60 protein-coding genes are annotated in these 55,154 nt (G+C 37.4%); 2 read left to right on the top strand and 58 right to left on the bottom strand.

The genetic code is table 11. The features are described 5' to 3' along the window. Positions 1 to 125 precede the first annotated feature (125 nt). From DFR80_RS04530 to DFR80_RS04350, 38 genes are all read right to left on the bottom strand, one after another. On the bottom strand, positions 126 to 623 hold the full coding sequence (locus tag DFR80_RS04530; RefSeq protein ID WP_114489316.1) for a hypothetical protein: 498 nt from the start codon (positions 621 to 623) through the stop codon (positions 126 to 128). 770 nt (positions 624 to 1,393) lie between these two features. Further along, positions 1,394 to 2,200 carry a hypothetical protein gene (locus DFR80_RS04525; protein ID WP_114489315.1) on the bottom strand — a complete coding sequence of 269 codons (807 nt, stop codon included), beginning with the start codon at positions 2,198 to 2,200 and terminating at the stop codon, positions 1,394 to 1,396. A gap of 541 nt (positions 2,201 to 2,741) precedes the next feature. Further along, positions 2,742 to 2,897 (bottom strand): hypothetical protein, encoded by a 156-nt coding sequence (locus DFR80_RS15175; RefSeq protein WP_158537678.1) that lies wholly within the window; start codon positions 2,895 to 2,897, stop codon positions 2,742 to 2,744. Positions 2,898 to 2,903: 6 nt separating this feature from the next. Continuing rightward, positions 2,904 to 3,209 carry a DUF2958 domain-containing protein gene (locus DFR80_RS04520; protein WP_114489314.1) on the bottom strand — a complete coding sequence of 102 codons (306 nt, stop codon included), beginning with the start codon at positions 3,207 to 3,209 and terminating at the stop codon, positions 2,904 to 2,906. Positions 3,210 to 3,225: 16 nt separating this feature from the next. Beyond that, the gene (locus DFR80_RS04515; protein WP_114489313.1) at positions 3,226 to 3,759 is read right to left on the bottom strand and encodes a hypothetical protein; all 534 of its coding nucleotides are present in this window, start codon (positions 3,757 to 3,759) and stop codon (positions 3,226 to 3,228) included. Then, positions 3,752 to 4,054: a hypothetical protein gene (locus tag DFR80_RS04510; protein ID WP_158537677.1), complete on the bottom strand. Its 303-nt coding sequence runs from the start codon at positions 4,052 to 4,054 to the stop codon at positions 3,752 to 3,754. The genes DFR80_RS04515 and DFR80_RS04510 overlap by 8 nt, the downstream gene beginning before the upstream one ends. Before the next feature lie 111 nt (positions 4,055 to 4,165). Next, positions 4,166 to 4,768 carry a tyrosine-type recombinase/integrase gene (locus DFR80_RS04505; RefSeq protein ID WP_114489311.1) on the bottom strand — a complete coding sequence of 201 codons (603 nt, stop codon included), beginning with the start codon at positions 4,766 to 4,768 and terminating at the stop codon, positions 4,166 to 4,168. A gap of 143 nt (positions 4,769 to 4,911) precedes the next feature. After that, on the bottom strand, positions 4,912 to 5,511 hold the full coding sequence (locus DFR80_RS04500; protein WP_114489310.1) for a RadC family protein: 600 nt from the start codon (positions 5,509 to 5,511) through the stop codon (positions 4,912 to 4,914). Between the two features lie 21 nt (positions 5,512 to 5,532). After that, entirely contained in the window at positions 5,533 to 5,997 is a 465-nt protein-coding gene (locus DFR80_RS04495; protein WP_114489309.1) for a hypothetical protein, read from the bottom strand. Between the two features lie 317 nt (positions 5,998 to 6,314). Beyond that, complete coding sequence (locus tag DFR80_RS04490; RefSeq protein ID WP_114489308.1) at positions 6,315 to 7,115, bottom strand: hypothetical protein; 801 nt, start codon at positions 7,113 to 7,115, stop codon at positions 6,315 to 6,317. A 236-nt stretch (positions 7,116 to 7,351) separates the two neighbouring features. Continuing rightward, entirely contained in the window at positions 7,352 to 7,612 is a 261-nt protein-coding gene (locus DFR80_RS04485; protein WP_114489307.1) for a hypothetical protein, read from the bottom strand. A gap of 32 nt (positions 7,613 to 7,644) precedes the next feature. Further along, positions 7,645 to 8,430, bottom strand: a complete 786-nt coding sequence (locus DFR80_RS04480; protein ID WP_158537676.1) for a ParA family protein — start codon at positions 8,428 to 8,430, stop codon at positions 7,645 to 7,647. Between the two features lie 152 nt (positions 8,431 to 8,582). Beyond that, positions 8,583 to 9,284, bottom strand: a complete 702-nt coding sequence (locus DFR80_RS04475) for an autotransporter domain-containing protein (protein WP_114489305.1) — start codon at positions 9,282 to 9,284, stop codon at positions 8,583 to 8,585. Between the two features lie 98 nt (positions 9,285 to 9,382). Continuing rightward, complete coding sequence (locus DFR80_RS04470; protein ID WP_114489304.1) at positions 9,383 to 11,257, bottom strand: S-layer homology domain-containing protein; 1,875 nt, start codon at positions 11,255 to 11,257, stop codon at positions 9,383 to 9,385. Positions 11,258 to 11,588: 331 nt separating this feature from the next. After that, the gene (gene ruvX / locus DFR80_RS04465) at positions 11,589 to 12,002 is read right to left on the bottom strand and encodes a Holliday junction resolvase RuvX (RefSeq protein ID WP_233493713.1); all 414 of its coding nucleotides are present in this window, start codon (positions 12,000 to 12,002) and stop codon (positions 11,589 to 11,591) included. Then, complete coding sequence (locus DFR80_RS04460; protein WP_114489302.1) at positions 11,995 to 13,308, bottom strand: DUF3084 domain-containing protein; 1,314 nt, start codon at positions 13,306 to 13,308, stop codon at positions 11,995 to 11,997. Before DFR80_RS04460 ends, ruvX begins: the two co-directional genes overlap by 8 nt. An 8-nt stretch (positions 13,309 to 13,316) precedes the next feature. Continuing rightward, positions 13,317 to 14,417, bottom strand: a complete 1,101-nt coding sequence (locus tag DFR80_RS04455) for an LptF/LptG family permease (protein WP_076545694.1) — start codon at positions 14,415 to 14,417, stop codon at positions 13,317 to 13,319. A 15-nt stretch (positions 14,418 to 14,432) separates the two neighbouring features. Further along, positions 14,433 to 15,152: an LPS export ABC transporter ATP-binding protein gene (gene lptB / locus DFR80_RS04450; RefSeq protein WP_076545693.1), complete on the bottom strand. Its 720-nt coding sequence runs from the start codon at positions 15,150 to 15,152 to the stop codon at positions 14,433 to 14,435. A 4-nt stretch (positions 15,153 to 15,156) separates the two neighbouring features. Then, a complete protein-coding gene (locus DFR80_RS04445) occupies positions 15,157 to 15,801 on the bottom strand; it encodes an LptA/OstA family protein (RefSeq protein WP_114489301.1) in 645 nt (214 codons plus the stop codon). 42 nt (positions 15,802 to 15,843) lie between these two features. Further along, complete coding sequence (gene lptC / locus DFR80_RS04440; RefSeq protein WP_114489300.1) at positions 15,844 to 16,416, bottom strand: LPS export ABC transporter periplasmic protein LptC; 573 nt, start codon at positions 16,414 to 16,416, stop codon at positions 15,844 to 15,846. Then, entirely contained in the window at positions 16,409 to 17,554 is a 1,146-nt protein-coding gene (gene lpxB / locus DFR80_RS04435) for a lipid-A-disaccharide synthase (RefSeq protein ID WP_114489299.1), read from the bottom strand. Before lpxB ends, lptC begins: the two co-directional genes overlap by 8 nt. Beyond that, the gene (locus DFR80_RS04430; RefSeq protein ID WP_114489298.1) at positions 17,542 to 18,378 is read right to left on the bottom strand and encodes an LpxI family protein; all 837 of its coding nucleotides are present in this window, start codon (positions 18,376 to 18,378) and stop codon (positions 17,542 to 17,544) included. Before DFR80_RS04430 ends, lpxB begins: the two co-directional genes overlap by 13 nt. Positions 18,379 to 18,387: 9 nt before the next feature. Further along, positions 18,388 to 19,206: an acyl-ACP--UDP-N-acetylglucosamine O-acyltransferase gene (gene lpxA, locus DFR80_RS04425; RefSeq protein ID WP_076545688.1), complete on the bottom strand. Its 819-nt coding sequence runs from the start codon at positions 19,204 to 19,206 to the stop codon at positions 18,388 to 18,390. A gap of 21 nt (positions 19,207 to 19,227) precedes the next feature. Then, a complete protein-coding gene (gene fabZ / locus DFR80_RS04420; RefSeq protein WP_076545687.1) occupies positions 19,228 to 19,677 on the bottom strand; it encodes a 3-hydroxyacyl-ACP dehydratase FabZ in 450 nt (149 codons plus the stop codon). A 1-nt stretch (position 19,678) separates the two neighbouring features. Continuing rightward, on the bottom strand, positions 19,679 to 20,545 hold the full coding sequence (gene lpxC / locus DFR80_RS04415) for a UDP-3-O-acyl-N-acetylglucosamine deacetylase (protein ID WP_233493711.1): 867 nt from the start codon (positions 20,543 to 20,545) through the stop codon (positions 19,679 to 19,681). Between the two features lie 60 nt (positions 20,546 to 20,605). Then, on the bottom strand, positions 20,606 to 21,667 hold the full coding sequence (gene lpxD, locus DFR80_RS04410; RefSeq protein ID WP_076545685.1) for a UDP-3-O-(3-hydroxymyristoyl)glucosamine N-acyltransferase: 1,062 nt from the start codon (positions 21,665 to 21,667) through the stop codon (positions 20,606 to 20,608). Positions 21,668 to 21,700: 33 nt separating this feature from the next. Then, on the bottom strand, positions 21,701 to 22,048 hold the full coding sequence (locus DFR80_RS04405; RefSeq protein WP_114489295.1) for a hypothetical protein: 348 nt from the start codon (positions 22,046 to 22,048) through the stop codon (positions 21,701 to 21,703). A 15-nt stretch (positions 22,049 to 22,063) separates the two neighbouring features. After that, entirely contained in the window at positions 22,064 to 22,945 is an 882-nt protein-coding gene (locus DFR80_RS04400) for a hypothetical protein (protein WP_114489294.1), read from the bottom strand. Between the two features lie 61 nt (positions 22,946 to 23,006). Further along, a complete protein-coding gene (locus DFR80_RS04395) occupies positions 23,007 to 23,462 on the bottom strand; it encodes an OmpH family outer membrane protein (protein WP_076544200.1) in 456 nt (151 codons plus the stop codon). A 112-nt stretch (positions 23,463 to 23,574) separates the two neighbouring features. Continuing rightward, complete coding sequence (locus tag DFR80_RS04390) at positions 23,575 to 25,263, bottom strand: outer membrane protein assembly factor (RefSeq protein ID WP_114489293.1); 1,689 nt, start codon at positions 25,261 to 25,263, stop codon at positions 23,575 to 23,577. An 11-nt stretch (positions 25,264 to 25,274) separates the two neighbouring features. After that, positions 25,275 to 29,693, bottom strand: coding sequence for a translocation/assembly module TamB domain-containing protein (locus DFR80_RS04385; RefSeq protein ID WP_114489292.1), 4,419 nt, complete (start codon positions 29,691 to 29,693; stop codon positions 25,275 to 25,277). A 36-nt stretch (positions 29,694 to 29,729) separates the two neighbouring features. After that, the gene (locus DFR80_RS04380; RefSeq protein ID WP_233493709.1) at positions 29,730 to 31,595 is read right to left on the bottom strand and encodes a SpoIVB peptidase S55 domain-containing protein; all 1,866 of its coding nucleotides are present in this window, start codon (positions 31,593 to 31,595) and stop codon (positions 29,730 to 29,732) included. Between the two features lie 23 nt (positions 31,596 to 31,618). Continuing rightward, positions 31,619 to 32,659, bottom strand: a complete 1,041-nt coding sequence (locus tag DFR80_RS04375; RefSeq protein ID WP_076544196.1) for a rod shape-determining protein — start codon at positions 32,657 to 32,659, stop codon at positions 31,619 to 31,621. Positions 32,660 to 32,847: 188 nt separating this feature from the next. Then, positions 32,848 to 34,128, bottom strand: a complete 1,281-nt coding sequence (locus DFR80_RS04370) for a cation:proton antiporter (RefSeq protein WP_076544195.1) — start codon at positions 34,126 to 34,128, stop codon at positions 32,848 to 32,850. Between the two features lie 65 nt (positions 34,129 to 34,193). Further along, positions 34,194 to 34,658, bottom strand: a complete 465-nt coding sequence (locus DFR80_RS04365; RefSeq protein WP_076544194.1) for an HPP family protein — start codon at positions 34,656 to 34,658, stop codon at positions 34,194 to 34,196. Between the two features lie 3 nt (positions 34,659 to 34,661). After that, a complete protein-coding gene (locus DFR80_RS04360) occupies positions 34,662 to 35,615 on the bottom strand; it encodes a 1-phosphofructokinase family hexose kinase (RefSeq protein WP_076544193.1) in 954 nt (317 codons plus the stop codon). A gap of 82 nt (positions 35,616 to 35,697) precedes the next feature. Further along, positions 35,698 to 36,948: a UDP-N-acetylglucosamine 1-carboxyvinyltransferase gene (locus tag DFR80_RS04355; RefSeq protein WP_114489291.1), complete on the bottom strand. Its 1,251-nt coding sequence runs from the start codon at positions 36,946 to 36,948 to the stop codon at positions 35,698 to 35,700. A gap of 71 nt (positions 36,949 to 37,019) precedes the next feature. After that, entirely contained in the window at positions 37,020 to 37,580 is a 561-nt protein-coding gene (locus DFR80_RS04350; protein ID WP_076544191.1) for a YueI family protein, read from the bottom strand. A 258-nt stretch (positions 37,581 to 37,838) separates the two neighbouring features. Between DFR80_RS04350 and DFR80_RS04345 the strand changes: the two genes are divergently transcribed. Then, a complete protein-coding gene (locus DFR80_RS04345) occupies positions 37,839 to 38,453 on the top strand; it encodes a TetR/AcrR family transcriptional regulator (RefSeq protein ID WP_114489290.1) in 615 nt (204 codons plus the stop codon). Between the two features lie 10 nt (positions 38,454 to 38,463). Then, positions 38,464 to 39,336, top strand: a complete 873-nt coding sequence (locus DFR80_RS04340) for a DUF6544 family protein (RefSeq protein ID WP_114489289.1) — start codon at positions 38,464 to 38,466, stop codon at positions 39,334 to 39,336. 128 nt (positions 39,337 to 39,464) lie between these two features. Here the strand turns inward: DFR80_RS04340 and DFR80_RS04335 are convergent, their stop codons facing one another. From DFR80_RS04335 to rho, 20 genes are all read right to left on the bottom strand, one after another. Continuing rightward, positions 39,465 to 39,896, bottom strand: coding sequence for a F0F1 ATP synthase subunit epsilon (locus tag DFR80_RS04335; RefSeq protein ID WP_114489288.1), 432 nt, complete (start codon positions 39,894 to 39,896; stop codon positions 39,465 to 39,467). Between the two features lie 3 nt (positions 39,897 to 39,899). Next, entirely contained in the window at positions 39,900 to 41,312 is a 1,413-nt protein-coding gene (gene atpD / locus DFR80_RS04330) for a F0F1 ATP synthase subunit beta (protein ID WP_076544187.1), read from the bottom strand. Positions 41,313 to 41,335: 23 nt separating this feature from the next. Next, complete coding sequence (atpG, locus tag DFR80_RS04325; RefSeq protein WP_076544186.1) at positions 41,336 to 42,244, bottom strand: ATP synthase F1 subunit gamma; 909 nt, start codon at positions 42,242 to 42,244, stop codon at positions 41,336 to 41,338. A gap of 2 nt (positions 42,245 to 42,246) precedes the next feature. Continuing rightward, the gene (atpA, locus tag DFR80_RS04320) at positions 42,247 to 43,827 is read right to left on the bottom strand and encodes a F0F1 ATP synthase subunit alpha (RefSeq protein ID WP_076544185.1); all 1,581 of its coding nucleotides are present in this window, start codon (positions 43,825 to 43,827) and stop codon (positions 42,247 to 42,249) included. Between the two features lies 1 nt (position 43,828). After that, a complete protein-coding gene (atpH, locus tag DFR80_RS04315; protein WP_076544184.1) occupies positions 43,829 to 44,389 on the bottom strand; it encodes an ATP synthase F1 subunit delta in 561 nt (186 codons plus the stop codon). Further along, positions 44,386 to 44,865 carry a F0F1 ATP synthase subunit B gene (atpF, locus tag DFR80_RS04310; RefSeq protein WP_233493707.1) on the bottom strand — a complete coding sequence of 160 codons (480 nt, stop codon included), beginning with the start codon at positions 44,863 to 44,865 and terminating at the stop codon, positions 44,386 to 44,388. The genes atpH and atpF overlap by 4 nt, the downstream gene beginning before the upstream one ends. Before the next feature lie 136 nt (positions 44,866 to 45,001). After that, positions 45,002 to 45,259 (bottom strand): ATP synthase F0 subunit C, encoded by a 258-nt coding sequence (atpE, locus tag DFR80_RS04305; RefSeq protein ID WP_076544182.1) that lies wholly within the window; start codon positions 45,257 to 45,259, stop codon positions 45,002 to 45,004. Positions 45,260 to 45,296: 37 nt separating this feature from the next. Further along, on the bottom strand, positions 45,297 to 45,704 hold the full coding sequence (locus tag DFR80_RS04300) for an ATP synthase subunit I (RefSeq protein WP_076544181.1): 408 nt from the start codon (positions 45,702 to 45,704) through the stop codon (positions 45,297 to 45,299). 103 nt (positions 45,705 to 45,807) lie between these two features. Further along, the gene (gene atpE, locus DFR80_RS04295) at positions 45,808 to 46,065 is read right to left on the bottom strand and encodes an ATP synthase F0 subunit C (RefSeq protein ID WP_076544180.1); all 258 of its coding nucleotides are present in this window, start codon (positions 46,063 to 46,065) and stop codon (positions 45,808 to 45,810) included. Positions 46,066 to 46,089: 24 nt separating this feature from the next. Beyond that, positions 46,090 to 46,749 carry a F0F1 ATP synthase subunit A gene (gene atpB / locus DFR80_RS04290; protein WP_076544179.1) on the bottom strand — a complete coding sequence of 220 codons (660 nt, stop codon included), beginning with the start codon at positions 46,747 to 46,749 and terminating at the stop codon, positions 46,090 to 46,092. A 105-nt stretch (positions 46,750 to 46,854) separates the two neighbouring features. Then, positions 46,855 to 47,076 (bottom strand): AtpZ/AtpI family protein, encoded by a 222-nt coding sequence (locus DFR80_RS04285; RefSeq protein WP_076544178.1) that lies wholly within the window; start codon positions 47,074 to 47,076, stop codon positions 46,855 to 46,857. Between the two features lie 135 nt (positions 47,077 to 47,211). Continuing rightward, the gene (locus DFR80_RS04280; protein ID WP_076544177.1) at positions 47,212 to 48,252 is read right to left on the bottom strand and encodes a glycosyltransferase family 4 protein; all 1,041 of its coding nucleotides are present in this window, start codon (positions 48,250 to 48,252) and stop codon (positions 47,212 to 47,214) included. A 22-nt stretch (positions 48,253 to 48,274) separates the two neighbouring features. Continuing rightward, the gene (gene upp / locus DFR80_RS04275) at positions 48,275 to 48,922 is read right to left on the bottom strand and encodes a uracil phosphoribosyltransferase (protein WP_369862595.1); all 648 of its coding nucleotides are present in this window, start codon (positions 48,920 to 48,922) and stop codon (positions 48,275 to 48,277) included. A gap of 26 nt (positions 48,923 to 48,948) precedes the next feature. Next, the gene (locus tag DFR80_RS04270; RefSeq protein WP_084566088.1) at positions 48,949 to 49,446 is read right to left on the bottom strand and encodes a low molecular weight protein arginine phosphatase; all 498 of its coding nucleotides are present in this window, start codon (positions 49,444 to 49,446) and stop codon (positions 48,949 to 48,951) included. Further along, a complete protein-coding gene (locus DFR80_RS04265) occupies positions 49,433 to 50,566 on the bottom strand; it encodes an L-threonylcarbamoyladenylate synthase (protein WP_084566087.1) in 1,134 nt (377 codons plus the stop codon). The genes DFR80_RS04270 and DFR80_RS04265 overlap by 14 nt, the downstream gene beginning before the upstream one ends. A gap of 44 nt (positions 50,567 to 50,610) precedes the next feature. After that, the gene (prmC, locus tag DFR80_RS04260) at positions 50,611 to 51,489 is read right to left on the bottom strand and encodes a peptide chain release factor N(5)-glutamine methyltransferase (protein WP_076544176.1); all 879 of its coding nucleotides are present in this window, start codon (positions 51,487 to 51,489) and stop codon (positions 50,611 to 50,613) included. A 1-nt stretch (position 51,490) separates the two neighbouring features. Further along, on the bottom strand, positions 51,491 to 52,573 hold the full coding sequence (gene prfA, locus DFR80_RS04255) for a peptide chain release factor 1 (RefSeq protein ID WP_076544175.1): 1,083 nt from the start codon (positions 52,571 to 52,573) through the stop codon (positions 51,491 to 51,493). Between the two features lie 38 nt (positions 52,574 to 52,611). After that, complete coding sequence (locus DFR80_RS04250) at positions 52,612 to 53,190, bottom strand: thymidine kinase (protein WP_076544174.1); 579 nt, start codon at positions 53,188 to 53,190, stop codon at positions 52,612 to 52,614. A 151-nt stretch (positions 53,191 to 53,341) separates the two neighbouring features. Beyond that, positions 53,342 to 53,569 (bottom strand): 50S ribosomal protein L31, encoded by a 228-nt coding sequence (gene rpmE, locus DFR80_RS04245; protein ID WP_076544173.1) that lies wholly within the window; start codon positions 53,567 to 53,569, stop codon positions 53,342 to 53,344. Positions 53,570 to 53,722: 153 nt separating this feature from the next. Continuing rightward, complete coding sequence (gene rho, locus DFR80_RS04240; RefSeq protein WP_076544172.1) at positions 53,723 to 54,982, bottom strand: transcription termination factor Rho; 1,260 nt, start codon at positions 54,980 to 54,982, stop codon at positions 53,723 to 53,725. Positions 54,983 to 55,154: the final 172 nt, after the last annotated feature.

Genomic DNA, 55,154 nt, shown 5'->3' with positions numbered 1-55,154 from the left:
AAAGGATAAGGGTGTGACTGAATATTCTGTAGATAGTATAGTTTCTCAATAACTTAAATTTGACAATGCTTAAATATTTTTATGCAATGCTAGTGTAATTCCTCCTTATAATTTTTAGTCTTAATTTACTGAGCAGCTTTAATTTCAATAGCTTGTTTATCATTAGGAGTTGGAATTTCTCCTAAAATATTATTCTTAAAATCTTTAGTGTTCTTTTCTACTCCAGTTACAAATAGATAATACATCTCGGCCTGAGTAAGCTCTGGTTTGTAATCTGAAATAATGTTTTCTGGAATTTCAACTTTTAGCTTATTATAAAATGTAAAAACAATATCAAGTTCATAGGCCAGGGTATTTAATTCATCTTCAGTAAATCCTCTAGCATTGATAGGGTAAAAAAGTAATTCGATCTTTCCGTCTGGTCTTAAAAATATATGGCTAGGAGATAACTCTGATTCTGCGAGGTAATTTCTGAGTTCAAGAATATATGATTCAATTTCTTCATCACTTACTAAATAAGGTTCAACTCCGTTAAATGTTTCTACAATAATACCAGCTCGCTCATAAAGTTCTTCTACCTTAAATAGATCCTTGTCAAATTCGATTACGTTAGCAGTTTTCATAATAATAATTCCTCCTTAATATTTTTGGTGGTAATAATAAATGTTTCTGTGCCTAATAAATGTTGTCTTGTTGTGTCAGCCCGATAACGGCCCGCTGACTCAGCACCCTTTCGGATCCCTCCTATGGCCGTCTGCTAAAAAGCAGATTTGCAATATTAATTTTTATTGTAGGCATCACCTTCCTTTAAATTTATCTTGTAATAATTTTTGTTTGATTAAGTCTATATACAGTATAATTACTAAACTCTTAAAAATCGAGAGTAAAGGAAAAAGTCAATTTTAACTTCCGGTACTATTAACCTTACTGAGAGCAAAAGCTTGATATAATAGTGATCTTGATCTAAATAGTCTTAAATAACCGGAAGAATTATTTATTTTTTTCCGCTGAAAATATGGCTCAAACTAAAAATAAATTCATTTATTCTTTATAATTTAAAATATTTAGTTTTTGTTGAAGTTTATCACCATCCTAAAATTAATCCGTCGATATTTGTTTTCTTTCTTGACTATAAATAAATTATATAAAAATAAAGCATTTTAAGATATATCAGTGGAAGAAACCAATTTTAACTTCCGGTACTATTAACCTTGCTGAGAGCAAAAGCTTGATATAATAGAAATCTCAAGATAAATAATCTTAATGGACTGGAAAAACTTTTTATTTTTTTCTGTTGAAAATAGGACTGAAATCAAAAAAAAAAAGCCAGACCACTATTACATGGTCTGACTCTAAAGAGGATTTCTAAACTATTCTATTTTAACTACTATAATTACTCATTATATTGCTGTTCATTTAATTCTAAGCTTTCAACTAATTTAATTAATTCATGATTCTCCTTTTCAATTTGATCTGAATGGGACATTTTAATTTCCATTAATTTTTTCTTTACATTAATTATAGTTAATTCTTCTTCTTTTAATTCTTCGATAATTTCTTGAGCTACTTCTGGAGTATATGATGATATATGCTCAAATATCTGTGATAAATAAGATTTTACTTCTTTCTCCATCGACATGAACCCAATATAATCTTTATACTGATTAATAATCTTTCCTGTTTTTATGTGATCAAATTTACTTTCATATTTATCTAACCTTTTATAATCATAATCTTTAATCTCAGATACAATCTTAGAATATTCTTCCATTAGCTTTTGAAGTTGAAAACTTTCTTTTATAATTTTTTCTAATAGTTCAGCATGTTCTTCTTTATTCTTTTTATTATTTCTCAATTTCATACTTTTTTCATAAAGTTTTTTAATTCTATCATTTGTACTATTTACTAGCCTCTTTTTGTTTATTAATTGCTCAAATAAATCTTCATTCTCATCATATTTTAGTAATAAAATTAAAAAAATTGCGTTCAGTTGTTTTTCATCAAAAGAATATCCTCCTTTTTCTTTCTCTTTTATAGGTTTTATCTTAAATATATCAGAAAACTCTTCTTTTTTTAATAAATTACTTATTTCAACAACTTTTTTTCTTATAGAAGATAAACCTGGTAAGATATTGTTTCCCACTGAACTTTCATACTTTTTAATCAATTCTACAAGTTCTTTTTGATTCCACTCTGACATTTTAAATCATCCCCTCACTATTAAATAATTTAACTTAATTGTATCTAAAATATACTGTAGCTGCAATATTTTTACGGGTTACGGGAATTTAGTGGGAACTAGTACGGTTTACAAAAATTACTGACATGACAATAATCATAATAATAATACCCGTTAAACCGTAGATAAAAAAAGAGATAATTAGGAGAAATTGAAAAATATCATTTTCCCATTTTTTTTTGTGGTAATGTTTTTGGGAAAATATATTTTTCAATTCCGTTTCTTTAGTAATTTAGTAATAGATTAATATATTTCAATAGATTTTTTCTGAAAATAATAGAAATGTACTCTAGGTGGGTTGTTTTTTCTCTGTCCTCCGGCCTCCAAAAATACTACACTAAGCTCTGAAAGGAATTCCCACCGGGTTTTCGGGAGTCGCCTCCATCATCACTGTCAAAACAGGGCTAATCAACCCCCGGTTTGAATACCGTATGACCACCGAACCCCGCTATCTTTGCAAAAAAAGAACACCTCACGTTCAAGGTATCCTTTTTCAATCATTCTACAGGTATCGATCAGGAAGGAGTGAGAGTATTTTTTCTGAGGAGATCATATTTGAACTACCAGCTACTCTATCAGCAGCTTCTGCAGCTTCCATTCCTTCCAAAATCAATCGAATCACCAACACCAAAACAACGGCCCAATTCACATTAGCCAATCTACTTCACCTCCTCCTTTTTTGTATTTCCTGTCGTACTTCCGACAACGGCTTAGGTTCAAAATGCAGATCTCTTTCAATCCCGAGTTCAAAAACCCGAATACTTTTCATCTCAGAAAGACAAAAAATCCCAATTTCAAGGAAATCACCATCTACAAGTCCCCAGAAATGATCATCACTGTAGCCAGCTGCATACCATGTCCAATTACTTAGCGGATGAAAGAACTTGACCTGTACAACAGGATCATCGAAAGCTTTAGCCTCTTCAATTGAGGGTAGCTTTTTCTCGATCTCTTTAGTTAGTAGTCTCATTTTTTAGCTCCTTTCCTTAAGCAATTAGTTCTTTTATTTTATCTTTTAGCGACATATCATCTACATATCTTACAGGCATTATTATTGCCTTTACTTCTCCATCTTGGCAGACGAAAAGGGGCTCTATTTTTCCTGCAGCTTTGTAAGTATCACCCAGCTCCAGCAGAAAATCATACTTTCTCAGAAATATTGCCAGCATATCTTTTACCTTGTAGATCCTGGCCTCTTTTTTCTTATCTCGTTTTAGGTAGAATGGTGTAATTTCAACTTCTTCAAATGCCGCTTCTACTTTATCAATTATCCTCAGAACATTTACATCTGTACTTTCAAATTTATCTCCAGTTTTAGAAATTGCTCCAACAAAGTTCAGTGGAATGTTGGCTGTGGACTTGAAGCTATTGTACTTTGAGAAAAACTCAGTGAATTCCTCTTCGTCCATGATTAGCATAATGTAAGTGTCAGAAATTACATATTTAGCATTATCAAGTGGAACTATTATGAGATTACTACTTGGTCTTACAAGTGATGCAATTTTTGCTCCGTTAATCATTTTGGTTAGCCTCCTTCTTCAGATCATCGAGTATTTCTTTTTCTTCCTCTGTTAGATTATTTCTGATCCAACTTACTTCATCTATTATCTCAAGATATTCAGTTATTTTTAGAGCATAGATTCCCCATCTAGGGTAATTCATCTCTTGTGATTCATAAATTACGACATTTTTTTCATCATCAGTTAGTACAGCCTGGTGTATTTTTCCATCAAAACTTATATTTACAACTGCAGTTTTACTATCAGCGTAGTCAAAATTCAACTTCATTTTGTATCCTCCTTTTTTGATTGTCAATTGCCAGCTTTCTCAGCTAGCCGGCTTTCCAGCTTAGCTGCCTTATTAGCATCAATTATTATTACTCCAGCAATTTTATGATTATTCCAATTATGATCTCCATTTTATTTACTATTCCTCCTTATTCTTCTCCCGAAAGTTCTTCATTTGCACTTTTAACTCTGAATCATAAATGTAAGTATATATCATAGTTGTATTTAATTGGTTATGACCAAGTGCTCGTTGGACCATTCTGATGTTTTTTGTCTTACGAAGCATATCTGTAGCGAACGTATGTCTGCATGTATGCGGACTTACATTTTTGGAAATTCCTGCCTTTTTTGCATATCTCTTTACCATGTCCTGCACGTATCTATTATCCAGCTTATTTCCCAGGGTTCCCTTACTCATGGCCGTGAAGACGTAATTCAAATTTTCTTTTGCTTCTAGTGCTTGCCTCTGCTTCCAACTCTTCAGCAGCTCCAGATTTTCTTCTGCCAGCCACAAAATTCGGTCCTTCGCTCCCTTGCCTTCTACTACCTTCAGCTGTCCTGTCATTAGAGATATATTTTTCCATTTAAGCCCGGTTGCCTCTGACAACCGCAAACCAGCATCCAAAAATATCTTCAGCAGCAGGTGGTTTCTCTGTCCAGTTACGTATCTCGGATTGGGCTGTTCCAAAAGTCTTTTTTGTTCTTCTTCACTAAGTACATTGGGCAACTTCTTCTGTCTCACGATTTAGCCTCCTTTTTATGCTATTTTTGTAATTACTCGCTTTTCTTAACTTTTTCGAGTACATCTACGTCAAATTTACTCCTTAGCTCAATTGATTAGGAATTACGAGCTATTTTACGTTTTTCACCATTTTTCAGTTTGACTTACCAGTTCAATTTTTCTTTCAAACTGGTGAAATTATCTCGGCCAATGATTACGTGATCCACCAGCTGTACTTCGAGAATTTTAGCTGCTTTCGCAAGTTTATCGGTGGTCTTCTCATCATCAAATGATGGTGTAGGATCTCCACTGGGATGATTATGAACTACTACTACTGCCTTTGCCAGACTTCTTACTGCGGGAGCGAAAACTTCTCTTGGAGAAAGCAGACTGTTGCTGATTGTGCCTCTAGTTACAATCTTTTCAGACATGATCTCACTTTTCACATTCAGCATCAGGATCCTGGCCTCTTCCTGCTCAAGAAACTGCATCTCCTTGAAGTAGTTGTAGACATCCAATGGATTGCCAATCTTAGTAGTATTTTTCTTCTCAGCTTTTAGTATCCTTCGAATTATTTCAGCAACTGCAGGTATTTGTTCACTCTTTACTTTACCTATTCCTTTGTACCTCTGCAGTTCTTTACTGTAAGTTTTTAGAATTATTTCCTCCAGTGAGTTGTAATCTTGAAATAGTTCTACTGCAGCTGACTCAGAAACCAATCTACCCAGCAGCATTTGATCATCAAAATCTTTGTAGTTTAGCATTTTCTTTGCTCCTTCCTTAGTTTAGAATGGTAGTTCATGATCCTCATTCAGCTCAGCTTTGTGGTCCCTGTGATATTTTGCAATGTCTACAGATTCTTCTCTCAGAAAGTCTTCAATTTCCTCATCATGATCTCCAACCTCAGAAAGAAACGTCATCATGCATTCATTATCCATCAGGATTCCTATTTTGTAGAAACTTATACTTTCCAGCTTATATTCTTCAACATATTCCAGAGGACAGCCTAGCAGACCATCATTTTCTGGATTCAATCCAAAGAGAGAAAGATCCCTTAAGTTATCTCCTTTTTCTAGCACAATCACAAAACCTTCCAACCACCCCAGCCTGAACTGGTCTAATGTTTCTCTTCTGCCAAGCAGATCGAAAAGCTGCAGAAAGTAGTTTTTGATCCACTGCAAATATTCTTCATTCAGCACTTCTGTGTTCTCCAGTAATTCCAAATCTTCAAATGTCTTAATTATCCTCATTTTATCCACTCCTTTATTTTAGTTTTTAACCTAAAAAAGAAAGATACCTCAACTAGGAAGGTATCTTTCTTAATCTATATAAATGATATATATCTCAAACTTCTTTCAAATCGATTTTTTACAAGCACAATTTTTTTGTCCTTCAATTGCTAGCACTACTAGAATCCGGGCAATTATCTATCATTTTGTAGCTACTCTCTACATTGTAGACATTCTGGCCTCTTTTTTTCTTAACACACAAAAAAAGACCCATGCCCTCATCAAAAAGGCATAGGTCTTTAGTGACATATTTATAGTTTGTATATTTGGTATTTATTTTACTTATCACTTAGTCTTTCTTTTTCACTTTCAATCAGAACCTCTGAATAATTAGTTAATTCTGCAATTTCCTCAACTGTTTTATTTTCTTTAAGTAGATTTATTACAGTATTTTCAATAATCGCATTCATTTTTTCATTTTTGATTTCTCTTAAAACCTCTTCATGATCTAATAACATTTGGATTTTTCTTTCTACTTTATTAATAAGTTCACGAATATAATCATTTTCAATGTTGGATTCTATATTATTTTTATAATACAATCTATTTAATTTGCTTACATTCTTATTTAACATTGTTGTCTTGATTTTAGCTCTATATTTTTTAATTTCATTATAGTTTTTACTAATGTTTTTCAAAAAATACCATTCATCTCCTTCTGGAGAGAATTGACTTTCTGAAAATGGATCTTCTAGAATATTGAAAGCTATATTCCAAAAATAATCTAAGCTTTGATCAATTTTTTCAAAAATATCTATTTGTCTTTTTAATAGAATTAAATCTATTCCAAATAAATTATCCTGCTCATAATAATTCACTATTTGTTTATAAAAATCATCATCATTGTAATAAATAAAGTTATTGAAATCATCAAAATAAATTTCTCCATCAAAAATCACATCTTCAAGCCATTCATGGATATTAAATTCATCTAATTTAGCTTCCATATCAATTTTCTTAAATATAGTTCTTTCTTCTTTATTCATTTCTTCCATTTTTCTCTCAGAAAATAGATCCTTATTTAGTAACTTTGGTAAAATATCAACCAATTCTAATTCATTAACAACAGCTTCAGTCATAACATTCACTCCAATTAAATTATTTTATTGATGTTATGTTAATTTTATATGTAAATAATTAGAAATACAAGTATATTCCTGAATCATTTCAAAAACCATATTTCTTCTTTCCAGAATCACAGCTGAACTCCGATTGTATTTTAGCTGCCTTTTTGACTTAGCTAACACTCTAGGACTTCTTTTTCTGAGAACAAAAAAGACCCATGCCCTCATCAAAAAGGCATAGGTCATTAGTCTTAGTCCAGGTGTTTTGCAATGTAGTGTTTTATAGCCAGATTTACAAGCTGAGTATAGCTATCTATTACATCCTTATCCTTGAGCAGCTCCATCTTCTCCCTGACTGGCTTTTCAAGATAGGTAGTAACCCTGGTGTGAACCTCATCAAAGCTTTTCTTTTCTCTTCGCTTTTTCAGATTCTCTTTCAAAGCAGCATCATTATCCTTTACTTTAGACTTCTTTTTCAACTCTGGTTTATTTACCTGTACTTTTTTAGGCATCAAAAATCCCCCTTAGATTTTTAGTCCTTCACCTACTGCAGCCGCTGAATCATCTCTTCTATTACTCTTTCAAACTGGCTCAAGGTTCTTGCCCTCCATGGTAGATCTCTCATTGTTTCCTGATTGAATTGAGCATTGGGAATTGCTGTATCTACTCCGATGTAGTTCTCAAAGAAGAGAACCGGGTAGGTTCTTTTGAACTCTGCAAGCATTCTCTTAGTCAGATTTCTTCTTAGATCCACTTTGTTAGCCACTATTCCTAGAACTTTCAGCTTAGTTTCTGCCTTCAACTGCAGTTCTTTGATTTCCAGTAGAAAACTGATCAGATTCTTTAGTGCAAGCTGCTGGGCTTCTGCAATGATTAGCAACTGATCACTGACAATGTAGCCAGCTCTAGAAAGTTCAGTCAGACTCGGTGGATGGTCCAAGAGAACAAAATCATAGGTCTCCTTCAGCTCCTCCACTATTTCTGCCAGAGTGTTGCTGACACCAGTCTGTATTTCATCCACTCTAGCTGACCCGGCTATGATTTTCTTGTCTACTTTGCCGGGCAGCTCAACTACTACATCTTCCAATGCTTTCTGGCCTGTTAGTAGATCGAAAAGATTACTATCTTCATTCTGGCTCAGGTTGATGTCAGTCAGGTCAGTCTGTGAATCAAGGTCCAGCATCATTACAGAGTAACCTGCATTGGCTACTTCCTCAGCCATGACTGTAGTCAGAGTGGTTTTCCCAACTCCACCCTTCCGGTTAGAAATACTTATTACTTTTGGACCGAGCTTACTTTCAGCTTTAGTTGTTATTATTCTTTTAGGCACTAATATTCCCCCTCTCCCTACGTAGACAGTTTACGTCTACTGTTTACGTCTACGTTTACTTTATTATTTTGTTAGGAGAAAAGTCTACAGAGACAGAAAAAGCCCTTAAAGCAGAATTGAAATCTCTGCCTTAAGGGCTCTTAAAGTTATATTTAAAAGTTATATCCAACACCTAAACTATAAGAAAAACCTTTACTGTAAACATTTCCTTCATCTTGATCATCTATTTCCATATAAATATAACCTAAAGCAGCATTAAGATTCCAATTTTCTGCAAAAGAACGCTCATAAGCTACACCTAAACGGTAGCTAACTGCATCCAGATCATAATCATTATCTTGTTCTAACTTACCAAAATAAGGTCCAACTAGTTTTTTGTTTTTAGTACCTCTATAAAATCCTAAGCCTCCACCTAAAGACCAGCGGTCATTTAGATTATAATCTGCTAAAAAAGCTAAACCATGTAATCGTACATCAGTTTCTCCAGTATGCTTTATTCCGTTAATTTCAGAAGAACCTTCTACACCACCAAAGATATATTCGTATCTAATAGTTCCATCCCACTGTTCAGTTAAAGCTTTTTGAGCTCCTAGATAAACAATTGGCACTCGATCAATATTATCCATTTTTTCGATCTGATCAATTGAGCTACCAGGAGGCAACTTAGCTAATATCTTTCCTTTTTCATCAAAATATCCTCCATTCAAATCATCAATAGTTGTATTCCACTTATCTAAAGTCACCTCTGTAATAGCCATACCACCAATAGCTTCCCATTCAGAAGCTGCTGCATTACCTGCAACAAGTCCTACCATTAGTAAAGCCATCATTAAAACTATAATTTTATTCTTCACTTTTTAAATTCCTCCTTGTATATTTACATAATTTTCCTTATAACATAGAAAACCCGAGGGAAAATCCCCCGGGTGTTTTATTTCTATTTTGTGTCTATTTAGAAGCTAACGGTTAGAGATGAAATAACTGCATTACCAGTTCCATCAACGTCAGCTGGAACTGTATCAAAGTCCGCATTAGTATATAGAGGACCTACAGTACCATCAATCCAATGAACTTCAGTATTCCAGGTTACATTAGAAGCAAGCTCTTTAGCCATTGTACCTTTTAGGTAATTATAGCTAATTACATCACCGGCTGTTTTTTCTTCATTTACGTTAACAAATGAAGCACCCAATGTTGTGGTTTCATTCCAAGCATAGTTTGTACCTAATTCAACAACTGTTGCATCGTGACCATCTTCAAAGCCATCATTTGTAGTAAATTCTACAGATGCATTGTTTGTAAAGTCACCATATGTGTTATCCAGTCCTACAGAAATTGTACTTTCATCCTCTTGATTTGTGAAGCTATCTCCAGGCTGAACAAAAGTATAGTCACCAGTTACTGTATTGTTTTCATTCAATACATAAGTAGCACCAATGTTAAATAGGTCATAATCTGCAGCTTCTTCAAGGTCATTATAAGGAGCTACAAAATTCTCTCCTACAACCTCTACCATACCGTCAACTGTTAAAGCATCACTTACAGCAAATTCAGCATTTACATTAAATAATGTATCACTATCACTTGCACCTGCTAAATCTTCATAATCATTATAAACAACTTCTCCACCCATTGTTAAAGCTTCTGTTACTTCTACTCCAGATACTTCAACAGCAAGATCAGTTACCTGATCATAGGATGGATGATCTCTAACGTGATAAAGTTTACCTGTAACAGTACCAAAATCCATCTCTCTGGTAACTGTTGCACCAAATGTCTCTTCATCAGTTTCAGCAGTTCCATCTCCATCTGTACCAACAACAAATGCTTTGATGTCATTACCCATATAAGAAGTGGTCATTTCCATACCATCACGATCTTCTTCATCAACAAAATATGGTTCAATTTGGTAGTCGCTGAAATTACCAAACTTAAATCCATAATCTTTGTAGGCAACTTCTAAAAGTGCAGTGTCCATTACAAAATCATTTGAATCTGCACTTGCAGGGTTTGATACTGCCGAACTTAAACCTGAAACATCATTAAACCAAGTATCTTCTTGAGTAAATACTGTAGTAGTTGTATCAACAGCTAAATCAAATTTAGCCTCACCTAAATTACCCATTACTGATAAATCATACTCTTGATAAAAAGCTTCTTCAGCTGGAAAATCTCCAGTATCACCAGCAATATCATAATCTAAAGCATCTCCATCAGCCCATAAAGCTAATGCTGCTGCAGGCTCATCACCATAATTAGCAGTTTCGAATGTTGTAGTTATATCCATACCAAATTCAATGTTGTCATTTGGCATATCTTTTTTCAGCTGATCAACAGTTTTCTGCATTTCAGCCATATCAGCTGACAATGCATCAACGTCTGCACCTAATACTTTAAGTTCAGCTTTTAATTCGAATGTTAAAGCATCAACGATATCTGCTACTTCTTCAGCCTGTCCATCACTAAGTGTTTCGTTCTCAGGCATGTTCTTTTCCATTAAGGACTTAACGATAGCAGTTACGTCTTCAGCCTGACCTGTAGTTAGACCTTCACCCATAGCGTCCATTTCTTCAGCCATAGCTTCTTGCTCAGCAACAATGTTGTCTAGAGCACGGCTAACCATAACAGCCATTTCGTAACGAGTCATGTTCTGGTCACCTTTGTATTCGCCATCAGGATAACCTTCAACGATACCAGCAGCAACCAGCTTGTTGATTGCATCATATGCCCAGTGATCACTTGGCACGTCAGAGAATGACTGTGCAAAGGTAGGCATAGCAAATGCTACAACTAACAGTAAAGCAATTGTAATTGTAAGTTTTTTCATTATTAAAATCCCCCTTGATTGTTATCTTTCTTTTTCTTTCGATATATAAGTTCTAATAACTTATGCAATCATAGAGGACATCCGAGCGAGTTACCTAGTTTCCTCTTCATCTGTCCAAAAGATTTTTAAATAAGCATCTTAGAACTCTTATAACTCTACAACTCCGCAGCTCTGGGGGGCACCTCCTTTCCGCCGCATTTTAGCGTCGAGTTTATAAGCAATATTAAACTTTCGTTTGCAAATTAAATTATATCAGCACTTTAACTAAAAAGTCAAATATAATTATTCAAACTATTTATATTCTTCATCCTCAAATCACATTGTAATGGTATTATTTGCTTTTGTCAAGCTTTTTTAAATATTTTTCACCAATAATTAAGGCTGCATAGTCATCCAGAGGTTTTTTTATCTTCCAGCTGACTATTTTTCGCAGCAGTTTTTCGTAATTAGACATTGGTTTTTCTGCCAGATAACGGGCCTGAGCTTCCTCGGTTGTATATTTTTCCTCAATCAGACTGATTTTCATTTTAGGATAGGCACCAGTCACTATTTCTCTCAACTCTTCAGCTCCGGTTCCATTACCAATTACAATTTCTTTAATCTGATAGTGATTAAAAATCTCATTTAGATGATCTAATAACACATTTTTTTTTATTATTGTTTTTTCTTTCTCACTTCCAGCAAAAGAGAGAACTGCTGCTCCTATCTTATCACGACCGGGATCCAGTGCTAATAATTCACTCATTATTATCCGCCTTTCTGCCAGTATTCTCAGACTCAGGATTCAGCTCTTCTAGATCAAATTTCAGATTATCATTTAGTCGATCCTGACGCCAGATATCAGCATCAGCATAAATACTGATCCGAACTTTGCCACTTGCAGCACGAACTCTGTTGACCAGATCATAAAACTGACTGAAGTTGATACTGCCTACCTGACCGGAATTATCCGGTAAAAGCCCCTGACTAATTGCTTTTTCGTTTATATCCTGCAGCAGTGCTTCTAATTCAGTTTCAATTTCCTTACTGCTCTGTTCAGCACTAATTTCTCTGCTGCTAATTAACTGGCCCTGCTCAAAGACTTTAAAATCCTCATAAAGCTGGAAATTAGCATATAACCAGTCATTTTTAGGAACATTTACTCTTGCAATTAGAGAAACAATAACTCTACTGCCAGGCTCCATATTATAAATAATGCGGGCAGCATTTAAGATATCCTCTGTCTGCAGACGAAGTGCCATTCCAGTATCCTGATTAACTTCAATCTCTTTTTGAAGTGCCACCTTATTAGCTGCCTGCAGGTATTTATTTAAAGCAGAAATTGTCTCCTGCTCACTGCGTCCTCCCTCAAGAGTATCAGTATAGACTATATCACCTTTCTGGTAGACCATATCTTCTCCCATATAGTAAATCACACCGGCCTGCAGCTGATTGGCAACTTCCCGCAATTTATCATAGTCAGCTTCCAGTTCCGATATTTGTTGCTGCAGATCGGACACCTGAGTTTCCAGCTCATCTCGTTGAGAACTCAATTCGTTAACCCGGTTCTGCAGTTCGTTTCTATTCTGACTTAATTCGTCCAGTTCCTTTTCCACAGCTGCTATCTCCTGATCGCGTTTTGCAATTTCTTTTTCGCGAGCCGCAATTTCAGCCTCTTTTTCCGTTATCTGCTGCTCTTTTGTTTCAATTTCCTGCTGCAGGCTGGAAAGCTCCTGGTCCTTTTTATTAAGTTCTTTATCTTTAGCTGCCAGTTCTTGATCTCTATTTTGAAGTTCCTCATTTAAATATTCTAGTCTTGTCAGCACATCATTAATATTAAATAAAGCCTGTCTCAACTCGGAATAAACTGCCAGCAATATAGTAACAGAAAGAACGGCGATTAGAATACCCGTTACTATAGTTATAATAATCGAAGAATATCTGGGGCGGAGACCAAACAAAGATACCCGCTTTTTACCCATTTTCATACCAATTCGATCACCAATATAGGCTATTAAACCACTTAAAATTACTACCGCTGCTATTATAACAAACGCGTTAATGATCTCCACCTCCTTAATTACTGTCTCGTCGTCTTAATCAGCAGCCCAACACCAACAATGAATATCACTATATTCTGCAGCCAGGCACCCAGCCAGGGCTGAATACTCCCCTGACTACCAAGAGCATCTCCAACTGTCATTAAAATATAATAAATAAAAATAATTATTATACTGATTCCAAAACCAGTTGCTGAACCGGCAGAACGCTGTGGTTTGATGCCCAGTGGTGCTGCCAGTAAAGCAAAAATAAAGCTTGCCAGCGGAATTGAAAATCGATGGTGCAGAGCTACCCGCTCTTCGTAGGCGGTCCTGCCCTGCTCTTCCTTAAGGGCAATATGCTCACTTAATTCTCTAATATTCATCTCGTCTATACTCTTGCCAAGTTTTCCAGCCTGAGTTGGAGAATGAATCTCCTCCCGGGAACGATAGGTGCTGAACTCCAGCGCCGGCTGCCGATTATTTCGATCTAGAAAATACACTGTGCCATTATAAAAATGCCAGCCATCACTCAGCCATTCTGCACGCTCTGCTTCCAGGACACTGTCCGGACTGCCGTCCTCAAAACTCTGGACGACCACATCTTCCATCATACCACTTTCACCATTAAAACTGTGAGCATAGAGTATATAATCCGGTCTGCGAGTACTGCTGTCCATAGGAGTCAAAAATAAGTCATACTGAGTTTTCGGTCTCTGCTCACCATGACGAGCCTGATACATTATCTGCTCAGCCTGGTAATTGGCATTAGGAACCAGAAACTCGGTAATGGCAACTGTAACCCCACTGGTTACCAGTCCCATAATGAGGGCCGGTAAAACTAGAGAAAGAATGCTCACTCCTCCAGCTCTCATGGCTGTAATCTCACTATCACCCGAAAGTCGGTTATAAGCCATAATTGTTCCCAGTAGAGAAGCCATGGGAAAAGTTAAAACTATAATTTCCGGCAGACTCAAAAAGAAAAGTCTAATTAAAGTAAAAACATCCACTCCCCACTGAGTATAAAACTCTGTCAGGTCAAAAATTAAATCAGTTCCGATAAAAATACCTGTAAAAGCTGCCACACCAAAGAAAAAAGGTGCAATCAATTCTTTATAAATGTATTTATTAATTGTCTTCAAAAAAGATGCACCTCACTAAATTTTAAATTTGTCGCCGAGATAGAATTTGCGAGCCTGCTCATTTTGGGCTATTTCTTCTGAAGTTCCAGAAAGCAAGATTTTGCCTTCGTGCATAATATAAGCGCGATCTGTAATCGAAAGAGTCTCTCGCACACTGTGATCAGTAATTAAAACACCAAGACCTCGTTTTTTGAGATAGCGGATTATTTCCTGAATATCATTAACTGCAATCGGATCTACTCCAGCAAAAGGCTCATCCAGAAGAATAAATGCAGGATCTGCCGCCAGGGCTCTGGCTATTTCCACCCGACGTCTTTCCCCACCGGAAAGCTGAAATCCCTTACGATTTCTTAATCCTTCAATATGAAACTCCTGCAGCAGCTCTTTAATATTTTTTTCAATCTCCTTCTTATCTAAATCTCGATATTCCAGAATTGCTTTTAAATTCTCCCCCACTGTCAATTTACGAAAAATTGAAGCCTCCTGGGGTAAATAACCTATCCCGAGCCGGGCACGTTTGTAAACAGGTAGATTTGAAATATTATGTTCATCAAAAAATATCTGACCACCATCCGGATTAATCAAACCTAAAATCATATAAAAAGTAGTTGTTTTACCAGCTCCATTAGGGCCCAAAAGCCCAACAATCTGGCCGCGGTCCACCTTAAGGTCAACCTCATTGACTACTCGTTCTTTATTGTATTCTTTAATTAAACCCTGAGCTTTGATAGTCATCTAATTACTCCCTCGCTGTCTCACTGCCGCTGCCTGCAGCAGAATTTTCTTCACTAAAGCGCAGAGTAGCCTGACCTGTAAGTTTTACCTCATCGGTCTTTTGATTAACTTCTGCTGCCTGAGAATTAAAGGATTCTCCGTTCCGCTCACCTTTAACATTACCTTTTAAAGAAATTAACTCTCGATCAAGATAGTAAATTATTTGGTCGGCCTCAGCCCAAAAATTATTATATTCCAGATAGGCATTACCCAGAACTTCAATTCTATCTTCAGCTCGATAAATATCAATTTGATCTGCCTGCAGCAGAGAATTTTCGCCCCTTACTTCAGCTTCTTTAGTTAAATGAAAAATCTGGTCAGCCAGATTTCCAGTTAGCTCAACTGCTTCAGCCTCAAATTCCTGATAAAAAAGTTGAACATTTTTTCTGAATTCAACTTCTCCATTATAACGACGGTATATACCTTCATCCTCTGCTGTAATGCGCAGCTCATCGTAGACAAATTCTACATTACCGGTAGCCTTAAAAATCTGGCCCTGAGCAGTCTGTTCCAGATTAAGATTATCACCATTTAATTCCCTGACTGCAGCTGCATTAGCAGTAAGGGCCAGGATAAATATTAATAAAAAGAATAAAATTTTTTTCTGCATCATAATTGCTCCTCAATTAAAATAATCATTAAACAAATTCCACTACTCCGCTGTCAGATTTGAAAAATCAACTGCAGCCTGTTTATTATCTCCTCTGAGTTTTAAATCTTTTAAATTAAGATCTGAGCTAAAACTGCTGGCGGTAGATTGAAATTCACTGCCTTTAATCTCAACCGAACCTCGCCCTTCCAAAAAATTGCGATCTAAATAATAATCAAGTTCCTCAGCTTCAATATAATAACGATCACTCTCGATAACTACATTACCGCGAATCTCAAGATAATTTTTGCTGCTGTAATAAATAGCAAAATCCCCTTTGAGAGTATATAACAGCTGTTCATCATTGAGAGAATAGACTTCTGCCTCAACCGGTTTTAACTCCATCCGCTGATTCTCTTTATAATTTTTAAGGTTTTCACTCTCTAACTTTAGCTCGTGCTGCTGTTGGTTATTAAAAATACTAAAATTTACCTCTTCCAGTTCCTCCTCGGGCAGCTCCTGATTTTCAGCAGGCGGCTTAGGTGGAGTAATCGGATTTTTTTCCAGGCTAAAATATAGAGAAAAAATGATAATAATAAAAATAAAGAGCGCTAAAAAAATACTCTTTCTATCCACGATTTTTTAGCCCTCCTTCTCTAAGCAGTAAATCTGCTGTTTTTTTCACTGCACCTCCACCACCAAGTTTGTGGCGTACCGTCTGCAGTTCCTTTTTTATTTTTTTTAATTCTTCTTTATTATTCAACCAGTTCAACGAAAGATCAGCAATTTTTTCTGCTTCAAAATCATTCTGCAACAGCTCCGGCACTACTTCTTCTCCAGCAATAATATTGGGCAGTCCGACAAATTGAACCTTAAACAGATATTTAGCAAGCAGATAAGTAGTTAGAGCTGCCTGATAACAGATTATCTGAGGTGTATCTAATATAGAAGCCTCCAGAGTTGTGGTTCCCGAAGCCGAAATTATAAATTCTGAAATCTGCATCAATTGATAATTGTTTTTTTGAATAATCTTTAGCTCAAGATCAAATTTATTAATAAAAGAATTTAAATACTCAAGTTCAATCCCGTCTGCAGCAGAAAGCAGAAATTCAAGCTCCGGCTTTTTAGCTTTTATTTTCCGGACTGCTTTTAACATTTCCGGCAGCAGAGATTCAATTTCTCCTCGACGGCTGCCAGGAAAAAGAGTGATTATCGGTTTTTGATGATTAATTTTTAAATCCTTTTTAATTTCAGCCTCTGTTTTTTCCACTTCTACAATATCAACCAGGGGATGACCGACAAAAGTGACTTCTGCTCCTGCCTGTTGATAAACATCTCTCTCCATTGGGAAAACAGCTGCAATATGAGTACCATAAGAAGCCATCTTGCTGGCTCGCCGCTTATTATAAACCCAGGCAGATGGCGGGAAATAATTGACTGCCTTAATCCCTTCCTGACTGCAGGCTTTAGCTAGCTTCATGTTAAAAGCTGAATAATCGACCAGAAAAACAAGATCTGGTTTTCGCTCTCTGAGCAGCTTTTTCATTTGTCTGAGATGCTTAAAATGAGTTGTTAGATTTTTTAAGGCCTCTATATAGCCAATAGTACTAATTTTAGTAGGGTCAATTAAAATCTCCGCTCCTATTTCTCGAAGCGCAGTTGAACCCATACCAAAAATTTGAACACTATCATTTACTTCTTTTACTTTTTTTAGGACTGCAGCAGCGTGCATATCTCCCGATATCTCGCCTGCAGAAACCATTATTTTTGCCAAGGTAGAATTAACTCCCCTTCTTTATATTCCGCGGCAGCAATTACAATTCCGCTGGCAGCTGCTCTGCGGCAAAATTCCTCTTTATTTAAAACAAAAGTTTTTTCTGCTTCGATAATTAAAGCAGCTGCCTCAGCTGCAATTAAATTATCCAGCGTCTTTAAACCAACTGTTGGTAGGTCAAAGCGAAGATCCTGACTTTTTTTACTGCATTTAGCCATAACCACTCCCGGGCCACCAAATTTTGCCGCCCGTTTTATGGCCTCATCTGTTCCTTCAATTGCCTCGAGAGCCATTACAGCTCCATCTTTAATTAAAGCTGTCTGGCCGATATCAAAACGACCGAGATTAAAGGCGGTCTCAAAAGCAAAAATTAGGTCTTTTTTTAAATCAGCTTCCACTTGACCGGCCAGAACTCCTGCTTCTGCCAGCTGATCTTCTAAAAGATAAGTCTGAGGTAAAATCTTAACCCCCGAATTTATAAATTCCAGTGCCAGAGCTCTTAAAATTGTGTCATCATTTAAATCAGGCAGCTGTGCCAAAAGCTGCTTAAGCTTCTGATCAGGATTAAAATCAGCAAAAAGATGTGTTTTCTTAATCTTGCCCAGCCAGATAGCCTCTTCAATTTTTTCTTTCTCTAAAAGCTGCAAAATTTCCTCCAGTCGGGTTAAATTAACCGTATATTCTGCACAGTCTAAATCAGAGAATTCAGCTGTGATTTCTTCGGCTATTTTTATAACAATAAAATTTTCTCCGGCAGCCTGAGCCTTCTCAGCCCAGAGCCGCGGCAGATCACCCCAACCTGCAATCAGAGCTTTTTTAGTCATCGATGACACCTACCGGCAGATTCCGCGGCTTGCATTACGCAAAAAGCGCAGAAAATGCTCAATTTCCTCACTGGCATCCAGCTCCTGATCCATTTTTTCAATTGCTTCATCAATATTTAGCTTGGAACGATAAAGAGTTTTATAAGCTCTTTTAATCTCTCCTCGCATATCAGGACTGACCCCATTGCGTCTTAACCCAATAACATTAATCCCATTGACTCCTGCTGGATGTCCGTCAACTAAAATGTAGGGTGGAACATCCTTTACTACTTTAGAGTGAGCACCAACCATACTCATCTTTCCGATACGTACAAACTGATGCACACCAACCATACCAGCAATTACAGCATGGTCTTCAATTACTACATGGCCGGCCAGATTGGTAGCATTAGACATTACAATATTGCTGCCCAACTGACAGTCATGTGCTACATGACAGTAAGCCATTAGTAAGTTATCATTTCCAATTCTTGTCTCCCCGCCGCCATCAGCGGTCCCCCGGTGAATAGTAACATTTTCTCTAATGGTATTGTTATCTCCAATAAAAAGATAACTTTTTTCTCCATCAAATTTTAAATCCTGGGGCTCAAAGCCTATAGAAGCCCCATGGAATATTTCATTATTTTTACCAATTTGTGTCCAGCCCTTAACCACGACGTGAGGTCCAATCACAGTTCCCTCACCGATTTCGACATTTTCGCCAATAATAGCATAGGGGCCAATTTCAACATTTTTCCCAATTTTGGCTCCAGGAGCAACAATTGCTGTCTCATGAATATTGCTCATGTGAAGCACTTTTCCTTTTTTTTCAGCTGCCAAGACTATCATTCCCCTTCCAGAATTTTATCTCTATTTCTCCTCAAAAGTAAACATCATTTCTGCTTCTGCAGCAAGATTATCGCCCACATAAGCCTCTCCTCGAACCTTAGATACTCTTTTGCGCAATCTCACTATTTCTACCTTGATTCTTAATTGATCTCCAGGCTTAACAGGTGTTCTAAACTTAGCCTTATCAATACTCGTAAAAATAGGAAGCTTATCTTCCATATCTTCAAAACTATAATAAATTAAAATTCCTGCTACCTGAGCCATCGCCTCGACTATCAACACTCCGGGCATTATTGGGTGATCAGGATAGTGTCCCAGGAAAAACTCTTCATTAATTGTTACATTTTTAATCCCAACAATAGATTCCTTTTTATGCACTTCTTCGATTCTATCTACTAATAACAAAGGATAGCGATGGGGTAAAATTGACCTGATTACACCAATATCAATAATTTCATTTATCTCACTCAAATTAATTTTCCTCCTCAAGCATTTTTTCTCTAATCTTCTCCGCCAGCCTGACATGAAGTCTGTGACCTGATTTTACGGCTATTATATGGCCCATAATTCTGCCATTTAAAAACATATCTCCAATAACATCGAGAATTTTATGTCTTACGAACTCATTTTCAAATCTGAGTGGATTTACTGTTTGCTTCTCTTCTATTAAAACAGCATTTTGCAAACTTCCTCCCAGCGCCAGCCCCTGTTCATGCAGCTTTTCCACTTCGGCAGCAAAGCCAAAAGTTCTGGCTCTGGCGATTTCTTCTCCAAAACTAATTTTATCAGTATCGAATTCAAAATAACTACTTCCAATTACTGGATGCTGATAATCCAGAGTATAGGAAACCTTAAAACCTTCATAAGGGAGAATGGTGATATAAGATTCTTCCTCACGAGCATAAATCGGAGACTCAACTTTAAAAATCTTTCTCTGTTCCTGCTGATCTTTCAGTCCAGCCGCCAGAATCTGCTGGTAATAAGGATAGGCACTTCCATCAATAACTGGAACCTCGGGGCCGGAAACTTCGATTTTTAAATTGTCAATTCCACTGCCCCAGATTGCCGCCATTAAATGTTCAATTGTACTAACTTTAGCTTCTTTAATTTCTCTACTACCAATTGTAGTATTTCTTACCAGATTAACTACCGCCCCCGGCTCTGCCTTCAATTTTAATTGATAATCTAAATCAGAACGAAAAAAAACTATTCCCGTATTAACCGGAGCTGGTTTTAATTTAATTTCAGCATCTTTGCCCGAATGCAGGGCAATCCCTTTAATTTCAATCTCTTCATTTAGTGTCTTTTGTTGTCCTTTTTCTATATACAAAACTGTCATCCTTTCATTAAAAGCCTTTCAATAGTTTATTATATATTTATTGACTTTATAATTCAAGGATTATTTATTTTCCAGTTCCTCCAGTTTCTTTTCCAATTTCTTTATTTTATCTATATATTTAGGCAGGCGACGTAAATAAGCCTGTTCCTTAAGAGCTTCTCTGTGTGATTGGGCCGGGGCACCAGAAATAAAATCGCCTTTATTGGTAGGAGAAGTAACCATTGCTCTGGCAGCTGCTGTTGTATTATCTGCCAGTTTGATATGGCCAACAACTCCCGACTGTCCTCCCAGAGTTACCCGCCGACCCAACTTTGTACTTCCAGCTACACCGGTATGAGCTACCAGCAGAGATTCTTCACCTACTTCAACATTATGACCAATCTGAATTAGATTATCCAGCTTACTACCTTTTCTAATAATTGTCGGTCCACTTGCTCCTCTATCAATAGTAACATTAGCACCAATCTCCACCTCAGACTCAATAATCACATTACCCTGCTGGGGAATCTTATGGTGTCCACTTTCGTCTGTAGCAAAACCAAAACCATCAGAACCAATTACAGCACCGGATTGAATTATAACTTCATCCTCAATTATTGTTCCTCTTTCGATAATCACTCCTGGATGCAAAAGACAGTTGCTGCCAATTTTGACATCCGGTCCTATAATCACTCCTGGTGCAAGAATAGTATTCTCAGCAATCTCTACATTCTCTGCAATTACCACGCCGGGATGAATAGAAAGATTTTCTGACAGTTTAACCGAATCATCGATCACTGCTTTCTCGGAAATTTCTCCACTGGCATATGGTCTTGGTGTCAGCAGATCAGCAATCTGAGCATAAACTCTTCTGGGATTATCTGTCAGCAAAAATGTTTTCTCAGCTTTTATTTCTAAATCAAGCTCTTCGCAAATCTGATAACTGCTGACAATTACCGCAGCCTCTGATTTTAAAGCCTGAATTAAATATTCTTTTTGATCAGCAAAGGTAACAGAATTAGCTAAACTTTCTTCTATCCCCCTTGCATTATCAACCTCTAACTTTTTATTTCCCTTAATTTCTGAATCTGTAATCACTGCTAATTCTTCAACTTGATAACTATTTTTCTTGGCTGCTGTCAATTTTATATTATCCCCCTTAAGATTAACAATAATTTATTTATATTTGTTATCTATTTTATCAGCAAGTTCCTGGCTGATATCTTTTCCTCCCTTATAGATTGCTTGATCAATCAAAACACTGCTGTAACTTTTCTCCAGTGCCAGTTCCTCTGCTTCAACTCTTAAAATATCCATTATTTTATTTTCTGCCTGTTTTAGCGAAATCTGATTTTTTTCTGGGTCAGCTGCAATCTGATCTCTAATCTGACTTAAAAAAGAGCTGGCCGAAATCACTGCTTCTAAATTAACAACTGCTGTTTGCTCCTGTTTCTCTAAAAACAGCGGCAGCATCAATGCCAGAACAAGTATAAATATTGCAATAGCCTTACGATAATAGTGCATCAAAAATCCCCCGTTTTAATAGTACTGTTTTTTGCTTTTTTCAATAAAACTATCCAATTCTGCAGCTTTTTCCTCTCTGGCTGCTGCTAAATCTGATTTTATTTCTGTTCTAGCTGCTGCCAGTTCAGATTCGATTTTCTGTCTTTGTTCTGAAATGATCTCCTGATGTTGACTGCGAATCTGCTTTCTGTAATCAGAATACTGCTGATTAAATTCCATAATCAGATTACTGGTTTGATTAGAAATATCATTATTTAACTTAGAGTTTTTCTCCGCAATCAGAGCCTGCTGTTCTGAGCGCAGCTGCTTAAGCTGTTCCTGATATTTTTCTTTCTCACTTTCAGTTCGAGCCACAAATTCAATTTTAAGCTGAAGATTTATCATTTTTAAATAATTATCTCTTATTTTTTTCTGATTAAAATCAGAATATTTGTTTCGAACCTCCTGCCTGAGCTGCTGCAGTTTTTGCGAAAGTTCATCTTCAAGCTGCTGGCGTTTTTCCTGAAGTAAATTTTTTTCTCTTTCTGCCAGTTTTCTGCGTTCTGCCTCCAGAGTCAGCATCCTTTCTTCCCGCAGACCATTCATCTTTTCTAAATAATTAGCGCTGATAACTGCCAGCATACTATTTTTACTCTGCTCCATCAATTCGAAACTTCTTTCTCTTAAACCTGCTTCAAAAGCCAGTTTTTCCTGTTTAAGTAAGTCTTTATCTGTCAGTATTTGAGCAGCAAAGCCATTCTCTAAAAATACCGGCTCTTTCTGCTGCAGTCTGTAAACAGGATAATCCTCTCTCCGTTGAGGAGTAAAAACATAAATAAGGAGAAAGGCAAAAATAAGAGCCAATAAAATTGCAGTTAAAAATTTTATGGAGATAAAATGATAGTCATATTTATCCATTTTGACCTTTCCCCTTTCTATTTAAGTATTAATTTGCTGACATAACCCAAAATACAACTAATTACCATTCTTCCTTTAATTTTTCTAAAACATCATCTGTCAGATCATAGCCGCCATATAAAACCTGCTCATCTTCTAGAACAAATTTAACTTTTTTTTCCGCAGCAGTTTCTTTAATTACCTTTTCCACCTCTCGGGTAACAGAATCAAGGAGATCAGCCTCTAAATTCTGCAATTGATTCTGATATTTAGCCAGCATTTCTTTCTGTTCAACCCCGGAAAGATCTTCAGACTCATTTTCAAGCTGCTGTTGATATTCAGCTGCTTTCTGGTTTAGAGTTGACTCTGCTGCGGCACGAGCAGGATGCTCCTCAAAAACTCGCTCCAGATTTACGTAGGCTACTTTATCAACTGTTTTATCTTCTGTCAATATTCCAAGCAGAAGCACCGCAGCCAGGATAGCCGCTAGTAAAAGCACCACTGCTAATTGAAACTTGCGATCATCACTCAAATTCATTTTTTTATTCCTCCAGGCGGTATTAAATTATCTCTAATTAAGTTAAATCATTATTCCTTAGTTTATAAAACTTAACTAGTTTATAAAACTTAATTTCTCTTATCTAGCTATTTTAAAATGTATTACCGATACTGAAGTGCAGCTGACCATCCTGATCTTCATCCCAGCCGTAATCTAAACGCAGCTGTCCAACAGGAGTATTCACCCTGACTCCAAGTCCATAACCATAATATAGATCATTTAGTGAGATACTATCTCTGTCTTCCCAGACATTACCGGCATCTGTAAAGATAACTCCTGTAAAGCTTTCATTTAAAGGAATTCGATATTCGATATTAAATAAGAGCAAATTATTATTGGCTTTATCTTCATAATCAAAATCACTTCTTTCATAACCTCGCAGACTGTCTGAGCCGCCTAGATCATATTCTTCTCCCTCAAGTGGTGTAGTGGCCTCACTTAAACCGAGTTTCATTCTTACAGCCAGCGCGTGATTTTTAAAGCCGTGGAAATACCGGCGGCTGTCCCAGTTGAATTTAGTAAATTTCATTTCTCCACCAACAATACCACCTGCATGCTCAATCTCAAAATCATTGATCGAACCAGAGGTCGGGTGGAACCTGTTATTAGTAGAATCTCTTCTAAAACCAAGGGTTAAAGAACGAAGACTATTATCATAAATTATCCCACTGTCATCGCTCCAGTATTCTTTTGTATCCTGAACTCTGTATCGCAGTGAAGTTCTCCAGTCATTAGGAAGTGGATGACCAAAAGTTATACTTCCACCCCTGCTTTCCCGCTTATAATCATCACCATCAGAGTTTGTTCTCTCGGTTTCACGGTCATAGACACTAAAACCAAAGGAAAAATCGCTCTGCCAGAGATAGGGTTCATAAAAGTTTAAAGAATAGGTGGTTGTATCACCAAACTGCCATTTGGCACTTATATTCTGGCCATTTCCAAAAAGATTTTTCTCACTAACATCAACAAAACCAAGCCAGCCATCTGTGGAGCTGTACCCTCCACCAAAATTGAGTCTTCCAGTCTGGCCTTCCTCAAGGTTAATCACCAGTTTTGCCAGATTTTCTTCGCTTTCTACTCGCTGCAGTTCCGGATTTATATTTTCAAAAAACTCAAGCCGATGCAGATTCTGATAGCCCCGCTGGATTTTCTTAATATTAATAACATCTCCAGCTTCTATCGGCATTTCTCTCAAAATAACATCATTTTTGGTTTTAGTGTTGCCGCTAATCTCTATAGAATCAAGATAGCCAGGACTAATCTCAACAGTTAAAATTCCTTCCTCTGAGATATTCACATCTTTATAACGAGCCAGGATATAACCATCATCCTGCATCTTTTCCTGAAAAGCTTTTAGATTTTCATTCATCTTTTTAACATTTAAAACCGTCTCTAACTTTAGATCAAGAGCTTCCTTAATTTCTGCCTCAGAATACAAATCTCCATTGCCGGAAATATTAATCTCCCTGAGCACCGGGTTTTCTACAACTTCGAAAATTACATTCAATCCACCTTCAAAGTTTTCAAAAACAATATTTACATCAGAAAAATATCCCAGTTCAAATACAGCCTGCATATCTGAACGCAGTGCCTCCTGATCTGTCTGATCTCCAACTTCAGTTTTCACTGCATTTAAAATTTCAAAATCACTAACATAATCATTACCTTCGACTGTAATTTTAGTAATCTCATCAATTGGAATATTTTGAGCTGCGGTCGGAACAGCAATTGCAAATATCACTGCAAAAATAAGAACTGCTGTCAATAAACTATTTCTCATTACTCTGCCTCCTAAAATTCGATTTCTGTTTCTATACTGATCTGATATTCATTATCACCAAAATAAGTACCCTTTAAAACTGTGGGGTCAGTTAATTTATATTGAAAGGATATTTCACCTCTACGACCTTCCTCGTTAAAAAATGAAGCATATTCTAAGTAAAGTTTATCTGTAATATTTTTACCCAGATAAATTGCAAATTCTCTTTCTAAACCATACTGAAAAGCATCAATTTCTGCCCGGTCAAGAGAAAAGATTGTCTCAAAATCTGATTCCAGATCAGAAATTACCCCTCGCTGCAGAAATGAATTTACAACGCGCATTAATTCCTGCCAGATAATATTTTGAATTCCTATATCTTCTCCACCGATTATGGCAGAACCCAGAGCTCCCCGGGTAGACAATAAATTCAGGATTTCTTCTTCTGTTAGATCAGAATCAGAGCTGAGAGAAATCCGCATATTATTTGCCGGGCCATTTAAGTTTATGTTAATTTCATGACCACCAGCATAGGTAATAGCATTAACACTCAGACTCGGAATATCATTTTCATCAACCGGTGTAAAAACCGCTTCGGCATTTTCCAGTTTAAAACGGGAATTATAATAAGTAAAATTCCCTTCTTCACTGCGCAGCCGACCTTCCATTGCCAGTGATTCTTCCAGACTGCTGTCAAACTGAAGATTGAGGCTCCCACTTTGGACCATAACTTCCATGTTTTCATTTTCAACAGTTACATTTTCCCCCGGTCTGATGTCGATATTAATTTTCGGAACAAAAGCTCCCGGTTCCGACTCACTGGCCGGCCACTTGAAGGGAATTCCTATCTTAAAATCATAAGCCAGTAGATCTCCTGTAAGCACAGGATTAAATAAGGGTCCCTTAAAAATAAGTTCAGCATCAAAATCCCCTGCCAGCGAACCATATTCAAAATACAGCTTTTGACCACTGAAATTTAAGTTCCAGGCATTCTCCTGTTCAAGCAGATTTAGATCTCCACTAACACTGAAGTTTCCTTCTGCAAAACTTCCATTTAGACTTTCAATCACGGCACTACCATCTCTAAGATTTATTTTTGCACTCAGATCCTCAATAGGATCTGTGAGGCCAAGATTAAGTCTTTCAGCCACAAGATCAAGGTTACCACTCAAAGCTGGCGATTCCAGACTCCCTTCGGCCCTAAAAGAACCATTAATTCTACCGGAAGCAGAGTAATCCTCTCCCAGAAAAGAAATCAAAAATCCAAGTGGCAGTGATTCCAGATTGGTACTCAAATTTAATTGATGGTCAATCATAGAATAACTTCCGTCAAGTTTAAGGCTGCCTCCACTTTTATAATTAATACTTTCCGAAACCGAAAATCTGCGATTACTCTCAAGCAAAATTTCTCCTTCGACTACTTCTACAGGATTATTATTAACAGTTAATTCCCGCAGATTATGACTGACTCTTACAACTGGAGATTTAAGGCTCCCCTCAACCGAACCACTAAAATCAACCAGACTTTTTAAATTTAAATTAAAATCATACTGTCTGGAGTTAAAATCAACTTCTACATCTGACCCTTTAAACTCAAGGGCAAAATCATCATCAACAGTCCCGGCTAAACTTAAATTACCCTGACCTGACTCCGAATTAGCCCTGAGATCAAGTTGAGCCTGATAATCAAGACCAGTAGATTTAAAATCTATGTTTCCTTTAAAAATCAGATCAGATGCCAGAGGGTAAAAATCAACAAACTTAAGGGTTAACTCTCTGGCCGGGATTTCCAGCAGTTCAATTTTTAAGTCACTTTTCGGCTGACTATTTATATCCAATATCTGACCATTTATATTATATCTGCCAGAACCAGCAGTGAAATTGAATTGGTCAACTAATACTTTATTTTCACCTATTCTGTAAGTTAAAGAATTATCTCCAAGCTCCAGATTAAAATTTGCAAAACTTAAGTTTTCAGAATCAAGTTCAAAATTAAATACTGCTTTATCCATTTCACCGCGCAACTTCCCTTTTAAGGAAAGGCTGCCCTCAACTTTTCCGGCAGCAAACTGATAATTACTCAGATAATTTGCTGGTTCAAAGCCACTGATATTTAAATTAATGTCAAAACCTTCTTTAAAGTTAAAACTACCTCCTGCACTCAGCTGCAGATTTTGCTGCTCTGCAGTTAATGTTTTCACTACAAAATCACCATTTGTCCTGATAATTTCTGCCTGAAGTTTGGAAAATTCAATTTCCTGACCGTCTAATTGCAAAATACTGCTGGCAGCTGCCAGTTGTAAATTCAAATCATAATCTGTCAACCTGCCGCTGAGTGCTGCCTGCAGCTGAATCTCTCCACTTAAAGGTATATTTTGAGAACTGAAATCCGCTATATCCTGAAAATATAGATTTTGACTGTTCAACTGCAGGTCAAGCTCTGCCTCCTCAAGCTGGGAAAGATGTCTCAGCTCACCAGAAGCAGAAATAGCTGCCTGTGCAATTTTTGCCTGAAAGTCATTAATCTGCAGGTTATCATTTTCATAAATTGCAGATAAACTTAAATCATCAAGCAAATAATCTTCATATTTTAATTCTGCCATTTTGAGTCGAATATTGACCGTAGGACTGGCAAAAGAGTTGGTAATTGAACCTTCCAGAAAATCCAGATCAGTATTTAGCCCGGATAAGACAGTTAAGTCTTCTGCTAAAAATTCATTCAGCAGCTCAGGTTCCAGATTTCGAGCGGCATAACGCAGCTGCATTGTTTGCGAATCTAAATCTAGCTCCCCCATTAAGTCCAGGCGACCATAATCAGAAATCAGTTTTAAAGAATTAAGAAATAACCTGTTATCTGTATACCAGAAAGAACTGTCAATTTTAAAATCGGCCCCATAAGCCGCTGACTTGAAAGCTAAACTTAAATCTCCATTTGTTGACAGCTCATCAATGCCATTATAAATACCGGCTGTATTAATTTTAAAGTCTAAATGTCTGTCTTTTATTTTATCAATTTGATTGAGATAATTGCCATCTCTCAGATAATCTATCTGATTAAGCCCGGACATAATATCTTCAGTCAAAATAAAATTTTCTGCTTCAGCACTTAAAAGATAATTTTTCTCTGCAAGATTATAACTACCTCTTAAATCAAGCTGGTTTTGATCATTCAATAAAAATTTTGCCCGGTTTATAAACAGTTCTTTTTGATCAAGTATTGCTGATAACTCGATCTGTTTTAAATCTAAATAATCACCCCGGAGCTCAGAAGCCGAAATTTCTGCCGCAGCCGACTGAATCTGATTTTCTTTAGCAGTCAGCTGAAAGTCAAAATTAAGCCTGGCTGTCTCTAGATAAGGGATTAAAAATTTATAATTATAGTTAAAGTCTTTTCCTCTGAGCTTGAGTTTGTAATCTTTGTTCTGATTCCACTTAAAACTTAAATCCAGAGGATTTTGATCCCAGAAGATCTTATTTTTAATCACTGCCAGGCTCAATTCGGGCCCGGAAATTTTAATATTCAAAGCAGGAGCACTTAAACTAATACTCTCCTTCTGCTCAGATTGGCTGCTGTAGCTGCTCTGAAGTTCCAGATTTTTAAGATCGAGCTGACTCTGATAATTTTGCAGCCCATAATCTTTAAAGTTAAGTTCTCCTCTAACTGAACTTAAACCACTAAGAGTTTTCAAATCAATCTCCAAACCCTGATAATCAATACTAGATAATGGCAGGTTCTCCACCACCTCTGGCAGCTTTAAATCCTGAGCATTAAAATAAATACTAGCAGCTGAACTTTCTCTAACAAACTGCAGATCAACTTTGCTTAAATTAATATCATTTAAGCTCTGGCCACTGCTCAGTTTAAGCTGTCTGAGATCTAAGGCTGTAGAGACATTTAAATCATAAACATCACCTGCTTTAGCTGCCAGACCAAGCTGCAGATCATTTAATTTTAAATCTAAAGTTTCAGTATTCAGACTCAAACTGGAATCTCTGATATTAACTCTTAAATCTTCCAGAAAATCAGGTAGATTTAAGCCTCTTAAAAAATCATCCTGATTCAAAACAGCTCTAAAATTTTGAGTCCCGGATGAGTTTTGGTTTAAATTCAAAAATTCGCTTTGAACTTCAATTTCTGCTCCCAGAAGTTCAATAAATTCAACCTGGATTATTTCATCCTCTCGAAAATTAAGGCTATAATCAAGATTTAACGCATCAGCCTTAAAAGAACTACCACTTTCAGAAGTAAATTCAAATTTATTAAGGCGAATTCGATTTAGAGGCCATAAAGAGACAGAGCTGAAAGAAATTTCTCCCTTAAACCTTTCTTCCAGAAAAGCAATAATATCATCTTTAAAATATTGGGGTAAACCGCTCAACAGACTCAAAAAATAAGCTGAGATAAGCAGTAAAATCAAAACCCCCAAAAGATATTTTATTTGCTTATCCATTTAAAAACCTCCATCGAAAGCTTCGGATAAATAGAGTTAATATTGCTTTTCCTCTCTATTATTTCCTGCTGCTTGAGCCTCCTCACGACTGGAAGGGTCTAAGATCTCAAGATCAAGATTTAAACTACCCTCAAGTACATAATCGGTCGAATAACGTTCTTTTATCTCTTCATCTATATTGTCTAATTGATCAACTTCTCCAGCATTTTTTTCAGCTGCCTGGACAGCTGTTTCTCCTTCGGCTCCACTATCCTTTTTTTGCCCGGGAGCAACTTCGCTGCTTTCCTGATAAACAGGAGCAGCATAGGAAGGATACAGCTGTAAAATAACATCATTATTGTCCGGAGAGTCCAGATATGAATTTAGCATGGACTCAAAACTTTTATGGCCAGAAACTTCTGCTTCATTCAGGCCACCACTGCTCTGCATTTGCGTTGTATCTTCAGGTCGCATTGCCTCACCAGTATAACCTCCATCAATAAAGAGGGTTGCAATTCCAGGCTCTACATCTTCGGGCACCTTAATTGTCAAATTCTTCTTTTCTGTCCCATTGCGGTAACGGTGTAGAGTCACCTCTACTTCAATTTCATCACCAGGATATATTTTATCATTTAAGACTTTCGCTTCCTGAATCAAAGCCACACTGTCACTCTGATTGAAGTTCAATTCCAGTCTGATATCAATTAAATTAATCTCCTCAAAAGGATTTGTCAAAATCAGATCTAAAAGCTGAGAAAAATCATAGAGGGCCATACTGCCAATATCATTTTGGCTGTAATACATATTACTAGATTCTATCTGCAGCTGCGGCAGTCCCCGTCCCATAATTTTTACTCTGGATTCTGCCGAACCAGGTCCTATTCTATCCAGAGCAGAGTCAACAGCCTGTAGAGCAGCACTGTTTGCCAGGGAGGAGAAAAAATATTCGTCATTTATAATCTGCAGACTAACTTCTTTTTTCAGCTTGCCATTTTCGGAAATCGAAATATAAAGCGGGGTGATTTTGGGATAAGTATCTATTCTGCCGGCAATTCCTGCCCCTCTGTCCTGAGTTACAGAACCCAGGAGCCGTTTATAGGGAGAACCAAGTTTAAAAGGTTGCTCTGTACTTGGAATCACAGCATTAATATGAGCTCTGCTCAAAAGATAATTAACATCACCTTTATTGGTAAATGGATGACCAAAAGCCAAAAAACGTCCCTGATCTACATAGGTTAGAGTTCCGATTGAGGCAACACTAATATCACCTCTAACCAGCTGGACTGCAACTGCTTCCCCGGGCTCAGGTCTTTTATTGCTTTTATCTGTTTCTTCAATTCCTGAGCCTGGAATTACATCCAGATCCAGTTCCGCCAGATTATTTTCCAGTCTCTTTAGTGCTCTTCCTCTGATACCGCTGACCATCACTGGAGTTTCTGATCTGATAATATTTTCATCCGGATCCAATTCTTCCAGATCAAATTCAAGATCACTCATATCTCCATCTGTTTTTTCAACCTTATCATTTTCCAGAAGTTTTAACATCCGCTCGATTGGGGTAACCAATCCATAACGATGATCACTATTATTCCAACCATAACCGATTGCTCCAATTAGTCTTCCCTCAAGATAAATAGGACTGCCGCTCATCCCGGCAGCAATACCACCATATTCATCCACTTTATCCCCAGTCAGTTTAATCAGGATAAGATCCTCGTCTAAACTGCGGTTATCCAGTACATCAACAATTTCAATATCAAACTTTTCTATCTTATTACCAGAAAAAACAGTCTTTCCATAACCTGTCATTCCTGCTTCCACTTCATCTAAAGGCATTATATTTTCTGCTGCAAGCACTGGGGTATTGATCAGGATTAAAAATATTAAAATAGATAATAAAATTTTAGCTGTCTTACTTTTCAATTTAAATCACTCTCCAGTTACTTTTACGATAATATGCCCTGTTCTCCTGTACTTAAAACATTTGATATTTTGTCCAGTTCATTTAAAGCCTGACCGGTTCCTTCAGCAACACAGACCAGCGGATCATCAGTAACAAAGGCCCCAACTTCTGTCTGCCGACTGATAAACTTATCCAGCCCCTCAAGTAGAGAGCCACCACCTGTTAAAATAATACCTTTTTCTACTATATCAGCTGATAATTCGGGGGGAGTTTTTTCTAAAACCCGCCTGGCCGCCTGAGCAATATTATCAAGCAGTTCTTTAAATGCTTTATTTGTTTCCTCAGCTGTTAATTCAATATGTCTCGGCAGACCGGACATCAAATCTCTTCCTTTTACCTCATACTTAGCAGAATAATTGGGATCTGCACTCCCAATATTGATTTTGATCTCTTCGGCAGTCGATTCGCCAATAACTAAGTTATAATTTTCTCGAATATAGCGCACCAGAGCCTCATCAAATTTATCGCCACCGACTCTAATCGACTCTCCAACTACAATTCCTCCCAGAGAAAGAACTGCTATTTCTGTTGTTCCACCGCCAATATCAATTACCATATTACCTTCTGCTTTTTCAATTCTAAGTCCGGCTCCAATTGCGGCTGCTACAGGCTCCTCGATCAAAAATGCTTTGCGGGCACCTACCTGAACTGCCGCCTCCAGAACAGCTCGACTTTCGACTCCAGTAACACCAACCGGAATACAGACCATAATTAATGGTTTGATAAACCTGCTTTTTACTCCGACTTTTTTCAAAAAACTTTTAAGCATCATTTCTGCTACCTCAAAATTTGCAATTACACCATCTTTTAACGGCCTGACAACATCTATATTAGCTGGTGTTCTACCAAGCATTCTCCTGGCTTCCTCACCAACTGCAATCACTTTATTTGATTTTGAGTCTATAGCTACAAAAGAAGGTTCCTGCAAAACAATTCCCTTATCACTTTCGTAAATAATAACTGTAGCTGTACCTAAATCAATCGCGATTTTCTTGCTAAATTTATTCAAAAGATTCAATAGCATACTCCTTCCTGTTATTAACTCTATTTAAACCCTACAAACACTCGACTTCCAGTATCTTATAAACAAATTACCACTATAATATGATTTCTCTAAAAAAGAAGTAATTCCTGCAGTCTTCAGCTTACACCTCATTATAGACTATTAATCTTAAAATAAAATTAAAAACTGTTATTTTTTCGCTGACTGCTTTATTCGTGTGTTTCCCCTGCATTTACTACAGCATATTTAGTTAAAAGTGGACCAAATACTTCAGTCATAGCAGCTGTAAGTAATAAAGTGTTGAAAATCACAAGGCCAATTTCAGGAGCCTGAACATACTGTCTCTGGATAGAATAAGCCAGAGCAATTGCTACCCCACTCTGAGGCAAAAGTCCCAGACCAATATATTTTTTTACCGCTTCTGGAGCTCCAGAAATACTGGCGGCCAGAGTTGACCCCCCCACCTTACCGACGATACGCGCAATTAAATAAGTAAAGGCTATCAGCAGAAAACTAAGGGAACCCATCTCCGAAAATCTGATTTCAGTACCAGCCACTATAAAAAACATGGCATAAAGAGGAATTGTCATGGTATCAATTTCTTCAGAAATCTGCAGGTTCATCTTGGCAAAATTTCTAACTCCAAAACCAACCGCAAGATTGGCAATCAATGGGGAAAAGCCAAAGAAAATTGAAATTGAAGAACTCAAAGTAATTGTTGTTACAACTGTTAATATCTTTCTGGTTTTTTCATTAAAAATAGTTAATAGATGCTGAGCTGCATAACCAAATGCCAGACCAACAATAATAGCACCAAAGATCTCAACTAAAGGAAAAATTATCACTTCAACTAAATTAATGGCTCCCTCCCCCTGATAATGGGCATAAGCTATCGGATTGATCAGCGAAAAGATTATTAAAGCAAAAGCATCATCCAGGCCAACGACAGCCATAATAGTCGAAGTCAGCGGTCCTTCCGCATTGTACTCTTTTAGAACCATTACAGTAGCAGCCGGCGCAGTAGCAGAAGCAACAGCACCAAATAAAAGTGCTTCATAAAGTGGTGATCCGGTTAAATAAATAGCCGCAGTAACCACTATAAAGGCCGAAATGGATTCTGCTAAAGCTATAGAAATTATACTTTTACCAAGCCGTTTAATTGTTTTAAATGACAGTTCACTACCAATAGTAAAAGCAATAAAAGCCAGAGCTATATTGGTAATATAACCAAGGTTGGCGAGAATAAAAGTATACATGTTATACATTTCCTGATTTATCATCGGAAAAAGTGATATAATATCAGGACTCAATAAAATCCCCAGAAAAACATAACCAACAACTATTGGTATTCTGTATTTTTTGGCCAGCAAAACTATCAAAAAAGCAAAAAGCAGAAAAACAGAAATCAAATAAAGTTCTTTATTGGCTATGTTTTCTAAAGCAAGCCATTCTTCAACTTCAATTGCAGAGAAAGATACTAGTTCATTCATAAATCACACCTCGTTTTTATTCTATTAACTTATAAAATTATAAAGTTATAAATAGAGAATAACAATTAATCATTCCTTTTATCTTCAGCCTCATCCAGTAAATAATGCAGCAAATTTGATCTCTCTATAAACCCCCGTAAAAACCCCTTGTCATTAATTACAAAAAGATGAGACTCTTTATTATTAAGCATAATATCAGCAATTTTTTTCATATCACTATTTTCTTTGACAGCATCCCGGTTGCGGGCCATATATTTTTCCACTTTTTCATCCTTGACGTATTTTAAATTTTCTACCGCTTCATTAACTTCATAAAAAAGTCGGCTGCTGTCTAAAAAACCAAAGCTCTCAGGAATTATGTTCTTTAAAATATTGTTGCTGTAGATAGTTCCCACAAAAAGATTTTGATGATCGACTACGGGCAGAACTGACTGCTCTGATCTATACATCAAAATAATCGCCTTCCGAATACTGTCATCAGGTGTAACTGAATTCATCGTCCGCACCATATATTCTTTTACATGACTCATTTTTTATCCCTCCAGCTTTTTAATTTCCAGTCTATCCAGACAGCAGTCATAATTTTTACGGTCATCTAAATAAATTTCTTTATTTTCGGCTATCCATAAAGCTGCTGCACCACCACGGCGATTGGCCTCCAGAAAATCAAAATTATCTGTCTGAAAAGCATAATCTAAATATCCTGTGTTATAGGCGTCACCTGCTCCCAACCAATTTATAATACAATAACCCTTTGGCGAAAGCTGATATACTGAACCATCCTTATCAAAAAGCAGGCGGTCACAGTGGAAAGGAATCATTACCCTTTTGGCTCCCATCTCCTGCATCTTTTTGCCGGCTTTTATATAATCTTCTTTATCATTCATTTCCAGATCCAGAATTGTTTTATGGTGCTTAAAATAAGGTGTAACTACCTCCGGCTCTGATTTTAAAGCCAATTTTAATGCTTCACCACTTGCCTGCAAAAATACATGTTTACCTTTGTTTTTGGCAATTTTTATTAGACGCTGATAAATATTAAAGTCCACACCTTCGGGTACTGAACCTGACATTAAAATACATTCACTTTCGGAGATAGACCTTTTAAAACGAACAATTAGTTCTTCAACTTCCTCTTTTTTGACTTTAAAAGTATAATCATTATACTGAGTATAAGTGGCTGGTTCGCGACCAATTATCTTAACATTATTTCTAATCTCACTCTCAGTATAAATATAATTACTGATAATATCATATTTCTGAACCATTTTTTCAAAAAACAGTCCCTGTTTACCACCCACAAAGCCAATATTCTGAACATCATTATATCCAAGTGCTTTAAAGTTTATGGCACTAATTAGACCTTTACCACCCGGATAAACTTTCAGGTCCTCATGATCATAAATAAACTGGTTTTTCATAACTTCGTTTTTTTCGACAAAATACTCACGGTCAATAGCCGGATTTAATGTTACTGTTGTAATCATTACTTTCACCACCTTATTTTTTTGAAGATCAAATTTGATTTTTAAAACAGAAAACCGCTGAAATATCAGCGGCAGGTTTTATTTACTCAGATACTTTACTTATAGAAGCTCCAACTTCTCGAAGCCTCTTTTCTATATTTTCATAGCCACGTTCCACATGGTAGATGTCTTTCACTTCTGTTTGACCCTCAGCTGCCAGTCCGGCCAGAATAAGTGCAGCTCCTGCCCTCAGATCTGTAGCCCTTACTTCGGCACCAGTCAGGCGGCCCGGTTTAATGAGAGCACTATGTCCATCAATCTTGATTTCTGCTCCCATTCTTTTCAGCTCATCTACATGCATAAAACGATTTTCCCAGACTGTTTCGATGATTAAACTTGTCTCATCAGCCTGAGTTAGCAGAGCCATCATCTGAGACTGCATATCTGTAGGAAAACCAGGATAAGGAAGAGTCTTAACATCAACAGCTTTTAATTTATTCCCTGCTTTAACTCTAACTCCAGCAATATCCTCTTCTACAGAGATACCCATCTCATGCATTTTAGCAATCAGTGGTTTTACATGTTCGGTCAGCACATTGCGCACAAAAACATCCCCACCGGTGATAGCAGATGCTATCATATATGTACCAGCTTCAATTCTATCAGGAATAATGCGGTGCTCAACTCCGTGCATCTCATCAACACCTTCGATCTTAATAATATCTGTACCTACACCTTTAATATTAGCCCCCATTACAGTTAAAAAGTTAGCTAAATCGACAATTTCTGGTTCCCGGGCAGCATTCTCGATCACTGTTTTTCCTTCCGCCCGACTGGCAGCAATCATTATATTAATAGTTGCTCCAACACTAGGATAATCCAGATAAATTTCAGCACCAGTAAGCTTATCAGCTTTAACATCTACAACCCCGTGATCCAGGTTAACCTCTGCTCCCAGCGCTCTAAATCCCTTTAAATGAAGGTCAATCGGACGATTCCCGATATTACAACCCCCGGGAAGTGTAGTTCTGGCGTGACCTGATCTGGCGAGCATTACTCCCAGTATATAATAGGAAGCACGCAGCTTTCGGGCCAGCTCATGATCGGCCTCTGTTTTAGAAACTGTGCTTGAGTCAATTTCGATCCGGTTTTGATCTCTTTTTACTTTTGCTCCCATATCTTCAATAATACTGCATAAATTTGTTACATCTCTAAGCTGTGGAATATCTTCTAAAACAACCTGAGAATCAGCAAGCAGTGATGCAGCAATAATCGGTAAAGCTGCATTTTTTGCTCCTCCAACTTTAATCTCTCCATTAAGTGGATTTAAACCTTCAATAATATACTTGTCCACCTCTAAAAGCCCCTTTCTAATAAAACACGCCTTTAAAGGCCGCATCAAATCTTATCATTTTTAAATGACAGTTATTTTTTCTGGCAGCCTATACAGCCTGTACCTGTTAATTTATCGAATATGCCGGCTTTTTTATAATTGATTTTTTCTTCCGGCGCTTTTTCCATCAATTCCTTCCAACAATCACTGCAGAGCAAAGAGCCTGCATTCTTTATAATATTATCAGATATACCCTTTTTTTGCAACTTTTCTTGCCGCTCCGGAATCTGTCCCAATTGCTGTTTTACTGCATCTTTTCCAGCAACTGCCAGAGCTACATTTCCCCGGAATTCAGGAGAGTTTTTTCTGTTAAATCTAACCCCTTCTTCCCGGGCCCATTTTATATAATCTGAGATATTTTTTTTATCTATATCTCCCCGAATAATTAGTTTATTTGCTTCTGCACTTTGAAGAGCATTTTTAATTTCAGGATATAATGCATCCTCCTTAAGCTGACTTTCTGATAAATATGCAATCACTCTCTCCTGATACTCCCCTAAAAATCTATTTTTCTCACCCTTTTTTATTTCAGTTGGACCAAAAGCCCCCTCACGAGCGGTTTTTTCTAATTTACTTTCATCATTTTTCTTCATAGAAATACCTCCCGCTTATATTTTACCACTTTCAGTTCCTGATGTACAGGTAGGCAGCTTTGTGATTGAATCTGTTTGTTTATGAATGTATATGTACACGCACCGTGCACCTGTCAGTTTATGTCGAATTTTATACTTGACAGCAGCTAAAGATAGTGATAAATTTAACTAAACAGTGTTTATTATAATTAACAAAGTTCATCAAACTGTATAATTCTTAAATAATTATAGTTGTTTGCTTTTCGAAAGGAGAAAAATATGAATGAAAATTTAAAAGCTGCCAAAACCAGATTGATTAAAGAAGCTATTGTCAAAGCGGCAAAAAAAATTATCGAAGAAGATGGCTTAGCCTCTCTGTCTATTCGAAATCTGGCTGAGCAGATTGGATATTCCCCTGCCGCTATTTATCAATATTATGACAGTAAAGCTCAAATTGTTAGTGCAGTAATTCGGGATGGTTATCATGAAATCATTAATTCTATTCAGAGCGAAAATTCGAACTTTCAATCTGCAGAAGAAGAAATCCGCCATAAATTGAAAATTTACATTAAAAATGCGCTCGAAAACAAAAACTACTATAGGGCTGTAATGATGAGTGAAGATAAAAATGTTCTCCAGTTTACCAAAGTTTTGAATAAACAAACACACTCAAATCAATCAGCAATCCAGTTCCTGGTTAATTTGATTGAAAAGGGCCAAAAACAGGATGAGTTTTTAAACAACAGTGCTGAAATTTTAGCAAAAAGCATCTGGACTGCAACCTTTGGCCTCATTATCAGAATGATTATAGAAAATATTGATGATCAGCAGAGGCAAAATGAATTAATAGAAAACCAGCTTCAGCTGATTTTTGATGGAATAAGAAAAAAATAAAGGAGGAAATATGAATATTTTTAAATTTGGATTCTGGCCATCTATTCTTGTTTTAGTTTTTTTATTAATAATTTTAGGTGCAGCCGCAGCTGCAGTTGGAAAATGGGAGTTTAATAAGAAAATTGATTCAGAGCTTAAAAAATTAAAGCAACAAAATTCTACAGCCTCAGATTTTAATAATCAAAAAATTACTGTTGAGGACTTAAGAAAGCTACCTGAACCTGTTAATAAATGGCTTAAACACACGGGAGTAATTGGAAAAAAAAGAATTTCAGCGGTAAATTTAAAGCAGAGTGGGGAAATGAAATTAGAGCCTGATCAGAAAAAGTGGTTTAAGCCAGAAGCAGAGCAGTTTATTGCTGTTAATGAGCCGGGTTTTCTCTGGCAGGTTGATCTGGCTATGTTACCGGTTATTAAAACCAGAGGAAGAGATCTCTTTAAGCAGGGAAATGCTTCCATGCTGATTAAAATTGCTTATCTGCTGCCAGTTGTTAATCAGGAGGCAAATGCAAAAATTAATGAATCAGCTCTGCACAGATTTTTGCTGGAACTGCCCTGGTATCCCACAGCTGCCTTAAATAATTACATCAGCTGGGGCGAAATAAATGCCACTACTGCCCGGGCCACCATTAATCATCAGGGTGTCCAGGCCTCTGCAGACTTTATTTTTGATCAGAGAGGAAATTTACTCCAGACCAGGGCGCTGAGATATAAAGAGAGCAGCGAAAGTGCTGAAAGATTGAAATGCACTGGAGAGCTCAAGGAATATAAAGAATTTGATGGCATAAAAATCCCGACTGAAATTGATGTCAGCTGGTATTTAGACAGTGGAAAGTTCACCTGGTTTAAGGTTAAAATAGACGAAATCAGATTTAACTACTAACATTTGACGACTAATTAAAAAAAGGGCCTTTTCAGGCCCATTTTTTATTAATATTTAATTTTCTAATCAAACCACCCGACCTTTTTCGACAAAAGTCGGGTGGTACATGGTACCTGTGCGTTTTAGTTTTATATCCGATCATAACCATGATCATGATGTCCGGCCGCCTTGAGACGAGCCAGAGCTCGATCATAGGCGGCTTCTGCACGAGCAAAATCGATATTTTCACGATCTTTTTCCAGTTTGGCTTCGGCGCGATCACGAGCGGCTTCAGCTCGCTCAACATCAATTTCCTCCGGCAGTTCGGCAGTTCTCACAACCAGATTTATCTGGTCAGGCTGAACTTCCATAAAACCTTCACTGATAGCTATCTGAATTTCTTCTCCTCCTTTAACAACTCTCACAACACCAATCTGCATTGCTGTCACAAGAGGTGCATGGTCAGGCAGAATACCTATCAAACCATCAATGGCAGGCCCCTCGATTAAATCAACCTGTTCACTATAAACTAATTTCTCAGGGGTTACTACATCTAGCTGAATTTTTGGTGCAGCAGCCATTGGCTACTCACCTTCTTCCAGCTGTTTAGCTTTTTCTACTGCGTCTTCGATTGTACCTACCATATAGAAGGCTTCCTCAGGCAGATCATCATAACGCCCTTCTAAAATTCCTTTAAAACCGCGAATTGTATCATCCAGCTCTACATACTGACCTGGAGTTCCGGTAAACTGCTCAGCAACAAAGAAAGGCTGAGATAGGAAACGCTCAATTCTACGGGCTCTATTTACAACAATTTTATCTTCTTCAGATAATTCATCCATACCTAAAATTGCTATAATATCCTGTAAGTCTTTATATTCCTGCAAAATCTCCTGGACCTCACGGGCAACCTGATAGTGTTCCTCACCGATAATTCTCGGATCGAGAATATTAGAGGTTGAATCAAGTGGGTCAACAGCAGGATAAATTCCTTTTTCCACAATGTCTCTTGAGAGTACTGTTGTAGCATCTAAGTGAGCAAATGTGGTAGCAGGAGCAGGGTCAGTCAGGTCATCTGCAGGTACATAAACTGCCTGAACAGATGTGATTGAACCTTTTTTAGTTGAGGTAATTCTCTCCTGCAGGGAACCAACATCATAAGCAAGTGTTGGCTGATAACCTACCGCAGAAGGCATTCTACCTAAAAGAGCAGATACCTCAGAACCGGCCTGAATAAAACGGAAAATATTATCAATAAATAATAATACATCCTGTCCAGCCTCATCGCGGAAATACTCAGCCATTGTTAAACCTGTAAGACCAACCCGCATTCTAGCTCCAGGTGGCTCGTTCATCTGACCAAAAACCATAGCAACCTTATCTAAAATATCGGCTTCCTGGAATTCCAGCCAGAGGTCATTACCCTCTCTTGTTCTCTCTCCTACACCGGAGAATACAGAATAACCTCCATGCTCTGTAGCTATGTTATTAATTAATTCCTGGATAAGTACTGTTTTTCCTACCCCAGCACCACCAAAGAGACCAACCTTACCACCACGTGTATAGGGTGCTAAAAGGTCAATAACTTTAATTCCAGTTTCGAAAAGTTCTGTTGTTGATTCCTGCTCTTCAAACTTAGGGGCAGGACGGTGAATAGGCATTCTCTCATCAGTTTCAACCTCACCGCGGTTGTCAATTGTATCACCTAAAACATTAAATACTCGCCCCAGTACAGCTTCCCCAACCGGAGTACTGATTGGATCACCCTGGTCAACAGCTTCCATTCCTCGTACTAAACCATCTGTTGAAGACATAGCCACTGAGCGAACCCGGTCATCACCGAGCTGCTGCATAACTTCGCAGGTTAAATTTATTTCTTTCTCTTCATTTTCTATTTTAATCGCATTATAAATCTTTGGTAATGTTCCGTCCGGAAATTCAATATCAACAACCGGACCAATAACCTGAACTACTCTACCAATGTTCTGGTCACTCACGCAAATTCCTCCTTTATAAAACTTTATTTAAGTGCCTCTGCTCCACCAACAATTTCAGTAATTTCTTTTGTGATTTCTGCCTGACGGGCTCTGTTATATTTCAATGTCAATTTATCGATCATTTCGTTTGCATTTTCAGTTGCAGAATCCATAGCAGTCATTCGGGCACCAAACTCACTGGCTTTAGACTCCAGCAGAGCAGAATAAATCACATTAATTAAATACTGTGGTAAAATATTATCAAAAACTTCAGCCGGAGAAGGTTCGAAAATGTAGTCTACATATTTCTTACTTCCCTCTTCTTCAGCTGCTGTTTCAGCCTCTATCTGCTCGGTCTCATCAGTTTTTTCTGCCTCCTCAGCAAATTTTTCTACTGGTAAGAGCTGCATTGTCTTTACCGACTGACTGATAGCAGAATTAAAGTGAGTATAAACCATAGATACCTTATTAACATCCTCTGCTTCAAAATGATGAATAATCTCATCAGCAATATTGTTGGCAAAACCATAACCGGGATAGTCATCAAGCTGAACATATTCGGCCATAATGTCTGTTCCACGGCGGCGGAAATAATCCCGCGCTTTGCGGCCCAGAACCATCAGCGAAACTTCTTCTTCCTCTTCCACAATTTCTTCCGCCAGATCAATTACTTTATGGTTATAGGCTCCACAGAGACCTCTATCACCTGTAATAACAATTACTAAATGCCTGCCACCTTCTCGTTCAGCTAAAAGCGGATGAGCTGTTTCTTTAGTCCGGGTAAAAACACCTCTTAAAACTTCTACTGTTTTATTAAAGAAAGGCCTGGCATCTTCTGCTCTATCCTGAGCATTTTTCAGTTTAGCGGCAGCAACCATTTTCATGGCTCTGGTAATCTTTTGAGTGTTTTTAACACTCCCTATCCGCCGCTGAATATCACGCATATTCTGCATTGTTATTTCACCTCAGCTTCCTCTGCTTCGGTATCAGATTCGTCAGAATCCATATCTACAATAGTGTTTTCCTGAACCTGGAACATATCTTTAAACTCTTTAACCATCTCATCTAATTTTTCTTTAAGCTCATCAGATAATTTTCCGGATTCAACAATTTCTTCTTTAACTTCAGCATAATTGCTGTCTACAAAGTTTAAATACTCTTCTTCAAAACGGCCTAAATTATCAACCGGCAGATCATCTAAATGACCATTGGTTACAGTATAAATGATAATTACCTGTTCTTCTACCGGCATTGGAGAGTACTGGTCCTGTTTTAAAATCTCTACAATTCTTTCCCCACGCGCAAGTTTTTGCTGGGTTGATTTATCAAGGTCAGATCCAAACTGTGAAAAAGCCTCAAGTTCACGATACTGAGATAAGTCAAGACGCAGTGTACCGGCAACATCTTTCATTGCTTTAATCTGAGCATTACCACCAACACGAGATACAGAAATACCTACGTTAACCGCCGGTCTAACCCCAGAGAAGAATAATTCACTCTCCAGATAAATCTGACCATCAGTGATAGAAATTACGTTGGTAGGAATGTAAGCGGAAACATCGCCAGCCTGAGTTTCAATGATTGGCAGAGCTGTTAAGGAACCTCCACCAAGATCATCATTCAATTTAGCAGCACGCTCTAATAAACGTGAGTGAAGATAGAATACATCACCAGGATAGGCTTCACGTCCAGGCGGTCTTCTTAAAAGAAGTGACATGGAACGATAGGCTACCGCATGTTTGGAAAGATCATCGTAAATAACCAGTACATCTTTATCATCTTCGTACATAAAATGCTCACCCATAGCACAGCCGGCATAAGGTGCAATATATCTGATCGGAGCTGGTTCACTGGCAGTAGCAGAAACTACAATAGTGTAATCCATTGCTCCCTCTTCTCTCAATCTTTCTGTAAGCTGAGCTACAGTTGAGTTTTTCTGACCAATAGCTACATAAATACAGATTACATCATTATCTTTCTGATTAATAATAGTATCAATACCAATTGCAGTTTTACCGGTCTGACGGTCACCAATGATTAACTCACGCTGGCCTCTACCAATTGGAGTCATCGCATCAATTGATTTTAAACCGGTCTGCAAAGGTACTTCTACAGGCTGACGATCAACAACACCAGGTGCCTCAGATTCTACCGGGCGGTATGTATCACTATCAATAGCGCCTTTACCATCAAGCGGCTGTCCAAGTGGATTAACAACTCTACCTAAAAGAGCTTCTCCAACTGGAACCTCAACCACACGACCGGTGCGCTTTACATCATCACCCTCTTCAATTAATGTTTCATCACCGAGTAAAACAACCCCGATATTATCTTCCTCTAAGTTCAAAGCCATACCGAATACTTCATTGGGAAATTCCAATAATTCTCCAGCCATAGCATCTTTTAAACCATAAACATGGGCAATACCATCACCAACATCCAGGACGGTACCGACACCCACGGATTCTAATTTTTGTCCGTAATTTTCTATTTCTTTTTTGATAATAGAACTTATTTCTTCAGGTCTCAGTTTCAAATTAATTCACCCCTAACTTACTTACTGGAATCGCTTTAAGTTTCTGCTTTAATGAACTTAACTCATTACGCAGACTGCCATCAATTATATAATCTTCAATTTTTAGAACAATACCAGCAATGATTTCTTCATCTACTTTATTTTCAATCTGAATATTATAATCTAACAGTGAATCTAATTTTGCTTTTAATTTATCAAGAATTGAGCTCTTTAACTCAACAGCTGATGTTACCTCAACATGCAGGATACTTTCGGCATCATCTACAAGAGAATTGAATTCTTTAATTATTGATTCCAGAAAAAATTCTCTCCTTTTATCAATTAGAATAAAAAGAAAGTTTAAGATATCCTGATTTAATTCGTCAGCAAAAATTTTATCCAGTGTTCTCTTTTTGTCTTCGGGCATGATTCGCTGGTGAAAAAGAAGTTCATTTAAATCCTCATTTTCCAATACCAGCTGCCAGAACTCGTCCAGGTCTGATTTTAAATTTAAAAGGTTATCATGATCTTTACCCAGTTCAAAAAGAGCGCGACTGTACTTAGAAGCTACCTCATTTCTCATTGCAGCTCACCCAGTTTCTCTTCATCCAGCTGATCTATAAAGTCCATAATCATCTGCTGATGTTTGTCTTCGTCTAACTGCTCCTGGATTAGTCTGTTAGCTGCCAGAACTGTATAATCAGCAATGCTGTCTCTAAGTTCAGCTGCAGCTTCCTTTTTGGCCTGTTCAATTTCTTCTAATTTCTTGGCCTTTAAATTCTCAGCTCTTTCTTCCGCTTTATTTATAATATCTTTAGCCTTTTTATTGGCTCTACTTTCTGCATTATCTACAATTTCCTGGGCCTCACTACGAGCGTTTTTTAGTTTCTGCTCATATTCGGCCTTCAATTCTTCTGCTTCTTCTCTGCGGGCTTCGGCATCATCTAAATCACCGTTAATCTGAGCTGCTCTTTTATCAAGCATATCTTTAATTGGTGAGTAAAGAAACTTACGCAGTAAGAAAAGAAGAATAAAAAAGTTAACTAATTGCCACAACATTGTAGTATTAATATTAACCAAGAGTACATTCACCTCCTGAAATATAATTACCCATCATGAGGATGGGAAAATAGTCATTAATATAGCAAGTACTATTAAGTCAGGAGATTGCTCTCCCGACTTAATTTAGTCTCAACTATATTGTAAAGATTAAAACAATGGCAATAACCAGAGAATAAATACCAGTTGACTCAGCAACGGCCTGACCTAAAAGCATAGTTGTAATAATATTACCTCTTGCTTCCGGATCTCTAGCTACAGATTCTACAGCTTTACCAGCAGCATAACCCTGACCAATACCAGGACCAATACCTGCAATCATTGCAAAACCTGCTCCTAAAAGTGCTGCTGCTCTAATAACTGTGTCAATAACTTCTGGTGAAAATTCTACCATTATAATTTCCTCCTTTCGGTTTTAAAAAACAAAAATCTTATTTATACTCATCAAATTTACTTTGAAAAGTATCCTTTAATAAATCAACAACTGACCACAGTATGACTACAAATTTTATCATAAATAGTCCTACTGCCGCAGCAAGAAAGTCCAAATTGGCATTTCTGGCTGCACTAAAAAGCACTGCAAAATAGAGGGCATATTCTATAAAATATCTATTTCTTATAAATTTTTCTGCTGATTCTTCTTCCATACTCAATGCCCTAATTATGTTATTATATTTTAATCTTAAAAGAAGAGTAGCTATTACAAGCCCAAAGATAAATCCAAATAAAATATCATATTCTCCTGCTATTAGTGATGAAATAATTGGAAATAAAGAAAATAAATATGTTATCTTTAAGATTTTTATCTGAACTTTCTGGGGATCATTGATATCCTTCATTTAAAACTCCTCTGTGGATTCTGCTGCAAACCAGCAAAAATCTCTGCTTCTTTTAAGAATTAAAAACAACTTAAATTAATAATCTTATAAAAATAACTTTAAATCAAACTCCAAAAATCAAAAAGATCGCTATTACAAGTGAATAGATGCCTGTCGAACCGGAAATAACCTGTCCTAAAAGCATTGTTGTAATTATTGATCCTCTTGCCTGCGGCTGCCTTCTTACAGCAGATGTTGCTTTCCCTGCAGCAAAACCCATACCTATACCCGGGCCAACTCCAGCAATCAAAGCAGCTCCTGCAGCAATGTAAGAGGCGGTTGTAATAACTGTATCAGCAACTTCTGGTGAAAAATCAATCATAATTTGCCTCCTTTCCTTAAACTACTAAGACTTGGCAACAGAAATATAAGCAATTGCTACCATCCCAAAGATTAAGGCCTGAATCATTCCTACAAAAAAGTCAAACCAGGCATGTAAGGGAACAGGTACCAGTGGCGGAGCCGCCTGATAAATTAGGGTAATAATAATCCCACCACCAACTATATTTCCAAAAAGACGGAAAGAGTGAGAAATTGGTTTTGCCAGCTCACCAATCACATTAATTGGTAATAAGAAAATTACCGGCTCAGCAAATCCTTTAATATAACCCCAGACACCATATTCTCTCATTCCCTCATACTGGACTACTACAAAAACTACTAGAGCAAGCCCTAAGGTAGTATTTAAATCACCAGTAGGACTGGGCAGTCCGGGCACAAGGCCAATCAGGTTACTAAAACCCACATAAATAAAAATAGTGGCTATAAAAGGAAGAAACCTCCATCCTTCTCCCGGCAGCATTGGCTCAATTTGTTTGTAGATTAATTCTACAATCATTTCTGCAACATTCTGTTTCCCTTCTGGTCTAATACTCAAATTAGAAGTTAAGTATTTCGCCAGAATTAAAATAATAATTACAGAAAGCCAGCCAACCAGCAGGGTATCAGTTACTGGAAGATATTCTTTACCAAATAGATAAAATTGTATCTGTGGACCTGGATTCAAAATGCTTCCTCCTCTCCAAAAAATAGTATAAAAATCAAAGCATAAAATAAATTGGAAATAAAATTTAATTAAAAAAGAACAAAATAATCAGAAAACAATCTTTATTTAATCCTCAAAAGTTGAAATTAAAAGTTTGTATACAGAATAAAAACCAGCTGCCAGACCAACAAGCAGACCGGAAATTTTAAAAAAAAGCTCAAAACCTAAAAGACTGTCTACTAAATAACCGGCACCAAAACCAATCCCGGCCGAAACAACTATCATTAAACCAACTTCTGTTAGCAGTGAAAGACCTCTCATAATCTGACGCCAATCTTTATTATCCATTTTTAATCTTACCTTTGTAATATTTTATTATATAAAAACTCAAGTTGCAAGCTCAAATGTGAAATAAACAACAAAGTCTCAAAAATAACAAATTTTTGAATGCTCTACAATTTTTTAAAACCAGAGCAAAAACCATTAGCTATCTTCCAGTGAACAACCCTCCTGTGGTAATTCCACAGAAAAAATGCCGAGCCTCTTGGCTCCATAGATAATTATTAAAATAACTGAAGTAAAAATAATTAAAGCATGATCAAATTTAATTCCATTAATAACAAAAGCTATGGTTCCTAAAATTGCACTAATAATATACACTGAAATAACAGCCTGGCGCTGATTCATCCCGATTGCCAGCAGTCGATGATGAATATGTCCATGATCTGCTTCTCCAATTGGACGGTCATTAAAAATCCTGCGGATAATCGCAAAAGTTGTATCCAGAATCGGTATTGCCAGAGCCAGCATCGGTACAAATATAGTTACTGCCGCTGCACTCTTAAGTGCTCCGGTAATCGAAACAGCTGCTATAATATAACCAATAAACATGGAACCCGTATCTCCCATAAAAATCTGAGCGGGATTAAAATTGTATTTTAAAAAACCCAGACAGCTGCCGGCCAGTAAGACAGCCAGCATCGGTGCTACAAGCTGATTCTCCTGCAGAGCAACTGCAAACAAAGTTAAAACTGCAATAATTGAAACTCCAGCCGCCAGTCCATCAAGACCATCAATTAAATTAATGGTATTAATAATACTGACAATCCAGAACACTGTAAAAGGAATCGCATAGACGCCCAGATAAATAAAACCACCAAAGGGATTGGTAATAAAGTTAATTTTAACACCATAGTAAATTAAAATCAGAGCCCCAATTATCTGGCCAAAAAACTTTAGTGGAGCAGAAATTTCAAATTTATCATCCAGCAAACCTAAGATCAGCATAAAACTGCCACCAATTATAATTCCTTTAATTGTTTGATTGGGAGGCAGAAAAAAGCGGAGCGGAATCATAAAAGCAAGATAAATTGCTGTTCCACCTGCAGTAGCAATAATCTTTGTATTTATTTTTCTTTCTCCAGGCCGATCAATAAAACCAAATTTATGTGCCAGTTTAATAACAACCGGAGTTATGGCCAGAGATAATATTAAAGTAATTATAAAAGCAGCCAGATATAGCAATTATCTTACCTCCATTTCTTTTTTATTTTGTACCGTAAAGTCTATCTCCTGCATCACCAAGGCCGGGAACAATATAAGCATGATCATTTAATTTCTCATCCAGAGCACCTGTCCAGATATCAATATCCGGATGTGCATCCTGAATTTTTTTAACTCCTTCTGGAGCTGCAACTAAAACCATTAATTTAATGCTGCGTGGATTTCTTTCTTTAATAAATTTAATAGCTTCCATAGCAGTATTACCTGTAGCCAGCATAGGATCTACAACCAGCAAATCTCTTTCCTCAACATCAGTCGGCAGTTTACAGTAGTATTCTACGGCCTCTAAAGTCTCAGGATCTCTATATAAACCAATATGACCAACCCGGGCAGCGGGAATCAATTTTAAAACACCATCCAGCATTCCCAGTCCAGCTCTTAAAATAGGAACAACTCCCAGTTTTTTACCGGCAATCATTTTAAACTTTCCTTTAGTTATTGGAGTTTCAATTTCTACATCTTCTAAGGGCATATCTCTTGTTACCTCATAGGCCATTAGAGTTGCCACCTCATCAGCAAGCTCTCTAAATTCTTTAGGTCCAGTATTTTTATCCCTCATTATTGCAACTTTGTGTCTTATTAGCGGATGATCCATTACATGTAATTCACTCAAAGTTATTACTCCCTTCATATTAATATTATTCTACTTAAAGAGGCTTAGTCCTCCTCAATCAGCTCAAAATTCTTTAGTTTTTCCAGTAAGGCCTTTAAATTATCTCTTATTTCATCTCTTGTCTCCCGATAAACTGCTTCGGATAGACCAAAAGGATCCTGAATATCTCTTGATTCAGCATCCAGCTCACTTAATTCTTTTAACGTGAAAATCTTATCAGCCAGATCAGGATGTTTAAGCACCAGAGCCCGGCTGTGTTTCCGGGTCATCGTAATAATTAAGTCTTCCCGGGTAAGCTCAATATCTTCGATATTGTGGGAACTATGTTCTGCCAGATCGATATTTAATTCTGCCATCACAGTACTGGCTTTCTCATTGGCATCAGCCCCTTTAACTGCCGAAATACCAGCTGAAAGAACCTCCCAATTTTTGGCTTTTAACTCTTCTTTTTCAGCTATTAATTCTTTTAATAGATATTCTGCCATCGGACTCCTACAAGTGTTTCCTGTGCAAACAAATAAAATTCTTTTAATTGTCTCCACCTCCTGGCTGAGAATATTGATCGGCAGCTGCAGCTTTGTAAATCCTGTTCATAACTGCTTCTCCTATACCTGCTCGATCCAGTTCTTCAATATAAATTTCCTCTATACTCTGATCTGCATCCATTTTCCTCAATAAATCAAATAGTTTTTGGGCCAGTTCTTCTGGTGCCTTATGATCAAAAACCCGCAAAATCTTTATATTTTTATCTGGTAGCTTGCCAGTATCAATTTCACTCTCTCTGGCAGTTATAATAGCAATCCTGGTATTTTCAGCCCTTTTTAAAGCCTGATTTAAAACCGAAATCCTATCTGCAAAATTAAAAGTATATAATTTCTTCTCCGGTGCATAATGACGATATTTCATCCCTGGAGAAAGAACTTTATCATTTTTCAGCTCAGCTGCCAGAATAACTTCTTCTTCTAAAAATCGAGAAATTTCTTCCCGACTGATTCCACCTGGTCTTAAAACCCGAACCTGATCTCCACTCAGATCAATCACGGTTGATTCCACTCCGAAATGACAAAAGCCCCCATCCAGAATCAGCGGTATTTTTCCTTTTAAATCATTATAAACATGTTCAGCTCTGGTCGGACTGGGAAAACCGGAGGTGTTTGCGCTGGGAGCAGCCAGAGTTAGTCCGGAACTCTCAATTACAGCCAGCATCAGAGGATGGGCCGGCATCCTAACAGCAATAGTCTCCAGGCCGGCAGAGGTTGTCTCCGGAACTTCCTCTTTTTTGGGGAAAATAATAGTCAGCGGCCCGGGCCAGAATCTCTGCATTAATTTTCTAGCTTTTGTCGATATTTTGCCTGCTGTAAGCTGCTCAAGCTGTGATTGATCAGCAATATGTACAATCAGCGGGTTATCCTGTGGTCGCCCTTTGGCTTTAAATATTTTTTTTACAGCTTCAGGATTTAAAGCATCAGCCGCCAGTCCATAGACAGTTTCGGTTGGCAGGGCCACTATTTCTCCCTCTTTTAAGAGCTCTGCCGCTTCAATTACAGCCTGGTCACTCTTTAAATCTGAGCGTAATTTTAAATCAAGTGCCAGTTTTTTGATATCCTGCTGCTGAAATTTAGTCTGATATTCGGTTTTTTTAATCTTTGTTTTATAACCCATCACTTTCACCCGACCCCGACTTAAAATAGCTCTAAAACTTAAATTTAATTAGTTTTACTTTCAGCTCTTTTTTCTAAAACTGCCGTTACAATTCTATCATTATTAGAATAATCTTGCTTAACTTCTATATCTGTCCAGTTATCTCCAAAAAGACTGCTTACTGACTCAGCCTGCCGATAACCGATTTCTAAAAACAATCTACCGCCCTTTTTAAGAACTTTTTCAGCTTCCGGAATCAAACGTCGATAGTATTCCAGGCCATTTTCTCCTGCCTTAAGAGCAGTCTCCGGTTCTTTTTTTACCTCGGGAGACAGTTCTTCCATCTCAGTTTCGGAAATATAAGGGGGGTTAGAAACAATAATATCAATTTCCTTAATTCCCCTTTTAATAAATTCAGCCAGCAGATCACTTTTTAAAATACTCATCCGCTCGGCTAACTCATGTTTTTCCATATTCTGACGGGCAATCTTTAAAGCCTGAAGAGAAAGATCAACTCCCACCACCTTAGCGTTCTCAAGATAGTGAGCCAGGCTAACTGCAATCGCGCCACTGCCGGTCCCCACATCAATAATCTGAGGACTCTCCAGTTCCGCCTTACGACAGTATTCAATAACTGCCTCCACTAAATTTTCGGTATCAGGACGGGGTATTAATACCCCTTCTGCTACTTTAAATTCTAATGACATAAATTCCTTTTTTTCAATTATATAGGCAACAGGCATTCTCTGAGCCCTTTTTTTGATCATCTCTCGATAGCTGTCAATTTCAGAACTTTTTAGAGGATAATCATATTTTACATAAAGATTAATTCTTTCCATATCCAAAAGATCAGCCATCAGCACCTCAGCATCCAGGCGAGAACTTTCAATTCCTCTTTCAGCCAGAAACTGGTCACTGCGATTAAGAAGTTCTTTAATATTCATTTTAGATCTTCTCCAATCTCTTGATATTATCCTCCTCAATTAGGGGCTCGATTACCTGATCTAAATCTCCATCAAGGATTTTATCCAGCTGATGCACAGTCAGATTAATCCGGTGGTCACTAACTCTTCCCTGAGGAAAGTTGTAAGTCCTAATTTTTTCGCTGCGGTCACCTGTACCAACCTGAGACTTACGAGCTTCTGCTCTCTCCTGCTGTTTTTCCTGCTCCTTTTTCTCCTGCAGGCGGGCGCGTAAAATACGCATCGCTTTAGCTTTGTTTTTATGCTGTGATTTCTCATCCTGGCAGGAAACTGTCAGACCGGTTGGCTCATGAGTAATTCTAATCGCAGAGTCAGTTGTATTAACACTCTGACCACCAGGACCACTGGAACGGAAGGTATCAATAGTCAGGTCATTGGTATTGATCTCAACATCGACTTCTTCTGCTTCCGGCAGCACAGCTACAGTTGCAGTAGAAGTATGGATCCGGCCGCTGGATTCAGTTGAAGGTACCCGCTGAACACGGTGAACTCCACTTTCATATTTTAGATATTTAAAGATATCTGTCCCTTCAATGGTAAAAATAATTTCTTTAAATCCACCTGTCCCGGATTCATTGGCACTCATAACTTCTACTTTCCAACCTCTACCTTCTGCATAACGGGTATACATTCTGTAAAGATCAGCAGCAAAAAGTGCGGCTTCATCTCCACCGGCACCGGCCCTAATTTCTACAATAACATTTTTTTCATCATTGGGGTCATCAGGCAGCAGCATAATTGGAAGCCTTTCTTCCAATTTTTCTTTTTTGGGTTTCAGTTCTGCAATTTCTTCTTCAAAAAGTGCCTGCATTTCTGGATCATCATCAAGCTCCATCATTTCTTCAGCTTCTTCAATTCCCTCTTTTGCTTCTTTATATTCTTTATATTTATCGACTATCTTTTTTAGTTTTGCATGTTTTTTTAACAGCTTCTGATATTTATCACTGTCATTAATTACTTCTGGATCACTGAGCTTGGAATTCAGCTTTTTATAATTAGCTACCAGTTTATCCAGTTTTTCTTCTAAATCATTAATATCAAACATTTATCATTCACCTCATATTATCTTAAAAATTAACAGGCTTATTCGCCTTTAATCGCATGACAGCTCCTGCAGCGGGCCTCATAAACCTCGGAAGCACCGACCAGAATCACCGGATCATCGGCTGCTGCCGGTTCACCATCAATTAAACGCTGAGTTCTACTTGCTGGTTCACCACACTGAATACAGATAGCATGCAGTTTATCAACATATTCGGCTCTTGCCATTAGTTCCGGCATCGGGCCAAATGGTTCATTGCGAAAATCTCTGTCCAGACCGGCCAATATTACTCTGATCCCTCTATCCGCCAGGTCTTCACAAATCTCCACTAAATCTTCATGAAAAAATTGAGCTTCATCAATACCAACAACATCAACTGTATTATCAATCCGCTCTAAAATTTCTTCTGGATGATCAACCGGAACTGCTTCTATACTGTTTCCACTGTGAGAAACAACATCTTTTTTACTGTAACGATTATCTAAAACTGGTTTAAAAACTTTTACCTTCTGCCTGGCAATTTTCACCCTCCGCAGCCTGCGGATTAACTCTTCACTTTTACCACAGTACATTGGACCTGTAATTACTTCCAGCCAGCCACTTTTTGTGATTTTATACAATTACTCCACCTCATCATTAGTTTGCTGTTCAGATTTTAAATCAAAAATGAAATTAAAATTTTCTCTTACAAGCGCCAGATTATGAAAATTTTTCTAAAAAAAAAGCAGAGCAATTAAGCCCTGCAGCAGAAAAAAGGATTTCTGTTCCGTTCTACTCAGAATCTTCTTCTGAGCTTTCGTCTGAAATCCCATATTTTTTATTAAATCTTTCGACACGACCACCTTTTTTGGCTTTACGCTGTTTTCCTGTATAGAATGGATGACAGCTAGAACAAACTTCTACCCTGATATCTTCTTTAGTTGACTTAGTTTTATAAACCTCGCCGCAGGCACAGGTTATTGTGGTTTCTTTTACGTCCGGGTGGATTCCTTCACGCATCTATATCACCTCTCTTGCATACATAATTATTGTTACACCGATTATTTTATGTCTTAAAAATCGGGCTGAAGACATAAATCTTCACGCTAAGATTTATTATAACACAGGCCTTTTAGTGTTGCAAGGAAAAAGCTAGAGATTTTCAAGCCTGTTTTAGTTCTTAAAGACCTTGTCCAGCATATCCAGCAGTTCCTCATTATCCTTAGTATTTTTTAGCTGTTTTAAAAAAGTACTCATCAGCTCATAATCTGTCATATCCTGAGTCTGCTGACGGAGTTTCCAGATAATTTCCAGTTCCTTCTCTCCCAAAAGCATCTCTTCTTTTCTGGTTCCAGAACGATTGATATCAATTGCCGGGAAGAGTCTTCGCTCTGCCAGTCGGCGGCTTAAGTGCAGTTCCATATTACCTGTACCCTTAAACTCCTCATAAATTACATCATCCATACGGCTGCCTGTATCCACTAGAGAAGTAGCAATAATTGTCAAACTGCCACCTTCTTCGATATTTCGGGCAGCTCCAAAAAACCGTTTGGGGAAATGCATAGCTGTTGGGTCAAGTCCACCTGAGAGAGTTCTGCCGCTGGGAGGGATGGTCACATTGGCTGCTCTGGCAAGTCGGGTAATACTATCTAAAAGAATGACTACATCATTTTTGTGTTCAACCAGCCGCTTGGCTTTTTCCAGCACCAGCTCAGCTACCTGAATATGTTCCTCGGGTGGCTCATCAAAAGTAGAGGCAATTACTTCCGCATCAACCGAACGCCTCATATCTGTAACCTCTTCCGGCCGTTCATCAATTAAAAGAATCATCATCTTGCTTTCCGGATAATTATAACGAATACTATTAGCTACCTTTTTTAAAAGCACAGTCTTACCGGCTTTAGGTGGAGAAACTAAAAGCCCCCGCTGCCCTTTCCCAATCGGAGCAATCAAATCAATCATCCGGGACGAAATTTCATTTTTATGATATTCAAGCTTATACCGTTCCTCCGGATAAAGAGGAGTTAAATCTTCAAAATGCGAACGCTCCCTTGCTTTTTCCGGATCCTGATAATTAACCGCCTCGATTCTTAAGATTGCAAAATATTTTTCGTTATCCTTGGGTTCTCTGACCTGACCGGAAACTACATCTCCAGTTCTTAAGTCAAATCTCCTGATCTGAGAAGCGGAGATATAGATATCATCACTGGAGGGGATATATTTAGAAGGTCTTAAAAATCCATATCCTTCACTCTGAATAATCTCCAGCACACCCTCAGCAAAAATATTCCCTCCTTTTTCTGTTCCCTTCTTCAAAATAGCAAAGATCAAATCTTTTTTCCGCATCTGCGAATAACCGCTGACTCCCATTTCCTTTGCTATCTCATGTAATTCTGTAATAGTTTTTCGTTCTAACTCACTGATGTTAAGCACATCAAGTCCACCTTTCTTTATTTTCCCTGTTTTATTTAAAAATAATTTATCTGAATAAATCTGTATGTATATTCTATTAAACTAGATGACTTAGTATTTTTAGTTATTTAAGCTTGATGAGTAACTAGGATAAATGAGGTCAAACAACAGGAGGTTGTTTGTTAATCCTGCC

The organism is Halanaerobium sp. ST460_2HS_T2, from assembly GCF_003337665.1.
In the GTDB taxonomy this organism is placed as follows: Bacteria; Bacillota; Halanaerobiia; order Halanaerobiales; family Halanaerobiaceae; genus Halanaerobium; species Halanaerobium kushneri.
Note: the sequence above shows the minus strand (reverse complement) of the source record. Positions and strands in the feature narration are given on the sequence as shown.

Excerpts from the sequence above, each read along its gene's own strand:
- DFR80_RS04495 (WP_114489309.1), bottom strand. The coding sequence starts at position 5,997 with ATGAGGATAATTAAGACATTTGAAGATTTGGAATTACTGGAGAACACA.
- DFR80_RS04490 (WP_114489308.1), bottom strand. The coding sequence starts at position 7,115 with ATGACTGAAGCTGTTGTTAATGAATTAGAATTGGTTGATATTTTACCA.
- ruvX (WP_233493713.1), bottom strand. The coding sequence starts at position 12,002 with ATGAGTGAATTATTAGCACTGGATCCCGGTCGTGATAAGATAGGAGCA.
- DFR80_RS04525 (WP_114489315.1), bottom strand. The coding sequence starts at position 2,200 with ATGTCAGAGTGGAATCAAAAAGAACTTGTAGAATTGATTAAAAAGTAT.
- DFR80_RS04395 (WP_076544200.1), bottom strand. The coding sequence starts at position 23,462 with ATGAATTTGAGTGATGATCGCAAGTTTCAATTAGCAGTGGTGCTTTTA.
- DFR80_RS04400 (WP_114489294.1), bottom strand. The coding sequence starts at position 22,945 with ATGGATAAATATGACTATCATTTTATCTCCATAAAATTTTTAACTGCA.
- DFR80_RS04385 (WP_114489292.1), bottom strand. The coding sequence starts at position 29,693 with ATGGATAAGCAAATAAAATATCTTTTGGGGGTTTTGATTTTACTGCTT.
- DFR80_RS04335 (WP_114489288.1), bottom strand. The coding sequence starts at position 39,896 with ATGGCTGCTGCACCAAAAATTCAGCTAGATGTAGTAACCCCTGAGAAA.
- DFR80_RS04365 (WP_076544194.1), bottom strand. The coding sequence starts at position 34,658 with ATGAGTCATGTAAAAGAATATATGGTGCGGACGATGAATTCAGTTACA.
- DFR80_RS04265 (WP_084566087.1), bottom strand. The coding sequence starts at position 50,566 with ATGGGTTATAAAACAAAGATTAAAAAAACCGAATATCAGACTAAATTT.
- DFR80_RS04350 (WP_076544191.1), bottom strand. The coding sequence starts at position 37,580 with ATGAAGAAAAATGATGAAAGTAAATTAGAAAAAACCGCTCGTGAGGGG.
- atpF (WP_233493707.1), bottom strand. The coding sequence starts at position 44,865 with ATGTTGTGGCAATTAGTTAACTTTTTTATTCTTCTTTTCTTACTGCGT.
- lpxC (WP_233493711.1), bottom strand. The coding sequence starts at position 20,545 with ATGACAGTTTTGTATATAGAAAAAGGACAACAAAAGACACTAAATGAA.
- DFR80_RS04405 (WP_114489295.1), bottom strand. The coding sequence starts at position 22,048 with ATGCACTATTATCGTAAGGCTATTGCAATATTTATACTTGTTCTGGCA.
- lptB (WP_076545693.1), bottom strand. The coding sequence starts at position 15,152 with ATGACTATCAAAGCTCAGGGTTTAATTAAAGAATACAATAAAGAACGA.
- DFR80_RS04470 (WP_114489304.1), bottom strand. The coding sequence starts at position 11,257 with ATGAAAAAACTTACAATTACAATTGCTTTACTGTTAGTTGTAGCATTT.
- DFR80_RS04430 (WP_114489298.1), bottom strand. The coding sequence starts at position 18,378 with ATGACTAAAAAAGCTCTGATTGCAGGTTGGGGTGATCTGCCGCGGCTC.
- atpE (WP_076544180.1), bottom strand. The coding sequence starts at position 46,065 with ATGATTGATTTTTCACCAGAAGTTGCTGATACAGTTATTACAACCGCC.
- DFR80_RS04485 (WP_114489307.1), bottom strand. The coding sequence starts at position 7,612 with ATGCCTAAAAAAGTACAGGTAAATAAACCAGAGTTGAAAAAGAAGTCT.
- lpxA (WP_076545688.1), bottom strand. The coding sequence starts at position 19,206 with ATGATAGTCTTGGCAGCTGAAAAAAAAGGAAAAGTGCTTCACATGAGC.
- prfA (WP_076544175.1), bottom strand. The coding sequence starts at position 52,573 with ATGTTTGATATTAATGATTTAGAAGAAAAACTGGATAAACTGGTAGCT.
- DFR80_RS04445 (WP_114489301.1), bottom strand. The coding sequence starts at position 15,801 with ATGCAGAAAAAAATTTTATTCTTTTTATTAATATTTATCCTGGCCCTT.
- upp (WP_369862595.1), bottom strand. The coding sequence starts at position 48,922 with ATGAAGGGAGTAATAACTTTGAGTGAATTACATGTAATGGATCATCCG.
- DFR80_RS04300 (WP_076544181.1), bottom strand. The coding sequence starts at position 45,704 with ATGAAGGATATCAATGATCCCCAGAAAGTTCAGATAAAAATCTTAAAG.
- rpmE (WP_076544173.1), bottom strand. The coding sequence starts at position 53,569 with ATGCGTGAAGGAATCCACCCGGACGTAAAAGAAACCACAATAACCTGT.
- atpE (WP_076544182.1), bottom strand. The coding sequence starts at position 45,259 with ATGGTAGAATTTTCACCAGAAGTTATTGACACAGTTATTAGAGCAGCA.
- DFR80_RS04500 (WP_114489310.1), bottom strand. The coding sequence starts at position 5,511 with ATGCTAAACTACAAAGATTTTGATGATCAAATGCTGCTGGGTAGATTG.
- DFR80_RS04285 (WP_076544178.1), bottom strand. The coding sequence starts at position 47,076 with ATGGATAATAAAGATTGGCGTCAGATTATGAGAGGTCTTTCACTGCTA.
- DFR80_RS04515 (WP_114489313.1), bottom strand. The coding sequence starts at position 3,759 with ATGATTAACGGAGCAAAAATTGCATCACTTGTAAGACCAAGTAGTAAT.
- DFR80_RS04375 (WP_076544196.1), bottom strand. The coding sequence starts at position 32,659 with ATGCTATTGAATCTTTTGAATAAATTTAGCAAGAAAATCGCGATTGAT.
- DFR80_RS04530 (WP_114489316.1), bottom strand. The coding sequence starts at position 623 with ATGAAAACTGCTAACGTAATCGAATTTGACAAGGATCTATTTAAGGTA.
- atpG (WP_076544186.1), bottom strand. The coding sequence starts at position 42,244 with ATGCAGAATATGCGTGATATTCAGCGGCGGATAGGGAGTGTTAAAAAC.
- DFR80_RS04370 (WP_076544195.1), bottom strand. The coding sequence starts at position 34,128 with ATGAATGAACTAGTATCTTTCTCTGCAATTGAAGTTGAAGAATGGCTT.
- atpH (WP_076544184.1), bottom strand. The coding sequence starts at position 44,389 with ATGAGAAATGAGGTAGCTTCTAAGTACAGTCGCGCTCTTTTTGAACTG.
- DFR80_RS04345 (WP_114489290.1), top strand. The coding sequence starts at position 37,839 with ATGAATGAAAATTTAAAAGCTGCCAAAACCAGATTGATTAAAGAAGCT.
- prmC (WP_076544176.1), bottom strand. The coding sequence starts at position 51,489 with ATGAATATTAAAGAACTTCTTAATCGCAGTGACCAGTTTCTGGCTGAA.
- DFR80_RS04340 (WP_114489289.1), top strand. The coding sequence starts at position 38,464 with ATGAATATTTTTAAATTTGGATTCTGGCCATCTATTCTTGTTTTAGTT.
- DFR80_RS04390 (WP_114489293.1), bottom strand. The coding sequence starts at position 25,263 with ATGAGAAATAGTTTATTGACAGCAGTTCTTATTTTTGCAGTGATATTT.
- DFR80_RS04360 (WP_076544193.1), bottom strand. The coding sequence starts at position 35,615 with ATGATTACAACAGTAACATTAAATCCGGCTATTGACCGTGAGTATTTT.
- DFR80_RS04520 (WP_114489314.1), bottom strand. The coding sequence starts at position 3,209 with ATGAGACTACTAACTAAAGAGATCGAGAAAAAGCTACCCTCAATTGAA.